This window comes from Streptomyces sp. AHU1 (assembly GCF_045343905.1).
GTDB lineage: Bacteria > Actinomycetota > Actinomycetes > Streptomycetales > Streptomycetaceae > Streptomyces > Streptomyces triticiradicis.
In genome coordinates, this window is record NZ_CP174283.1 from 9,081,177 (window position 1) to 9,135,816 (window position 54,640).

A 54,640-nucleotide genomic window follows, 5' to 3' on the forward strand; every position below is an offset into this window, starting at 1 on the left:
GGAGTGGGTGATCGCCCGCAGGCGGGTGGGCACCGTCCTGGCTCCGGGCGACGGTAACACCGTTGGTCAAGAGGCCGCCCCCGGTCCGCAGGACGCGGACACGTGCTCGGCGCCCGGGCAGGCGGCGAAGTCCAAGTCGCAGGTGCCGGTGTGGCGTGAGGGGCTGGCCTGGTCGGTGCTGTCGGTGGACTACCAGCGCATTGTGCAGGCGCTCACGGACCGGGCTCGGCTCGGCCAAGGGCCGCTGACCTGCCAGGAGATGGCTGCGGCATTCGGCATGGACGTGGTGCCGACTCGGGTGGAGGCACTGCGGTCGAAGGCGAAACGCCTGGTCGCGCGCGGTTGGCTGGCCGAGCGGCAGCCGGGCCGGTTCACGCCCGCTGCGGGTGTGGCCGGGCCAGCCGGCGGGTCATGAGCAGGATCATTGACCAATAGATCATCGCTTCGGCACTGGTGGTGCGGCGCTCGTAGTCACGTGCCAGGCACCGGGTGCGCATCAGGTGGGCGAAGAGACGCTCGACGATCCACCGCTTGGGCAGGACCACGAAGCCGCACATGTCGTCGCTGCGTTTGACGATTGCCAGGACCAGCGCGAACGTGGCCAGGCAGTGGGCGACGAGGCTGCCGGTGTAGCCGCCGTCGGCCCAGACCAGCTCCAGCTGATGGCGTGTGTCGGCGACTTGCCGCAGCAGCACCTGGGCGGCGGCACGGTCGCCGGTGTCCGCGGCGGTGACCATCACGCCCAGCAGCGGCCGAGGGTGTCGACCACGACGTGCCGCTTGCGCCCGTTGATCAGCTTGCCGCCGTCGAAGCCACGGCTGTCGGAGCCGACGACGGCGTCCGCCTCGACGGACTGCGAGTCGATCACCCCGGCCGTCGGCTCCACGTCGCGGCCCAGTTTCTCGCGGACCCCGGCTCGCAGCCGGTCGTGGAACTCCTTGACCAGCAGGTGGTCGCGCCAGCGGCGGAAGAACGCATACACCCGGTCCCACGGCGGGAAGTCGACCGGCATCGCCCGCCACTTGATGCCGTTGTCGAGCAGGTAGCGGATCGCATCGAGTATCGCCCGGTGGCAGTACGCCTCCGGCTGCCCGCCCCGGCCACGCAGCCAGGCCGGCACCGGCAGCAGCGGCCGGACCACGGCCCACTCCGCGTCCGTCATGTCCGAGGGATACCTCCGAACACGTTCCGGGTGATCGGCCGCATTCCCGAACCGGTGAGCGACACAATCACACGTCGGTGCAGCCGAGTTGAACTCCACCGACGCGAGCGCATACAACTGCAACAACAGGGTCTCCTGGGTCTCGGTTGGCTTCGCAACCCCGAGCTACCAAGAGGCCCTGCCCTCATGCCCGCAGCCAGCGGCAACCACCCGATCGAGACTCCCGTTCGACGCACACCCCTCAAGATCGGAACAGCAACAGCTACTTAGGTGGGCAGACGCTTTCGGCAGCCCCTTCGGCCAAGGCCCCGGCGATGGGGACGGAGCCGTTCCGCCGTCCCAGTCCGGGTCAGGTGCCTCACCGCACCAGCCTCCGTCGTCACAGTGATCCGCTGTTGCGGGGCCGTCTCCGCCGATTCTGGATAGGCAGGCTGCCGACCGGCAGCGGTCCTCAGGACTGCTTTTGTGCTGGCACATCAAGACTGTCACCAGCATCACAAGAAGAACCGCGGCTCCCTGAAGGAGCGCTTCCCAGGTTTCAGTGATGTACGAGCGTTTGGCGGGCGTCGTTCGCCGTTTCTCGCGACTGGTCGTTGCCCGAAGGATGTTGTCGAGGGTGAGGAACGGGTTCGGCTTCGTGCCTGGATGGCGGACGAGCTTGCTGAAGACCTCGGTCCCCTCGACGTAGAAGTGCAGGGCCTTCGCACGCCGCAGCCGGATGAGGTGCAGCCGGGTCCCTTTGAGGACGTAGAAGACTGCGGGGGTGACTGCAGGAGACAACCCCAGTCAGCCCCTTCGGGCCTTTGTCGACCCGCCACGACACGTAGGCGCCCATCCGCCCCGGCGCCTCGGCTTGCACGTACATGGCGACGCGCTCCATGCGCTCGGCGAGCTTGCGGGGGCCCGGCCGCCGCGGAGGCGGAGGAGCCGTTGCAGGGCTCCGGGGGTGATCGTCACCGCAACGGGCATCGCGGCCCCCTTTCAGGCTTCGACCAGTACGAACGGTGGGCCGGTCTTCGGCGTGCGCACGGTCGAGGTGTTGACCGGCGCGGGCGTGATGTCGCCGTAGCGGTAGGCCTCGACGTCCAGGTCACAATGCTCGGCCTGAACCCTACGGAGCTCCTCGACGAGCTGGCTGATCCTCACGACGTCTCGTCGTCGGGGCACTTGCAGTTCACCAGGCCCACGGTGACGCGCTGCTCGGTGCTGGCGCATCCGCCGTCCGGGCCGACTTGCCGCTGCGCCCCCGATGGCGTAGATGAGGCCCTGTCGCCGTACGCCCAGGTCCGGGAGACAGCACTCGAGTGCGTTGAGCACGGACACGGCGTCGATATTGATGACCCGGGCAGCGGCCGCCAGGTTTTCGCAGGTCGGTGGACAGTCCTCGGCGGGACCATCCCCGCGGGTGCGGGAGCAGCACCTCGGCCCGTGCTCGACCTGCAGGGGGCATCCCCGCACGTGCGGGGAGCAGGAGATCGTCAGCCTTCGGCTCGGTGACCAGAAGGGGCCGTCTCTGTAGGCGCGAGGAGTAGGAGTACGAGAGCCGCGTGGACGCGGTGACCGCGGGGCCATCCCCGCGCGTGAGGGGAGCAGCGAACTCGTCCCAGGGAATGTCAGCGTTCAGAGGGGCCATTCCCGCGCGTGCGGGGAGCAGGACGATGATCGAGTCGCTCATGCCGCACCGCCGGGACCATCCCCGCGCGTGCGGGGGGGGGATCAGTCATCGGATCTCGGCAAGGCTGAGGTGGATGAGCTGGGAGGATCCGTTTCTGCTTTGTCCATGTCCAGTGACGGCTCATCGGTCTGCGCGGGGTCGCTGTCGGTGTCTTGGAGCCGGACGGCTTCTCGCCTGGCACCCCGTGCGGCCGGTCGCATGCGAACTCTTGGGCCGCACGGCCCGACCCGCCATCGTGTGGTCGTGCGAACGCTTGCGCCGCTTCTGTGCAAGTACGGGATGAGACCGCCACCCTGGCGGCCTCGGACAGGAGATTCCATGGACCCGGACGAGGATCTGCTGATTCGCGCCGCAAGCGAGCCCGCGGCATTCGAGCCCCTGGTCGATCGGCATTCCGTCGCCCTGCACGGCTATCTCGTACGCCGTGCACCGACAGCGGCCGACGACCTGCTTTCCGAGGTGTGGCTGCAGGCCTATGCCACCCGCCACACCTACGACGCCGCACGGGGTCCCGCCAGAGGCTGGCTGTTCGGCGTCGCCAGGAACGTACTGGCCCGTCACTGGCAGACCGTGTCCCGGGCGACGGACGCTTCGCAGGCGGCGTCGGAGATCCCGGAGGGCGACCCGTGGCGGGCTGTCGACCAGCGACTGGACGCTTCCGCAATGGGGCCCGAGCTGCGCGAGGGGCTCGCCCGGCTTCCCGAGTCGGAGCGCGAGTTGCTCCTGCTCGTCGCCTGGGAGCAACTGACGCCGACCGAGGCCGCGGCCGTCGTCGGCATCCCCGCCGGCACCGCCCGCTCTCGCCTTCACCGGGCCCGCACCCGACTTCGTGTCGCGCTGACCGGGACCACCCTCACGAATTTGACGGGAGACTTCGCATGACGCACGAGGAGCAGGACACCTACGTACTCGACTTCCCGGGCGCCACTGCCCTCAAGAACGCCGGCCGGACCGAACCACCGGACCCGACGGTGCTCACGGCGGCCCATGCTCTTCTGCGCCAGGCGATGGCGGCGGACACCGAGCATGCCGTACCCGCCACTCCCGCCACCGCCATTGTGGTGACGCCCCGCTTCGGCAGGCGCCGACTCATCGCCTGCGCTGCCGCAGTCGCAGCCGTCGCTGCGGGTGCGGCCATCCTCCCGGTGGTCGGTATCGGCAGTGAGCCAGCAGCCAGTGTCTCAGCGGCCGATCTCTTCAACTCCATGGCCGACAGGGCCGCTTCCGGGACCCAGCGGAACACCCCGTACTGGAAGACCACGGTCAAGACCTGGGTAGAAGGCGACAGGACCCACACCGACGAGTACTACCTGAGCCGCAATGTGCTCGTGATCAAGACCCAGAACGGCCGAACCGTCACCAAGAAGGGTCCGCGGGGTGGCACGAGCTGGAGTGTCGGCAACCGGCAGGTGAGCTGGGACAACCTCGACAAGCTCCCCACCCGACCGGACGCACTGCGTCGTCTCCTGTCGGCGGGCGCACAGGGAGCATCCGCCGCCGAGCAGACCGTCCGGCAGTCGGGCGAGCTGTTGACCGGCTCACCTGCCTCTCCGCGCCTGCGTGCCGCGCTCTACCGCGTTCTGGCGGACACGCCTGGCGCCGAGGTGACGGAACGGGTGAAGGACGGAGCCGGCCGGAGCGGCACCGAAATCTCCTGGAAGTGGTCCAAGAACTTCGCACACAGCCCGCACGATCCGAAGTGGATCGTGCGGCCGTCCGACGGGCAGCTCCTCGAGATCTCCCACGTGCGGGACGACGACGCGGACCACGTCACCGAACGGGACACGTATCTGTACGCCGGCCCGGCCGACAGCCTGAGCTGAGCCATGGTCAACGGGAACCGCGGGGCAGGCTACCGGCGGTTCCCGCCTCGACCTCACCTTTCCGGAGGACGTCCCCGATCGTGGCTGCTCCACGATCATGCGGTGGTATCGATCCGTGCCCCGCGTCCGGACGACAAGGGGACGTGGGACAACCTGCCACCGAGATCGACCAGTGGATCGTCGGCTGGAGTGGACGCCTTGACAATGGATCTTGGTGGTTCAGGGAAGGATGTCCGGAATGGACAACCTCTGTGGAAAGTTGACAACTGCAGGAGCGTCAATGCCCTCGCCGAGTCGTTCTTCCAGGGACTTGAGCGCGCGTTGCTCCATCGAAGGCGCTGGGTCTCGACGGCACCGACTGGAACGAGACTTTTCTGCTGGTTGCCGTCCTGCAACCGATGCCTTCGGTGTTCCACGCTCAGCTACCTCACGCCAGGGCGTGTATCGAAAGTGGATCTTGGGCTGTGAATGATCACGGCTCATGGGTCGGGGAGATCTCACGGACGAGCAGTGGGTGGTGCTGGAGCCGTTGCTGCCGAGAGGGATGAAGGCGGGGCGGCCGCCCGTCTGGTCTCGGCGGCGGCTGATCGACGGCATACGGTTCCGAGTCCGGACCGGTGCCCCGTGGCGGGACGTCCCCATCGGGTACGGGCCGTGGAACCGGATCTATGACCTGTTCCGCCGGTGGCAACGGAACGGCACCTGGCACCGGATCCTCACCTGGCTCCAGTCGCTGGCCGAGACGTGAAGGGCGCGATCGTCTGGGACCTGAGCGTCGACTCCACGGTCTGCCGTGCCCACCAGCATGCGACCGGGGCTCGCAAGCGGGGCGACCTGCAGAAAGAGCCGCCGGGCGGTGTGTTCACCGAGCTTGGAGACCACGGGCTGGGACGCTCGCGCGGCGGGTTCACGACCAAACTGCACCTGGCTGTCGAGCAAGGTCAAAAGCCCATGTCAATCGTGGTCACGGCCGGGCAGCGCGGGGATTCACCGCAGCTTGAACCCGTGCTGGAGAAGGTCCGTGTGCCCCGCATCGGGCCGGACAGGCCACGCGTCCGCCCCGATCGGGTGCGTGCTGACAAGGCGTACGCCTCCCGCAGAAACCGTTCCTATCTGCGCCACCGTGGGATCCGCTGCACCATCCCGCACAAGGCCGAGCAGGCGCGCAACCGCCGGAAGCTCGGCTCCCACGGCGGTCGGCCGCCTTACTTCGACCCGGTCGACTACCGCGAGCGCCACGCGGTCGAGTGCGGGATCAACCGCCTCAAGAGGCACCGGGCGGTCGCCACGCGATATGACAAGCTCGCGGTCCGCTACGAGGCAACCGTCCTCATCGCAACCATCAACGAATGGCTGTGACCAGGTCCTTCAAGACTCATAAGGGCCGCCGCGGAAGTACATACTCCTGTGCGCTCGGGGACGGTCACCGCGCCCGTGCGCGGCATCGGAGCGGTTGGCAGGTGCCATTCGTTCGGCCAGCGCCCGCAGCGTCTCCAGGCCGGCCAGCACCTCCGCGCGATTGTCCGACGCCTTCATCCAGGCCGGCAGCCGAGCGAACATCGACATTGTCGGCCGGACTCCGCCACGCTCTCGCAATCGCGCCCCGACATAGGCGGACAGCTCGTCGACATGCTCCTCGTTGTAGGCCCACAAGATGTGACCGGTGCAACGGGTCTGCAGCCACAGAGGCTGCTGGAAGAACGGATCCTCACTACCACCCAGCACCGCGCCGACCAACCCAGCCCCCTGCGCCTCAGGCTTCCAGTCGGCGACTGCACCACATCCTCCACAGGCCAGTCGACGCGGCTGGAAAAGGAGCTCGCTGAAGTATCTGGGATCAGGAAGGCCAGGCTGGGGGATCACGAGAGCGCGGCCCCCGCATCGCGGACAGACCACAAGCATCCGACCCGCGAATCGAGCCAACCAGCCTCCCGGGTCATGGTGACGAGCGAGACCAGTGTGCGGCTCGGAATCCATGACGGACAGCATCACAGATCCGCGATGCGAGCAGTTGCACCGGATTCTCGAACATGCCCCACAGGCCGCTACCAGCCACTTTCGATACACGCCCTAGTCGGCCTGCAGGACGAAGAACAGGAAGCACAGGAAGCGCGGCTTGACTGCGACGACTTCGGGGAACAGCTCGCGAGCGGCTGGATCAGGCTCTGGCTCGCTGATGCCCGTTATCCGGAAACCGGCACCGGTGAACGCCTCGATCATCGCGTGCAGCGGCCTGTGCCAGATACTCATCGTCGCGGTCTGGCCGCCCATGGTCCACTCTTCGGTCCAGTTGGTGGTGTCGAAATAGTTGTAGTCGGCCTCGCGGCCGGCCTGGCGATGCATGAGGTTGATGGCAAAGGGATGGTCGACAGAGGCGATCAGCCGACCGCCAGGTTTGAGTACGCGTCGCAGCTCGGCCAGCGCCGGCCCCCAGTCCTCCAGGTAGTGCAGAACCAAGGACGCGACTACATCGTCGAACGTGTCGTCGGCGTAGGGAAGCGGGCTGCCCAGGTCGGCCACCTGCAGGTCCGTACCGTCGCCGAGCCGCCGGCGGGCCAGCTCCAGCATCCCGGAACTCGCGTCGAAGCCGCTCACCAAGGCACCACGGTCGCGTAATGCCGCGGACAGGGGCCCGGAGCCGCAACCGGCGTCGAGGATCCGCCGGCCGACTACGTCCCCGGCGAGGGCCAGCATCGCGGGCCGCTCGTAGTGGGCATTGATGAGGTTGGTCTCGTTTTCGGCCGTGTACGCCTCGGCGAAGCTGTTGTAGTCGTTGACCTTCGGCGGATCCGCGGTCACCGCGGACGGTGAGGTGAGCCCGGTGGAGCTCGCGTGCTCTTGGTCCTCGTCAGAGATCATGGTGCGGAAGACGTGTGCTGCATCAGTTCGGTTCCTGGCCGCTCCCGATCGTCCTCACGGTCTTGAAGATCCAGCGAGCCGTTCGCCTTGAGCGCTACGACCACCGTTATGTCGTGTGGGCCTCGGGGGCCGGTACTGACGAAGCACGCCACATGCCTGGCCCTGGAGATCGACTCCAGGGCCACCGCCTGGAGGCCAACAACGCGCTCAGATCCGCCAAGTCGGGCGCCGTCCGGCAGGTCGAACGCCCAGCTCGACGCACCCTCCAGAGGGGGATGGTCTCGGTGGTGCCGCGCATGCGGTCAGATCCATGCTCGCAAGGCATTCGAGTAATGGGGCGTCGCGCCAAAAAGTTTGTCATGAGATCAGACGTCGACGATGATCGCCTCATGACGACCAGAAAGGGCCATGCCCTCTAGGCGCCCCGCTCCTCTCTCCACGGCTCGCGCGCCACCGACCGCCGCTCAGCGCAGCGCCCGATGACCGTGATCGCCCACCCTGGAGAGCCCGCCCATGCACAAGTCCGCCCTCATTTCCTACGCCCACCTCCCTCGAGCGCACCACGACCGCCACGTCCTGACCAGTACCGTCGATGTCTTCGGCGCCGCCCACTGGCTGCTTGCCGAACGCGCTCCGCAGCCCGGCGATGTCCGTCCCTTCGACGCCCTGGTCGTCTCCGTCCATCCGAGCGGCGACGTCGAACGCACCGAGCTGAGCGCCGTGCGGGCCCGCTGGCCGCACCTGGACCGCCTGCCCGACGGCGGGTTCGTCGTCGCCGCGTCTCGCGCCCGCCAGTACGAGGACGCGAACCAGGTCCAGGTCTTCGACGCGCTCGGCCGCGAGACCTCGTCCTTCTTTGTCGGGGACGCCATCGAGCACCTGCTCGTGGACGAGACCGGCCATATCTGGGTCGGACACTTCGACGAGAATCCGATTGGCATCCGCCGCTGGAGCGCCTCGGGCTGGCTCGCCTGGACCTCCGACGGCGCCGCCATCCCCGGTCTGTTCGACTGCTATGCCCTGAACGTGTCGGGCACCGTCGCCTGGGCGTGCCCGTACACGGACTTCCCGCTCGTCGAGATCCGCCCCAACCGCCCCAACCGGCCCGTGAGGGTGCGGGCGAACCGCGTACGGGGTGCCCATGCGGTGGCCGTTCATGGTGGTCGGGTGGCTTTCTACGGCGGCTACGGCGAGGAGCGCGACCGACTCGTCCATGCAGAACTCACCCAAACATCCGTCGAGCCGACGGACACCGGCCTGCTCACCCTGCCCGATGGCTCTGCTCCTGGCCGCCGACGGCTCGTCGGCAGGGGGAGCAGGATCTACGTCCAGGCCGAGCCGTTCACCGCGTGGGGCGTGTTCGACCTCAACAGTTGACACCCGGCACTGGAAAGATCATTTCGATGGGACCCGCGACCGAGGCGCGGGTCCCATGCTCGACACGAGCACGTGGGCAAGCTCGCGCTGGGCGTCACCGTCGGGCCGATTCTGATCATCACAGTTGTCCATCCGGGTCAACCGGCGTGCACGGTCACAGATCCCTAACCGACCAGGCGGCGGCGCCAGTCCAAGGGAGTGATGGTGACGGCCCGGTCGGGGTCCCCGTCCCACTCGGCGTGGAGGCCGACTGTTTCGAGGGCCGCCACGATCTCGTGACCGATGGCTGCAGTGGTCTCGGACGAGCCGTCGAAGCCCCCGTAGAGAAGCATCAGCCCGTCGCCGGCTGCGGCGGAGTCCGTGCACTGGGTGTGGAAGTAGACAAAGCCACGAGCGTCGACCCCGCCTTCGCCGCCGATCTCGGACTGGCCGCAGCTGCGGCAGCAGGCGAAGTTCTCGCGGGCCGTGAGCCCGGCCTTCTGCAGAGCGGTGAACGCGCGGGTGAGCCGCTCAGGGTCGGTCTCACCCCGCCAAGCAGCTTGTTCCGCGACCCGCTCCAGCCACAACCGGTCGGCCAGCGCCTGCGCCTGCCCACGCGAAACAGGCCGACGGTCCTCGGTGACCAGATACTCCTCCGCAAGCTCGGCCAGCTCGGCGCGGGAAGCGTAGCCACCGACCAGCACCTCGCGGACACGCTTCTCCAACTCCACGCGCTCGTCCTCCTCGAGGTCGAGCGGCGGCACCTCACGGACGGGACCCATGTCCAGCAGCGACCAAGCCAGACCCCCCTCCCAACCGGCCTCCTGACGGGCCCAGCCGGTCAGCGCCGCGATCACGGCTCCAGGCCCGTCGACCATCGTCTGGAAATGCCGGTCGGCGGCACCGTCCCGGTACTCCAGCGTGTAGTCACCACCGGCCTCATGCCAGACCTGGGCGAAAGCGTCAGGCAGGTCGGGTATCCGCTGCACCACCAGGAATCGGTCACCATCACCACCGATCCGCCGAACCAACGCAGGATCTCGGGGCGTGGCATCAACTCGGCTGACGGCCCGGTACCGTCCGAGTTGGTGTGCAGCGCCGAGAAGAGCAGTCGGCCGCCCGGTGCAAGGCCGTTGGCCAGGACTGGCAGCAGCCGGTCGGGGTCCAGGTACGGCATGGAGCCGACGGAGTAGATCAGGTCGTACGGCTCGGCGTCGCGCAGGTGGGCCACGGCGTCGGCGCACACCAGGTGCAGACCCAGGATGTCCGGGTAGCGGGTGAGCGCGCGCTGATGCTGGGCGGGGGAGGCATCCACGGCAGTGACGTCGGCGCCCCGGGCGGCGAGGTAAGCGGCATGCCGGCCAAGGCCGCTGCCGAGGTCGAGGACGCGCAGCCCGTTCACGTCGCCGACGGCTTCGATGCCGGGACCGATGTCGGGGATGCCCCAGTCCCACCGGTCCAGCTCGGGCAGTTCCAGTTTTCTGGCCAGTTGGTGGGCGCCGTAGACGTTCCAGGTCTCAACGGTGTCCGATTCGGTGGTCACCAAGTCCTCCATCCGGTAGCCGGGGCGGTGATCAGGGGCGCAGGGTGTAGCAGCGCAGGACGTCGTGGGCGGCGGTCTGGATGCCGGACCAGCCCGCGGTGAGGATCTCCGCCTGGGCAGGAGTGATGCCGAGGCCCTGCAAAGGGTCGATAGCAGGGCGGCGCCCGGCGATCTCGGTGACCACCCAGAAGGTCCCGCCCGGGGCAAGGAGGTGGCGGACGCGGTCGAGGAAGGCGGCCTTGTCATCGATCCACCGGTAGACCAGGCGGCAGGTGACGACCGCGTGCGTCGGCTCGGGCAGGGCACGGAGGTCGCCGGTGGTGATGTCCATGCACCGCCAGACCGGTTCATGGCCGGCTCCCGCGTCCTGGGCGGCGGCGAGCGCGATGGCACTGGGGGAGCAGCCGACGCCCGGTGGCGCGATAGCCAAGTTCGGCGAGGCGCCGGGCGAGCGAGCCGTCGCCGCAGCCGATGTCGAGGGTGGGGCGGTCGCGGCCGGGGCCGAGGCGGTCTTCCAGCAACCGGTTCTCGGTGTCGTCGAGCTGCCGGTAGCGGCGGCCCTGGGACCAGAGCGGCTCCCAGTAGGCCGCGGCCGCGGTGGACGCGGTGGTCATGAAGGAACTCCTTCGCGGGCGGGCGGCACGGCCGCGCGGACTGGAAATCACGCGGTGTCGCCCGCCTCGTCACCGGCGGTGCGCCGCTGAAGTTCCCACAGGGACTGGAACAGATCCGGCTCCCGGGTGAGCTGTGCATAGGTCCCTTCTTGCACCAGGCGTCCCTGGTCGAGGACGACGATCCGGTCGGCCACGGCGACGTCGGCAAGCCGATGCGTGATCAGAAGGATGGCCCGGTTCTTGGCCAGCTCCCGCAGCCTGGTGAAAACGTGGTGCTCAGCTCGGGCGTCGAGGGCGGCCGTAGGCTCGTCCATCACCAGTAGCGCCGCGTCGCGGTGAAAGGCCCGGGCGAGCACGACGCGCTGCCACTGCCCGCCGGACAGCTGTTGGCCGCCGAACCCCTCGGAGGTCAACAGGGTGTCGAGGCCGGACCGGAGAGCGGGCAGCATGTCGGCGGCTCCGGGCGCCGCACAGGCCGCTATGACGGCGGCGTCACTGCTGTCGCCCTGCCCGAAGGTGATGTTGTCCCGCAGGGTCAGCGGCAGGTACGTGCACCTCTGCGGAGCCAGGGCGACGTCCTTCCACGACTCCCAGGGCTCCATCTGGGCGGTGGTGGCGTGGTCCCAGGCCATCACGCCGGAGGTGGGCAGGAGCAGGCCGCAGATCAGCCGCGACAGCATGGGCTTCCCCGATCCGTTCTCCCCGACCAGCGCCACGATCTCCCCGCGCCGCACCCGCAACGACACCCCATTCAGGCTGTCCCGGTCGGCGCCGTCGTACCGGTAGGTGACGTCGCGGACCTCGAACCGCTCCGGTGCCGCGGACAGCGTCTTCGTACCGCGCGAGCCAGCCATGGCCTGACCGTGGGCGTTGTCGAGGAAGTTCTGCCAGGCCTGCACGTACCAGCCGGTGCGCACCAGCCAGGCACCACCGTTGATGATTCCGTGGACGGATCCGGTCGCGGTTAGGAGGGCGACGACCGCGCCGCCTCCGGCCGCCAGGTCCATGCGTCCGGAGGCCAGGAGCCACAGCAGCGCCGCCCACACCGCAGTGCTCATCGCTCGCCCCAGCCCTGCTCGGAGTACGGACACCCACGAAGGATTCCGTCGATCGCCCGGCGGGTGTACGGCACGACCGCGTCCGGAAGGTCCTGCGGCTTCCACCATCGCCACTCCACGCACCGGTCGGGCTCCAGGACCTCCGGGTCACCGGCCCAGGAGCGGGCCTGGAAGACGAGCGCGATCCTAGGCCGGGCGTCGGGGGAGTCGACGTGGTGCACCGTGTGGACGAGATCGACGTCCTCGGGCGCGATGGTGAGGCCCGCTTCCTCTTTCGCTTCGCGTACTAGGCAGTCGATCGCCGTTTCCCGCTCGCAGTGGCCGGCCAGGAAGTGCCAGGTGTCCGGCGCATACGTGGAGTCCGGGTGGCGCAGGCCGAGGAGGATCCGGCCCTGGTCGTCCTGGAGATGGAGGTGTACGCCGACGATGTGCAGCTCGGTCCCTGGCGGAGCCTCGTCGGCCAGCGAGCCGGTGCTGTTCGGTGTTCCCTCGGCCGCCGGGTGCTCGGCCGCGTGGCGCCGGATCAGCTCCCCGAGCCCGGGGCTCAGGCGCAACCGGTCGAGCATGTCCACGGTGCACCACGTCAGCAGGACTCCCTCCCGGAGGTCCACCGCCTCGGCATCACCGCTCCAGCGCCCGGCGTAGACGCTGATGGGCACCGCCAGGCCGTCGACGCTCGTCGCCTCCTGGACGGCGAACGGCATCAGGCCCGTGGGTTCCAGACCCAGCGTCTCCTCTGCCAGCTCGCGCCGCAGTGTCGCCTCGAGGCTGGCATCGTCCCGCGATCGTTTGCCTCCCACGAGGGCCAGGACCCAGGGCTCCCACATGCCTTCGCGGTCATCTCGTAGATGAAGGAGGTACCGGCCAGCTCCGTCGTGGATCAGGGCGTTGGCGCTGACGGGCTCCGGGCGCCCGTCCAGGCCGTGCGGCTCGGCAGCGAGGAGCTTGGCTCGCAGTGTGGGCGAGCGCACGTCGGCGTACGGAAGCCACTGCGCCCCGGCAACCTCCTCGTCCTGCCGAGCGAGCGCAGGCGGTCGCTCGGCGGTGAGGTAGAACGCGAAACGGATATCGAAGTGCTGGTGAGCGGCCTCGCCTGTGTCCAGGTTGGCGTCGATGTCATGCACATCCACGTCGATCGGCTCGTCGAGGAACTGCGGTGTCAGACAGAGGTCGCCGGGGCGGAGCCCGGCCTCTTCGCACACCTCCCGTACAGCCGCGGCCATGAGAGTACGGTCACCTGCTTCAACGTGGCCGCCTGGGGCCAGAAGCAGTTCCGTGGCCCGATGGCCGATGTGGAGCACCCGCCGGTCGCGGTCGATGACGACGGCACTGCAGGTGACGTGCCCGGGCAGCGTCGTACGGGCGGTCACGTCGACAGGCCGGTCCAGGGCGGCGAGCAGCCCGGTCAGGGCGTCACGCTCACCGGGATGGCGACAGAGGTACGCCTCGACGATCTTGCAAATCGCGGAAGAGCCGGCCACGGCCTTTGCCGGGTCCCCGGCCTCACCGGTGCTTCGTTCGATGGACGTCAATGAGTTCCCCCTCGTGGACGTGACGGTGGCGTCGCCGTGCTCAACGACGCCGCACCGATATCGAACACCTGCACTTTCGGACGGGTTGCGCACCCCGGAATTGAGCGGATTTTCGAAGGTGTGCTCTGCACCGATCCTTGCCGCGCCAGAGCGCACGCCCGGTGACGGACTGGCCGAAACGCCGACACTCCAGCAGCTGTGTCTGTCAGATGGGCGTCCGTGGCCCGCGGGTCAAGGGCTTGGGCTAGGAGCTGTCTTCATTGAGGCCAAGGCATCCAGCGTGGATGGCTCGCGGGAAAGCGGATGACAGCGTCCGGCCTCTGGTCGACCATCGTTCCATGACCCATGGCCTGCAGAGCTTCGCCCTCAGTGTTGTTGTCCCCGACCAGGTGACCCGTGGAAGCGCAGTGGAAGTACGCCCCCAACTTGGAGGGCGAGACGTAGTGGCTGAGGTATTTGACGAAGGGCCGGGCGAAGACCCTCGCCACCTCCTCTTCCCTGATGGGCCACTTCATGCTCACGCGTCCCCGCGCGAGGTTCGCTTGGCGGAGGCAACGTGCACTGAAGGGTGCTGCGGTGCTCTGTATGTCACGATCCGTCGCGATGGCGAACAGGTAGTTTGGGGTGCATGGCGCAACCCCGATGAAGATGAGATCGACCTGCCAGAGTTCAGGTTCGACGCTCAGCAATACCAAGCAGAGGTGGAGCGGGCAACGCTGGACCGCTCTTGGGAATGGCCGGCCAGGACTGTTGCCCGCCTCCTTGAAGAGGAGCTTCGTCAGTGCACCGCCTGGTTGGAGCGCTGGGGGTGTGAACTTGGCAGCGTGTCTGCCTGGCTCTGGGAGCCGGATCAGATCAATCTCTTCCTATTCCATCCTGGCCGAGCCGCCATCAAGGATGGCCGTCCTTGGCTCCAGTTCCGGATGACCTTGGACATCTCCAGTGAGGACCCGGCCGACCAGGCCGATCGGTTGATGGAGGAACTCACGGCGTTTGACCCACGCATGGCCGCCGATGTCTGCGGCGGCTCGCCGGAGTTCGCCCGCCAGCTCGGCTATCCTTGGCCGCAACGGCACAGCACGCAACCCTAGGGTCTGACCTTGGCTGGTGGATCATGGTCTGGTGATACGTCGCCATGAACTGTCGGATGCCGAGTGGGAGTTCGTGCGGCCGTTGCTGCCGCATGCGGCCTCGGGGCGGAAGCGGCTGGACGACCGGATGGTCCTGAACGGGATCGTGCGGAAGTTCCGGACCGGTTCGGCCTGGCGGGATGAGCCCGATCGGTATGGATCCTGGGCCACGCTCCATACCCGGTTCCGCCGGTGGGAGGCCGACGGCACCTTCGAGCGGATGCTGCGGGCTGCCCAGGCGAAGGCGGATGCGGCCGGAGCTGTGGACTGGATGGTGTCGGTCGATTCCACCATCGTGCGGGCCCACCAGCACGCCGCCGGGGCCCGAAAAAGGGGCTCCGCAAGCCGGGGCTCGGGCGGTCCCGGAGCGGCCTGACCAGCAAGATCCACCTCGCCTGCGACGGTCTGGGCCGCCCGCTGGCCCTGGTCGTCACCGGTGGCAACACCAAACGACTGCACCCAGTTCACCGCCGTCATGGAAGCGATCCGGGTGCCCCGGATCGGACCAGGCCCTCGCACGTCATCGGCGACAAAGGTTGCAGTTCCAGGGCCGTCCGCACCTGGCCGCGAGAGTGCGGCATCACGCACACGATCCCCGAGCGGGCCGACCAGATCCACAACCGGCTTCGCCGCGGACGCCGCGGCGGACGTCCCCCGGCCTTCGACAAGGCCGTCTACAAGCGCCGCAACATCGTGGAACGCTGTGTCAACCGCCTCAAGCAATGGCGTGGCATCGCCACCCGCTACGACAAGACCGCCCAGTCCTTCGAGGCCGCTGTCGCACTGGCATCACTGCTGATGTGGGCGTGACATTCGACGACACGCTCTAGCCCCTCGCTCGTGCCCTGGCGTGCCACTCTCGTGCCAGAACGAGCAGGGACTCAGGGGAATCGCGGCGCGCAGTGGGACACGCCGGCCGCGCCACCCAAAGCGGGGAATCCACAGGGCAGGCCAATACTTGCCCCACCTCGCTCCTGGAGCGGTGCTCGGCACCTTGACGGGTGAGAGCGTCGGGCGCCGCAGCCCACAAAGCGCTGCGCGGTTTGTAGCAGCATGCGGGCCTACCCACACTTCAAGAGATTTCCTGTGGCTACGGAACAGCAGCGAAGTACCGCAACCACAGCAACCCCTCGCTCCCGATAGCATCCTTGTACAGCATGGAAACCGGATGACCTGCGGGAATGGGTCGTGGCACAGTCATCTCATGTCCATCGACATCGCCTATCCCGTCTTCTCTACCCCTGACCTCGCAGTGGCTCTGAGCACAGCCCGCCGCCTCATGGAGTTCGGCCGTTACGAGGAGTCCAAGATCGACGTTTTCGCCGAGCTCTGCTCTCTCACCGAGGTGCGCCGGATGGCGAGGGAACTGCCTCAGGGGCGGTTCTCGGGACAGTGGGATGACAAGGAGTTCGACGGAGTGCCGCTGAAGAACTGGCCCCCGCTGGTCGCCGGCGTTCTCGGACCCGATCTGCCGACCGATCCAGCGGCGTACGAAGGGCGGCTGCCAGTGGAGTACGAACTGGGGGACCTGCCAGTGGACAGCATCGAGGACGTCTTCGCGGCGGCGATCGGTCCGAACATGGGCTGGATCAACTGGAAGTGGCTGTACTGGCCGGACGTGCCCGAGCGGAACCTCCATGGCGAGTCCACACATGCCGAGGTGACGCTCTTGTTCAACACCCGCACCCGCGACCTCGACAAGCCCGCCGATGACCACACCGTCCTCGTCCACGTTCGCAATATCAGCATCGGCGGCCGCCAGATGAAGGAGCCGTACGCGCACTGGCTCGCCGAGCAGACAGGGCTCACGATCATCGGGCCCGGGCAGCCGTCCTGAAGCCGACTGAGCGCACCGGGGGCCTGGCGACCCGCACGCGCAATGATGGGCGCAGACAGTGCGGACCATCCATGAACGAACCACAGACCCAGCTGCCCCGACTCCGCTCCGTCGGGCGTGCTCCCGGCTCCGCGCCGAACGCCGCCCTTGCCTTCGGCCCACTCTCCGCCCGCGCTGCGCCGACGTGCGCCCTGGAAAGGGTTGGCCGGCCGTTGACAGCCGATTTTCGTAGGCAAACCGTTGTCGGCACGTCGTTGCCCGGCAGGCCCATGACCCGCATCCTGACGGTTCAGCGCGATCATGATGAAAAGAACGAAGGTTTCCCGCCCATGCAGCAGATCCCCGACCTCGGAAAGAACTCGCTCGGCAAGCCGGACCCGTGGGCCAAGTTCCGGGGGCTCGCCTGGGGGCAGTTGGTCCTCTCGATCGCGCTGATCCCCCTGATGCTGGCCGGCGGGGCGATGGGCCAGCTCATCGGGGCGGCGGGCCTCTTCACGAACCTCTTCCTCGCCCGCAAGCCGTTCAGGACGCCGGTCAAGCTCCTGGCGATGCTGGGCGTGGTACTCGCTTCTTATCTGGGGTACTTCCTCACCGCGGGTCTCGTCTACAACCTGCTCAAGGGATGACTCTCCAGCAAGCGCTGACCCCAAAGGGGCGCCCCCTCGGCCGAGCTGTACTCTGCGCGCGAGGAGGAGCCCGATGGAGAAGAAACGCCGCTTGAACGCGTGGCACTGGATTCAGATCGCGCTGGGGGTGTTCCTGATGTACGAGTGCGGACATGAGGCGATCATCGAAGGCAACAAGAAAGCCCAGGTGACCGGAGCCCTCACGCTGGCGGCATTGACCTACATCACCGGGTACGCGGTGGGCACACGCGCGGGTGCGCGGGTGCAGCCAGGGGTGGCGGAGCCGACCGACAACAGTTAGGCCGGGACCATCAGACAAGACTCCACCAACCGCGCAGTACAGTGCCGGCGAAGAGGGGGCATGACCGGCCAAGAGCCCGTGCAGGATGCACTCCATGAGGCTTCTACAAGCCTTATCCGCACCGTCGGAGTGGTTCTGTTGATCATCGTCGTGCCGACTGTCCTCCTCATGTTCATGGGGATCATCTGGATGCTGTTTTTTGACGTCGCTATCGTCCGCTGATCGGTCACGAAACGGTCGAGGACGTACTCCACGCCAGAAGGGTGCTGCCCGACGCCTGGTTCAGGAGGGAGGACCTTGAGGACTGGGTCCGTGATCCGGACAACCCGACGACTCTGCAAAACACAATCCAGGCGTCCCAGCTCTCCACCGATCCCGCTGTCTGGTCGGCACAACTTCCGCTCTGGACGTCGGCGCGGAAACAGCCGATGGAAAGCATTGATGACAGGTTCACGGCCTTCGCAGCCAGGAATATGGCAGAGATCAACTGGGACCTTCTCGGATGGCCGGAGGTTCCGGAAGCCGGCCTGTACGCGGACTTCAAGCACGCCGAGGTGTCCGTACTGTTCAACGCCGCCACACGTGACCTGGACGAGCGTATCGACGGGCACACCGTCCTCGTGCACGTCCGCCGCCGCGGACTCGGCGACGGATACGAGGAGCGCCACGCGTCCTGGCTGGCCGAGCAAGTGGGCCAGACCGTCATCGGTCCGCCGCAGTTCTGCTAGGCCCTGTCGTCAAATTCCCGTCGTCCGCCCGAAGGGCGGGCCCTGCGGCGTCAGGTGCGTGCTCTGGGGGTCCCCCGGCCGAAGGTTGGGGGAGTGCCGGGCGCAGGCCCTCGTACTGGATGTACTTGGGTCTTCGCCCGGTGCGTCGAGTGGGGGTGCCCCCTGCTCGAAGAGCTCGGGGGAGCGTGCATGGCGTCGCGGGGCAGACGGGAATTTGACGACAGGGCCTAACCCTGATGCGGCGTGCAGCGAGCGCACCAGAGCGATGTGTCTCTCTCAGTGGGCTCTGGTGTCGAGGGGCTTCGTCCGTCATGGTGTTGAGCACCCGCCGGGTGGTCTCTGGGCCAGCCGAGGGTGCTCAACGACGACCGACGCTGACAACCGTCGACGGCTGAGTCGCAGGTCGCAGCGTTGATCGAATGCAGGGGGTGCAGGTCGGAGACCAGGTCCCGCATTTCTTCGGCTACTGAGCGCCTTGACTGGTCAAACCAGACACCGCCCGCGCTGCCACGTTCAGGATCGGGGGAGGAAAAACCACAGATCGCAAGGGCAGTCGCATGCGACGATCGTGCCGTGACCACCATCGACCCTTCGTTTCGCCGACGCCTGCTGGTCGAGTCGCTCACTGTGCTGGCCGCTGATCCCTCGGTCCAGGCGGTGTGGCTGGAGAAGTACGACATCCCCACGGATGAGATCGCCTTGGACTTCGACCACGCCTTCCGTATGGCAGAGCAACTGGTGGAAGAGGGACAACTCGGCCACGACGTGCTGTCCGACCTGCGCGGCATAGACGTGGTGTTCAACGAGATGAGCGGTGAGCCGAACGCCGCCAGGTGGGCCGCGGACGCGCTGTCCAGTGATGCGGGGTGGATCAAAGTCCGCGGACTGGCCCGCCGGGTCCTCATCGCAGAACTGGGCGAGTGGAGAGCGCCCATGCCGGCCATTTGCGTGATCCGTTGAGGGGCTGTGCGGCCGTGCCGCTCTCGTACCAGAACGGGCGGGGAGTCAGGGGGAATCACGGTGCGCAGGGGGACGCATCGCCCACTCCGTCCGGGGCGGGGAATCCACAGGTCAGGCCTGTGGCCACCTCGCCTCGTTCCTGAAGTGGGAATCGTGGGCCGCTGATCCAGTTGTACAGCAGCGAGGTACGGCAACCGTGACGACCGGCGCGACTCGCTCAGCATCTCCCACCATGAGCGAAGCGGAGCCTCTTCCTCTGGGCCGTGCGGGGATACGCAATGACGACGAACCCTGACAACCAACGCCCCAAGGCTTGTCGATGCGTACGGCTACGGTGTCAGGCGAACAGTCGGTACCAGGGCCCTCTCGCCTGAGGAAACCTCCGGGCCAAGAACGCGGCGAGGGCGGCCCGCTGGTGCTCGTCGAAAGCCCGCTTCGGGATGACCTCGGCCGTTATCAAGCTCGTCTCCAGGAACCAGAAGCCACCGCGTTCCCTGGCAGAGTCGCAGGCTCTCCAAGCCACCACGAACCGGGAAGTAGACGTACGCAGTGTGTATGTCTCCTCGGTGAGATGCAGAGTCCACGGCCCGGGCAGCCGGGCCGCGACTTTACGTGCCGAAATGTACGGAATGATGGTCTCGAGGCAGATCAACATGCCGAGTCCGAAGTAGACCAGCCATTCGTTCGAGTCGTCGAAGAGGAGGGCGAGGGCGCCGGTCAGGGCCAAGAGCAGGCTGACGGCCGCATAAAGGCGGATCACCGGGGAGTGGCGCATCAGGCTGCGGTACTCCCGGTCGGTCAGCTGAAACGTGGCAGTCAGCTCCACGGCTACGGAGGCTCCTTTCTCGGGGCCCGGCTTGGCGGACCCGGACGCCGAGAGGGTACCGGTCGCTCGTGGTGTTGCAGCACTCCAGAACACGAACCACTTCGGCCGCCTGATGTGACAGAAATCTACAAAGCAGTGCTCACCTGGTGACTGGGCCGCAGGTAACTGCGATCCAGTCACGACAGTTGAGGAACAACGCCAGGTGAGTGTCTACTTGCGTGACAACGCCCACGAACGACGTCGGGCAAGCGTGGACGATTACGGACCATCAGCGCAGCCGGCAGACGTACCGCCCAAGGTCACACGCCCACTCAAGTTGCTTCGGGACGAAGCGGTCCTCGTGCCACAGCCGTGCCACATCGTGCGGTCAACCACGGTCAACGACGGCTCGCCACAGCTGAAATGCGACGTTCGCTTGGACTGCCGCTACGGCCGGACTGGCCTGGGCACCTTCACCACCGGACACGTCCGTCCTTACAAAGCGGTTGTCGTGCCGGTGAAGCGTAGAGGGCTTGGACCTTGAGCCGGTCCGGCGTCCAGTCCGCAGCTGATTTGATGGCCGGCCGGATCTGAGAGGTCAGCCGTACGGCGTGCCTCGCCTCACAGCGATCGAGCCGTCTTGCGCGTCAGCCGTGGTCTTCCCACTCCTCTTGGCAGAAGCGGGCCTCGCTGACCGCGGTGTCCCCGGCTCTGGTGGTCCGCACATACATGTTCAGACCGTCCGGCCCGAGATCTCCGCCGCAGCCTATGACCAGGCTCATCTCATGTTCTTCGATGTACTGGATCAGGGCTGTGTCAACGGCTGAGACCGGCATGCCGATCAGCCGAATGCCCTCGAAGTCGATTTGTGGGCCGGTACGTCCGTGTACGGTGACGGCGCCCAGGGTGGGGGGCGTGCTGAAACCGCAGGAGTAGTGCGCGGTTACGCCGGTGGCATCGAACCGGTCGTGGTGCAGCATCCACGCCCCGAAGCCTTCCCATGGCTGACCAAAGGAGTACCGGCCGTGGCGGGCGGCCGGCACTTCGTTCAGCACGGCTGCCACCTTCTCCGGGTTCATGCCGAACCGGAGCGGACCGATGCCTTTCAGCGGTGTCCAGTCCCAGTGCGGCCGGTCTTGTTCGGCCTTCACGGGCCATGCCCCCGGGTTCGGCGCTCGGTCGCGGACGTTGTTCCACCGGATCACGGGCTCGGACGTGTACGGGTCCTCGGTCAGTTCGGGGCCGACCAGCAGCGCATGGGTGATCATCGTGTCCCGCCGCTCCGTGTATCCCGCGGGCGACAAGCCCAGCTCCAGCACGGCGCCCATGGAAATCCCCCATGCCGCGACCTCCGGATCACCGCTCCAGTTCACCCGCACCGAAGCCCCCTCCCGGAGCGCGAGGCCGTAAATATCCGCGCGCACCTCGGACGGCACCCGGGCGATCAATTCAACGTCCCGCAGCCGCACCAGCGGCCCATCCATTGCATCGATCGCTACCGCGACCAGACCGGAATCCTCTCCGTAGACCGCAGTCACACCCCAGTCGCTGTAATCCCCCCAGCCAATCCCGCTGCCCAGGCCGGTCGAGATGTAGGCGGTCGCCCCGTCCAGAGCCGACGCCACCTGGTCGGGGTTCATCCCGAACCGCAACGGTCCCACCCCCACCAATGGCTCAAGGGTCCACTGCACCCGTACGTCCCCGGGTTTCCTGTTCCGCCAACGCATCCCAACCCCCACGATTGCTTTGAACAGCCTCGGCGCCATCGGCCGATGATCTTGCAGAACCCTAGACGCGACCTCTGACAACGCGGCCGTCAACTGCCTCTCCAGCAACACATGCGAGCGTCGCACCGGGCTACCTGGCAGGTCGGGCAGGCCAGTGGAACGGCAGGCGAGGGCGTCTTCCAAGCCTTTGCCCACCGCATCGAGACTGAACAGAACCGTGCCAGGTGTGTGCCAGATCGTGCGGGGAACCACGGGAATGGCGGGGCACAGGTCTTCGGCCGGTCGAGCCCCTTGCCCCCTCCGTCACAGGTCAGCCAGACAACCGTCCTCTGAGAACCTCGGCTTCCCAAGCTGAGGGCGTCGTGGTCACGTTCAGGCCGTCGCGGCTTGCTCTGGTCGACACACCGCGGCGTGGCTGAGTTCGGTGGGGGTGCAGCAAGGCATACGCGCGCGTGATCAGTCGGCGTTCCCGCCATCGTGGCTGACTGCCGTCGGCTGAGGTTCAGGCTTGGGCTTGTCGAACGTCGGCAGCGGGTCGGCCTGTTGGGGTGCCAGAGCTGTGCTCAACGGCGCCGCCGGTTGCTTCCCTTCGTCGAGGCCAGGACCGATCATGAGGTTCATGGTGTCAAGCATCGTCGTCCAGTACACCGATCTCCTACGCACCAGCGGGTACGACCTCTGGGAGAGGTTGCGGGAGATTCTGAGGGGCAAGGGGCTCGACCCGGACCGAACGGTTGTCGTCGACCTCCTTGCAGGGGGTCCGGACCACGAGGACGGGCAAGTCATCTCCGCCGACGGCAGGGTTTTCAAGTTCAGCCTCTTCTACGACCGGGAAGTGGAGAACGGTGCCCAGAACGCCGTGCTTCACGGCTGGACCGACATCACTGACCGCTGGCGGACCGGATCGCGGGCCGGTCTCACTGCGGGCGCCTTCGCATGGATCGCCCAGCGCGAAGAGCGTGGTTGATCTACGGGGCGAACGGGCGTCTGGCGCCCGTTGCCCGTCCGACTGCGTGACGAACAGCAGCGGACGGGTGCAGACGCCCATGGATGATTGCCGCAGGTGAGGGCCGCACCGGCTCAGGCAGAGCCCTCACCCAAGTTGCTCGGGGCGACGGGGCTGTGGGCTACAGGCTGTCCCGCTCGATCAGTGAGCCGTCGGGGCCCAGCTCGTAGATGCGCGGCGGTCCCATGGTTTCCATGAGCTTCCGCAATTCCGCTTCCTCCTCCGCGGGGTCGGGCCCCTCGGGGTCCCGTACCTGGAATCCGTGGAGGTCGATGCCGTGGGCGTCGATGTCGTCGGGTTCGGGGCGGCCCTCCTGGACGAAGCCGCAGAGCGCGCGCAGGGCCTCTTCGCCCAGGTCCAACGGGTGGAAGGGCAGCGGGTACGGCTCTTCGTCCTCGTCGGGCCAGGGGATGATGTCCGCGGGACGGTCCCCGGCCCAGTACGGCCGCTCGAAGGGGAGTGGTTCGCCGATGTTCTCGATGATGCCGCTGTCGGGGGACAGGCTCAGGGAGCGGACGAGTCGGCCGTCCTCCCACACCGCGAACGCGAGCCAGTCCACGACGCTGTGCATGGCGTGCAGGACGAGCCGTCGGCCGGCGCTCGCCGCGACGAGGTAGCCGGGAAGCCGGGACGGGTAGTCGATCATCACCCGCTGGTCGCAGACGATCTCCACGCCCGGCCAGCTCGCGGCGTACGCCGTGCCCTTCGGGGGGTACACGCCGTATCCCAGTTCCGAGCCCGCGCACTGCTCGATCTCCCAGCCCGGGTAAAGGCGCCGCATCATGTCGCACGTCCGCGGCAGGTCCGCCGCCTTCACCTGTCGCAGCAGGTCCGGCACCTCGCCGTCGGCGTAGATGAGCAGTCCCGTCTTGGCTCCCATGGCCCCTCCCCGATGACTCGTCTTGATGGTCGTCGGACCATAGCCACCGGCACTGACATCGTCGGGAGGGTCAGACCGGTGCCGCCCTGGGCCGTGCGAGGGCGCTCGACGGTGACCGACGGCGACAACCAGTGACAGTTCGGTTGTGAACGAGTGAAGGGAAAGGCCAGGTCAGGATCCCCCGACCGAACGGGTTTCCCCCGAGGGGTAGCCGTCAGGCAGGATGGGGTGTTTCTCATCGTCGGGGTTGGCGAAATCTCTGCTCAGAGCTCGACACGGTCATATATGCCGTCGTGGAAGTTGAAGGTCTTCACGCCCGTGTCGTACTCGTCGCGTATGTAGCCGCCGTAGCCCCGACGCGCGATGTGAGGAGCGATCAGCTCCAGAAGGGCATCGAGGTGAAGCGTGAGGTCATCGACCCAATAGATACGGGCGAACAGCTCCCACTCATAGCGCTCTCCCGACCCCGTGAACTCCTGAACGGTGCGGCGAAGAGACACGATGTCCCCACCGGGAAGACGGCTGCTACCCGGGAGAAGCGACGGGTAAGGATGATCTTCTGGGTCCAGGTCATTCGGGCACTCGTCATCCATGCCCATATGCCAGCGCAGCGCCGCCAGCACCGAGACCGGAGTGCCATCGCTCAGGAAACACGAGAAGACAACTTCGTAGTGATCACTCATGGCGCGCATTGTGTACGACACCACTGACACCGCTACACGGTCAGGCCACGAGCCGCGTGCCAAACCCGTGGGGGGAGCCACGCGAAACACATCGACCGTCCACCAGGGCCGACATTGCCCTGCCGCAGATCAGCCTCAGGACAAGCCCTGAGACTGTGTCCTATGTGGTGAGGCGGACGAGCCGTTTGTAGCAGCAGAGGGCGGCGGCGAGGCCGAGAAAGGCCAGGTAGTTACGAGGATTGCGTTCGTAGCGAGGACTCAGGCGTCGGTAGCCGGAGAGCCAGGACATGGTCCGCTCGATGACCCAGCGACGGCGCCCTAATCGTTCGCTGGACTCGATGCCTTTGCGTGCGATCCGGACTCCGATGCGTTTACCTCGGAGCCATTTCCGCAGGTCGGCCCGGTCGTAGGCTTTGTCCGCGTGTAGACGCTGGGCTTGAAGTAGCGGCCGTTGCGGGGGTCGTGTCTCGTTCGGTGACCCGCGACCATGGGCTTCAGCCCCTCGCTGTCGTGCGTGTTGCCAGCCGAGACGCCGACGAGGAGGGGCAGTCCGTTCGCGTCCGACAGGACGTGCATCTTGGAACCCGGCTTGCCCCGGTCCACGGGACTCGGACCTGTGTGTTCGCCCCCTTTTTTCGCCCTGACATGGGCGGTGTCGAGGACGACGCGGGTGACATCGATCAGGCCGGCGTCGTCGCGCCGGTGCAGCACGGCCTCGTGCAGACGGCCCCAGACACCGGCTCTCGACCAGATCAAAAACCGGCGGTGCGCCGTCGACTTCGATATGCCGAAACAAGGCGGCAGTTGACGCCAGGCGCACCCGCTGACCAGGACATAGATGATCGCCGCGAACAGCGTCTCATCAGGCGTGTCCTGCGTTCCGCCGCCCTGCGGCCGCACTCTCGATGGCGGGATCAGCGGCTTCGCGACCTCCCACAGTCCGTCCGGAACAATCCAACTCCACGTATCCCCGCCCCATGGCCAGACCAACGATGCCTCACCACATAGGACACGGTCTTAATGGCGATTCGTGAAAACGGCTCTGCCTGGAGTTCCGTGAACCTCATGGTCGGGTGAGGGTCCGGATGCGGAGGAGTGGGAAGGACGCCCGGCCGTATATGGCTCGCTTCAGGGTTTTCACGTGGTTGACGTGGCCTTCCACCATTCCTGAACTGATGACCAGGCGCTTGACCCGCCACAGGGCCCGCCCCGCCGAACGCCGTGACACTGCCCCGTACTACCTCGCACAGGCAGCCTGATCACTTTGCTGCTGCCCGCGCCTACGACGTCACTGATCGAACGTCTCTCGACAGGTCCAACGGCTATGCGGCGATGGTTCGTTCCCGATACGCATATGGCGTTTCACTCACCCCGTTGACCTGTCACAACACCCGCAGCCACCCCATACTGCAGAACCTGACGAAGCAACAGGTGAAGGAGCACGGTGAACGCAGCAGCGACAGCAGGGACCTGGAAGCTCGGGGACCTGGAGGTGAACCGCGTCGGCTACGGCGCGATGCGGCTGACCGGCAACGGCATGATGGGAAACTCCGACGGCCCTCCCATCGACCGCGATGTCGCCGTCCGGCTGCTGCACAGCGCGTTCGAGCAGGGTGTCAACCACATCGACACGGCGGCCTTCTACTTCTCGCCGCTACGCTCCGCGAACGAGCTCATCAACCGGGCCCTCGCCTCCTGGCACGACGACGTGATCGTGGCGACCAAGGTCGGCCCGGGGCGCGACCCTTCCGGTGAGTGGCTCACCATGGCCCGCCCCGATCAGCTACGCGGCCAGGTCGAGGAGAACCTGCGCCAGCTCGGCCGGGACCACCTGGACGTGGTGAACCTGCGAAGCAACGGTATGGATTCAATCGCCGAGCACTTCGGCGCCCTCGCCGAACTGCGCGCGGCGGGCCTGGTCCGGCACCTCGGGCTCTCCAACGTCCGGCCGCAGCAGGTCGCCGAAGCCCGGGCGATCGCGCCCGTCGTCTGCGTGCAGAACTCCTACGGCCTGGACTGGCGCCGCGACGACGAGAGCGGGCTGGTGGACCTGTGCCGGGAGCAGAGCATCGCCTTCGTCCCGTTCTTCGCCATCTCCAGCCTGCGGCGCGAGGCGGCCCCCGCCCAAGAGCACGACGCTCGCGTCCACATGGTCGCCCACGCCCACGATGCGACGCCCGCCCAGATACGACTGGCCTGGACCCTCCACCGCGGACCCCACATACTGGCCATTCCCGGCACCACCAACCTGGCCCACCTCGCCGAAAACATCGCTGCTGGCGCCCTTCGCCTGACTGAGGAGGAGCTGGCCCTCCTCGACAAGCCGAGCGAGGCCGATGCCTGAGCGCGCCCGTGTCCGGACCCCGGCCGGGGGTTGAGACACAGGCACTCACCCCACCGGCCCTCGCCGACCGCCGCGCGGTTGCGCGGGAGCGCGGAGGAGAGGAGGGCGGGGCTGATGGCGGGCAAGCGCAGGGAGAACGAGGCGGGATCGAGCAACGACCTGCGGGCGGATGTGCTGCGCGTTCTCGGGGTGCTGAAGGTGGCGACCGCCGACCAGATCCAGCGGCTGTCCTTGCCGCACATGACCTACCGGCACACCACCAAGCCGACGGCGCCAAGGGGAAGGAGGGTCGTACCGCTTCCCACCGTGCTGCGGTGAACGACCTGCGCAGGCAGGGCCTGGCCATCGACGGCGGCCGCACCCGCGGCGGTGAAGAGGTCCGCCTCCTCACCGCCGCGGGGCTGGCGGCCGCCGCGATCGACCTGGACATCGACCTGGACCGCGAACCAGAAGAGATGGGCGGCATGCCCAGGAGCGGGGCCGCTCCGGCGCCTCGCACGCGATGACGGTGAACGAGACGGTCATCGCGCTGATACGCCCGAAGCCGAACCTGGACCTGGTCGCGGGGGAGCCGCCCGAAGCCTTCGCCGCCGCGCAGGCCGCCGCCCCTGCACCAGAGGGGATCGGCACCCTCGACTCCTACGCCATAGAGGTCGGACGGCCGCTGCGGGAGGCACAGCGGCTGCTGACCGTGGGCGAGGTGCGGGCATCGATTCCGGAGGCCAGGCGGGCGCTGGAGTGGGTCCGGGAGAATGACGGCTGGGAAAACCCCGAGTCGAAGAAGCTCGGCAGCCGGTGCACCCAGACCGAACGCTGGTGGCGGATTCAGGACGCCCTGTACAGCCAGACCAGTGGCGCCCTGCACAACGACGCGTTTACCAAGACCTTCAAGTACGACCGGCCGAGGCGGAGACTCTGCTGGCGATGACCGGCGCACTGCTGCGGAACGTGCGCGGCACCAACGCGTGAGGGGGCGACCCGGCCAAGAACCCCGCTGCGCAAACGAGGACCGCATGGCAACCGAACGCAGGGGCATTGCAGGCCCCCGCACCACTTACGACGGCCTGCCCACCCTGCACGCTCTCGCGGCGGGCATCGACCGAGACCGTGACGCGGTCGTCGCCGGACCCACCCTGCCCTGGAACTCCGGCGTCGTCGAAGGACACGTCAACCGGATCAAGATGCTCAAGCGCCAGATGTTCGGACGCGCCGGCTTCGCACTGCTCCGCAAGCGCGTCCTGTCGGCTCACCGATCGATGTCAGATGCGCGCGATAGCTTCCCGGCATGGGTGTGTATCTGGTGGCTGCGTAGGTTAGAAGCGAGAGCACTTGTCGGTGGGTTTCGGCATCACTCGGTGTCCGTAGAGCGTATGAAAGTTGATGAGAAGTAGGAGCACCCGCTGTGGTGCGGTGCACCCGCCCTCTTACGGGACTGACGTCGGCACGTACGCTGCGATCATGGATGACCCCGTGCTCACAGCCCGCGAACTGGTGCGGGCCCGATTTCCCGACGCCCAGGCGGCCTTCCTCGCCGGCAGCGTGCTGACCGACCGCCGGACGCCCACATCTGATCTGGACATCGTGGTCCTCTTGGACGGGCCGCCCGCCCCCTGCCGGGAGAACCTGGTGTATCGCGGCTGGCCGGTGGAGCTGTTCGTGCAAACGGATGCCGTCTGGCACAGCTTCGCCGACCAGGAGACCGCGGAGCGGAGTTCGCCGCTGCTCGCCATGTGTGCTGACGGCATGCTCCTGGTAGACACGGATGGGCTGGGCGCTTCGCTCCAGGACGAGGCGCGAAAGCGTTGGGCTGCGGGCCCGCCGCCGCTCTCGGACCGTGAGCGGGACTACCAGCGATACGTCCTGACCGACTTGCTTGATGACCTGCGTGGCTGCGCGGACCCTGCAGAGCGGGTGTACTTGGTCTCGCACATGCTGCAGCGTGCCTCGGAGCTGGTCCTCCTGGTCGGCGGGCACTGGCTCGGCGGAGGCAAGTGGTTGTCACGGCGGCTGGCTGCGGCCGACCCCGGGGTGCACCGCGCGTTGTCCGAAGGTGCTCCGCGGGCGATCGCCGGGGATGCGAAGGTCTTCACCGCGGCCGTGACAGAGGTGCTGGAGCTGGCTGGCGGCCCGCTGTGGGACGGGTATGCCATCCGATAAGTCGGTGGGGCGCAATCACACCATCACAGGAGTATGGCCGCGATCAGCCAGCTGAGGTCTGTTGTTCGGCGCGGGCGCGGGTGGTGGCGAGGCGGTAGGAGTCGGTGCCGGTCTCGATGATGTTGCCGCCGAAGGTGAGGCGGTCGACGATGGCTGCGCAGAGGCGGGGGTCGGTGAAGGTCTTGGTCCAGCCAGAGAACGACTCGTTCGAGGCGATGGCCACGCTGTTCTTCTCCTCCCGCTCCGTCAGAACCTGGAAGAGGAGCTCGGCGCCCCGCCGGTCGAGCTCCATGTAGCCGAGCTCGTCGATGCACAAAAGATCAACGCGGCCGTAGCGGGCGATGGTCTTGGTCAGCTGCTTCTCGTCGGCGGCCTCGACCAGCTCGTTGACGAGCTTGGTCGCGAGAACGTACTTGACCCGGTAGCCGGCCATCGCGGCTTCGGTGCCGAGGGCGATCAGCAGGTGGGACTTGCCGGTGCCGGAGTCACCGATGAGGCAGAGCGGCAGGCTCTTCTTGATCCATTCGCACTTGGCGAGGGTGTGGATCAAGGCGGCGTCGATGTTCGGGTTCGCGTCGAAGTCGAACTTGCGGAGCGACTTGTCGCGGGGAAACCCGGCGGCCTTGATCCGCCGCTCGGAGCGGCGTCGGGCCCGGTCGTCGCACTCGGCCAGGAGGAGTTCGGAGAGGAATCCGAGGTAGGACATCTGCTCGCGGCCAGCGGTCTCGGCAAGCTCTGGGAACTGGGACCGGATGGTCGGCAGCCGCAGCATTCGGCATGCCTGGTCGACGGCGGCGGTGGCGGCCTGCTCGGTGAGTGCTCGCTGGCGGGGAATCGTCACGGTCTTTCTCCTTCAGGGAGTGGGGCGGTCCGGTCGGCGCAGTCGCAGCAGCTGGTCGTAGTGGGCGACCGAGGGAAGCGGCCGCTTGTCGGGAGGCAGGTGGGCCAACCGGCGTGAGGTCAAGGAGGTGACCTTCGACCGGTCGGCCGTTGGCGGTGAAGGTTCCGCGGGGGTGCTGCTGTCTTCCTCCGCAGCCTTCCGGGCCTCAAGCGCGACGGCGTCCGCAGTCAGAGCGCCCGTTTTCAGGGCCGCCGCGAGGCCGGTGACCAGGTGTTCGTGAGGCAGGTGGCGGTCAAGAAGGAGGACTTTGATGAGCGCGCGGGTGCCGTCCCGTTCGCCGTGGGCCTTGACGGCCGCCACCCACCAGGCATCGTGAACCGGGGTGAACCTGCCTGCGGATCGGGCCTGGTCGAGTGCGGTCGCGCCTGGCAGAGCGCCGGGCTTGCGCACGAGGGCCTCCAGGTAGTGGTCCAGCTCAAGCCGGGTGCCGCCCTTGGCGATCAGCCGCTCATGCCGGGCGACCTCCTCGCGGCCTTCGTAGACCACCAGATCAGACGCATGCAGCATCGCTCGGACACTCCGGCCGATCAGCCTGACCGGCACCGAGTAGCGGTTAGTCCGGACGCTGATCTGGCTATAGCGGTCGACCCGCAGGCTGAAGAGCCGGCCCGTCTCGAACGGTTCGTCCGGCAGCGGTGCCAACAGCGGCTGTTCGAAGGCGAAGTACTCGCCGATCGTGCGTGGCCTCGACCGGATCCGTCGGGCGTGTCCGCCTCATTTCACCGCTCGATCATGGCGTTGAGCTCGGCGAGGGAGTCGACTTCCGGGACCGGGACGAGGTGGTTGCGGCGGAACCAGCCGATCTGGCCCTCGACCCCGCCCTTCTCGTGGGCGCCGCGGATTCCCGGCTGACAGTAGAGAGCTTCCAGGCCATAGTGCGAGCGGAATGCGGTCCACCGCTCGGCCTCTACCCGCTGCCGGGAGAAGCCCAGAACACGGGCGACTGCGGCTCTAAGGTTGTCGTAGCGGACCTTCTCGGTCGGCACTCCGCCCAACACGTTGAGAGCGTGGACGTGGCCCTCGAAGAACGCCTCCTGCCCGGCCGACGCGAAGATCCGATGCACCGCCTTCCCCGAGTAGGACATGCGGAACGCGAACAGGTAGCAGGTCACAACCTCGCCGGCCAGCCGCACCGTCACGTCCCCTAAGTCGACCTCCGCCTCGGCCCCGGGCTTGTAGGTCTGCGGGACGAACGCCTCCACGACACCCCGGCCGCCCTGGACCCGGATCTCCTCACGGCGGTCGGCAACGTAGCCGCGGACCATCTGGTAAGAGATCTCGTTCGCGCCGTGCTCATCCAGCAGCCGTTCAAAGATCCGCTTCACGGTGTGCCGCTGCTTGCGCGGTGCGTCCAGGTCCGCCCGCAGCATCTCGTCGATGAGCGGCTTGAACGGATCCAGCCGAGTCACTCTCGGCGGCAGCTGCTTCCTCGGTTCCGGCCACGCCGACGTCAACGCCTTCTGCACCGTCAGAAACCCGACGCCGTACTTCCGCTGGAGAGCGCGGTTCGACAGGCCCTGACGCGAATCACGGCGGATCGCCGCGTACAGATCGACCTTGGACTTCGGCAGCACCCGGGCCCCCTCGACGTGCACAGCACGACCATGGTCCCGAAGCAAGCATCCAGGTGCTCTCAAAACTCAGGTTCTGGTCCAACTTCTGTGGAGCTCTCACGCTCTGTAACCTGCCGGGACTGGATGGCCCTTCGTGACTCGTTGACAGACCTGTTTGGGATCATGCCCACATGGACTTCGACCTCGCCCCACCGACCGGCGTTGGCCCGTTGCGGATCGGTATGACTCGGCACGCGGCCAACACGGCGCTGGACTCGCTCCGCGATCTCTCTGCGGTCTCGGAGTCTGATCGGCCGGGGCAGCACGTCTTCCGTCCCAGCGGACTGATGATCAGCATCCACTGCATGCGAGACATGCTTGAAGCCATCGAGTTGGGAAGGCCGTCGTCCCAGACGGATCGAGTGTTGTTTCAGGGTGTGGACGTGTTCGCGCTTCCGGCCCGCGAGGTTGTCCAGCGCATGGGCCAGTTCACCTCGATTGAGGAAGATCCTGACGACGATGCTTCATTTATCGCCCCGGACTTGCTGCTGAGCTTCTGGCGTCCGTTCGCGGCCGACGATGAGCCCGAGGAAGAGCAGGGCTACCACTTCAGCTCGGTCCTGCTGGCACGGCCTGGCTACTACGACACCCCTGCTCAGGCTGCGGAGCGACTCCAGCAGAACTCGTGACGGGCCCGTCATGACGCCAGCAGGACTCGTTTCCGCAAGAGGCCGAAGCCAGCCCGGCCGTACATCTGGCGCTTGATCATTTTGATCCGGTTGACGTGGCCTTCGACGACGCCGGAGCTCCACGGCAGTGTGAGGCCGGCGGTGACGGCTACGAGATCGCGTTCGAGGCCGTTGACGAAGGTGTGGAGGCTGGGCAGGTCGTCGGCGCGGACCGCCTTGATCCATTGCGGGAGCTGGTCGCCTTGGAGCTGGGTGAGCATTTTCCCGAACGCGCGGACGTGCCCGGTGAGGGCATCCAGTTCGGGGCAGCCGGCGAGGACGGCTTTGAGCTTCAGGCGCTCGCTCTCCGGCAGGGTATCGGGGTGGGTCAGGATCCAGCTGGTGACCGTGCGTGGGGACGGCGGGCGGGCTGTTGGTGCGGTCGGGGCTGTGCGGAACGGCTGGAGGTAGGCGCGGACGGCTCCGTAGCCGCCGGTGTAGCCGTGAGCCTTGATCTCTTCCCAGAGGGTCCAGGCGTTCGAGCAGCCTTCGGCCCATCGCTCGTGCAGGTAGGGCTTGAAGTCGTCGAGCTTGGTCGGGCGGTTCTGCCACTGCCCCTGGAACAGGTCCTCCGGCCTGGCGGCGTCGGCCAGCCGTTGGACGGTTCGGTAGGTCATGCCGAGCTGGCGCTGGATCGAGCGTCGGCTGTGGCCGGCAGTCAGCAGCGCGTGGACGGTGGTGTGCTGGGCCCGGGTGCGATCGGCGAAACGGTGCCCGGTCGGCCATGGCGACCCGCTCTCGGCCGGGACCGGCGCCTTCTCCGGCACCGACTCTACGAAGGTCGCACGTAGGCACGGGCGGTGGCGGGAGACACACCGCTCGGCCGCTTCGCCGAGGTTGCGCCACAGGTGGAACCGGTCGGCGACCTGGACCGCAGTGGGCGCCCCGATCCTGGCCCCCTCGGCGAAGAACGGAGCACGGTCACGGCAGACGACCTCAATCCCCGGGCGTTCGGCCAGCCAGGCCGCGACGGTGCCCGCCTCACGATCCGGCAGCAGGTCAATCGGCCTGCGAATCTCGACGTCGACCAGCACAGTCCCGTAGATACGGCCCTTTCGCATCGCGTACTCGTCGACACCGACCACCCGCGGGACCTGTGGCTGGGGTTCCGGGAGGGCGTCGACCAGCCGCAGGACCGTATTCCGGCTGATCCTCGCCCCCAAGACGTCGGCCAGCCTGGCACCGGCACGGCTGGCTAATGCGAGGCCGACCTCGGCCAGGACTGACCGCATGCGTTCGGTCCGCTGGCTGTATCGCCGGGTCAGGCCGGCGACCTGCTCGACGAACGTCCGTCGCCCACAGGAGACGTCCTCGCACGTGAAGCGCCGGACACGAAGCCGCAGCACCACCCGCCGTCCCGCCACGGGGAGGTCAGCTGGAAACCGCAGGTAGGAGCCGTGCACCCGCCCCGACCAGCTCCCACAACCCGGGCACCGAGCCCCAGCCGTTCGGCATCTGACACCGACCCGAATCACCTCGCCATCGTCCTGCACTGACTCCACCCTGATCCCCGGATCCGCCAGGAAGAGCAGCTCTTCCAGCCGGAGTAGTACCTCGCGCACAGCCCAGAACCATCAGCCCGGACGTCGTCGGCACCAGCAGTTTCCAGACGATCTCGCGAGATCTACCAGCAAGATCAACGGTCACAGGGAGTAGGCACACCACAGAAGTTGGACCAGAACCGTAACTCGCCGACAAAGCCAATCTGGTGAGCGTCGGCGCGGAGGAATGGTTCGATGACGAGGAAGACGGGTGGGGCGAAGATGCTTCAGCGATCAACGCCGAACTCAGGCGGCGCGGCCTGCCGCCCTACGAGGACGTCCCCTCGGAGACGGACTTCGCACCCGGCTCGGGGCAAGCCTTCGAGGAGAAGCTGAGCCCCTCCATGACCGGGTTCCTCGCCTTGTGCCGGACGCACCTGTCACAAGAGGAATCCGACATCCTCTGCGGCTGGACCGTACTCGTGCCCATCTCACTCGATGAGGAGATCTGGCTGCCCATCGAGTCCGACGACCACGAGTCCATGGTCGTCGGCGCTCCCCAGGTACTACCACTCGCCGAGAAGCTGGCGGCAGCCATCGATCTGCCGGCCGAAACCCCGGCGACATGCGACAACCTCGACCTGAGCATGTGGTTCAGACACCAGGCAAAGGAACTGGCCGCAACACGAACAGGACCGTGGACCAAGGACCTGGACACAGCCTTCTACGTCGCACTGTTCCTGCGCGCTGCCCAGCACTCGATCCGACGCGGCTGCCCCATCGTCTACACCTGAGACCCATCTTCGGCCCCTCTGGCCTTCCCGCGGAAGTTGCTCACCGCGCACGCGTCACGGAAAGCGAGCCAGAACCTGTTTTGGCGAACAAAGCCGGCTGCGGTACGCGCCGCGGACATGACGCGGCCGGGTCCGGGCTCCTCAGTGGAGTCCGGGCCCGGCCTTGTCGTGCGGCGCGCGGCGTCAAAGGGCTCAGTCCCGGGACGCCACCACCCTGGTGAGAGTCAGCAAACGCCCCGTGTCAGCGACGATCGGGTCCTCCTGGGCCGGGCCGGATGTCCATTCCGGGTCGGCGAACTCCGCGCAGGTGCGGTTCCACAGCAACCACTCCCGCCAGCCGTCCTCCAGGGCGTCCGCGGTCTCCACCGTGACCACCCCGCTGCGCTCCCAGGTCCGCCGCCACCACTGGGCGGTCCGGAACGTCCAGAAGTCCGCGTCGGCCGCCCACGGCGACAAATGCTCCGGCACCGGCTCGGCGTCGAGGTCGACCCGAGTGCCCGGTGCCGCCATTGCGATCTGCCCGCCGGGCCGCACGCATCGTGCCAGCGTCGGCAGGTAGCGGACGTCCGTCCCGAAGTAGTGGTAGGCGTCCACGCTCACGACCGCGTCGAAGTAGCCGTCCGCGAAGGGGAGTTCGTGTGCCTCGACGCTGAGCGGCGTGACCGTTCCCGCGCCGGTGCCGGCTTCTCGTACCCGTCGCCAGTTGTCCCCGGGGGCTATCCACAAGTCGGCCGCTGTGACGTGCACGCCGAACTCCCGGGCCAGGAACACCGAGGTGAGAGCCGTCCCGCAGCCGAGGTCGAGTATCCGCATGCCCGGCTCCAGCCGCATCGCGCCGGTGAGCCACTCCATCAGCCACAGCGGATGCGGTCCCATCACGTTGGCCATGACCCACGCCGGGTCGTACGCCGCGCTCCGCGGATACTGCGGCAGCGTCAACCGCTCGGCCAGCACGCCGGGTTCGGCGACGGGTGACTTCCACAGCGAAATCCTCTCGCCGCCGTCCCCGGCTGCTTCCGTCTCCGGCTTCCGTGCGACGATCCGGGCGAATCCCAGCGTCCGTCCCGCGTCCGCCCGCAGCATCGCGGCGACGTCGGCCGAGCCCCGCTCGGGGTCGGCCGCGAGGACCGCCTCCTCCCAGGCGAGCCAGTTCGCCGCGCCGTCCGGGAGGAGGTCCGCACGGTCGACGTCCACCTTCCCCGAGGACTCCCACAGCCGCCGCCACCACTGCGGGGTGTGCCAGCCGTTGTACTCCCGGTCCCACCACGGCGCGAGGTGCTCGGGCGCGCGTCCGTCCAGCTCCTGTGTGGTGCCCGGGGTGACGACGCCGATCTGCCCGCCGGGCCGGACGAACCGCAGCAGGGACCGCAGGAACCAGTGGTCCGTGCCGAAGTACTCGTAGGCGTCGACGCAGACCACCGCGTCGAAGTACTCCTCGGCGAACTTCAGGTCGTGCGCGTCGACGCGCAGCGGGACGACCGAGTCCTCGACGCCGGCCGCGAGGATCCGCTCCCAGTTCTCGGACGGGTCGATCCACAGGTCTGCGGCGGTGACGTGGACGCCGTACTCGCGGGCGAGGAAGACGGAGGTCAGGGCGCGCCCGCAGCCGAGGTCGAGGACGCGCATGCCGGGACGGAGGTCCATCGCGGCGGTCAGCTCATCGACGAGCCATAGGGCGTTGGGCCCCATCTGGTTCTCGAGTACCCAGTCGGCCGGGTAGGTCGCGGCGCGAGGTGCACCGTCGACGGCAATGAGGTCCTGAAACTTTGTCAGGTCGAACGAAGAGTCGCTCATGGCGAGAGAAGGGTTCCTTGTCGAGAGATCAAGGACCCGGAGAACTGGACGGACGAAGGGTCGCGGCGTCAGCCTCGGGCCCGGAAGGCGGGGATGACGGAAGCACTGCACACGGCAGTGCCGAACCCGACGGTCATCAACCCACCTCCTCATGCCTCGAACAGCTCCCATGCCAACGTCGTGCACGGTACCAGACCGCCCGTGAGAGCCGAAGAGGACATGACGCGCTGTGGTGTTCTGGCGTTTGCACAGCTCAAATTCGAACGGCAGGGTTTGAGCGGTGAGATCCCGGGGGCCAGATGTACGCCTATCGCGACCGAGCGCGCCCGGAGTTCTACATCCGTGTCGGCCCGAACACGGTGCCGGCACGCCATCCTGAGATCGTCGGATTCCGTCAGGCTCCGGTCGTCACAACATTCTGACCAGACGTTTCACTTGCATTCGAGACGACGGCACGAAACGCCGTGCCCTGGATCAGGTCACCGGAGCAGAGGCCTGCTGTGCCCAGGTGCTGATCCGGGTGCGTTCGGGTTCGGGCCATCCACTCGCGATGATCGAGCCGTCACGGCTGATCTGAGAGGGCTCGGCAAGCCCGTAGTGCTGGAACAGGTCACTGATGAGCAGCGATGCGGCCTGGAGGAGGCCGATCCCGCCGTCTGCCAGGTCGTTGAGGAGAGCGTGGGCATGTCCGACGGCACGTTGGTGGGCGGCGGTCGCGGGTTTTGACGTCACCGAGGGCCCTTGACGGGTCGCTGACGACTTGCCGGTTCCTGCTCAGGGGGCAGGCGATCAGCCCGAGATGCTTCAGTAGGCTGCGCTGGCCATGGATACGAGTGCCGAACCCGAACAGCCCCGGAACGACGCGATCGCTTCCGGTCCGCCGATCCGGCAGCTCTTCCGGGCCGTTATCGCCGACCGCCTGCCGAGCCCCATGCCGCCCCAGGCCGCGATGCTGTTCGACGCCGAGGTCGACCCCTCCAGGGACGACCAGGGCTTCCTCGGCGACTTCTACAACGAGATCCTCCACCAGGACACCTGCCGGCCCGCTACCGCCGGCGGTCTTACCCTGCTCGCGGCTCTCGCCGTTGATGAAAGGATTCCCGCCCGACACCGGTTCCGGGTCGTCGGCCTGCTGTTCAGTGCCGCTACCGTGGCCGAGCGCCACCTCGCCGAGGCCTGGCCGGCCACCCCGCCACACGCCGATCCCGACAGCGAGGCCCGGGCTCGCAGCGCGGTCCGGGCTCACGTTCCAGATCTGCTGACCCGCTGGTCTGCCGAATGCCCTGCGGTTCGCCTCGCCCTCGCCGGCCTTGCTGTCGTCTTCCCGACGGACCGCACCCTGCCCGCCCTGACACCGCGCCTGCAGACCTTCCTCCACCAGCACCCCCGAGGCACCGACATCGGCGACTACGTGCGATTCGTCCTCGTGCTGGCCGCCCAGGACGACGACCAGACCCTCACGTTGACAGAGAAGCTCACCGACGCGTACTGGACGGGAACAGTGCGCGGAGCACCGACACGGGCACGAGCCCTTCACCTGCTCGGTCAGATGCTGTCCAAGGTCGGAGCCGCACTTGCCCAGCCACACGCCATGCAGTGACGCCTCCGCGGGCACGCCGCGTCACTCACAGCGCCCCGCGTGTGGCCACGCCGCCCAGCAGGCGCCGGATCGTGGGACCGGCCACGAGGACGGCACGGCCATGACCTCCGCCCAGCCGCACAAGGGACGGCAGTGGCGCGTCTGCGTTCTCCGTGGTCCGTAGCAGGACACGGGCCTGCAGCAGATCCCCCCGCTGCCCGTGCCCCCACTCTGCATGGTCGTGCCTGTCCCACGCCCAGTGGGTGACGAGACGCCACCGGAGCTGCTGGCCGTGCTGGATGACGTCCTGCCGTCCTGCACGTGGTCGGAGCTGGAGCGCCTCGCACAGATCGCCACCACCTCATCCCGGGCCCGCGTGTACGTGCGTGATCCCGGCGCTGCCGGGCCCGGACCGGCGCCCAGTGCTGTGCCTGCGAGAAGCCCCGGGGCGGTATGTGCCGAAGACTCTCTCACCCCGGCGTCGAGATGCTGGCTTCCCCGGGTCCGCCTTGGGCATCGCCGCGGTGCACCGCGAGGCCGGACGCCCGCAGGAGACACAGCTGTGACTCGCGCGGGCCCGCTGGACCCTCAAGGATGGCCGCGCCAACAAGCTGCGCGCGGTCCTTGCCGTCCACGCTGAGGTGTTGTTGAGGGCTTCTTTGGGGCGGAGGCCGGAGCGGTTGTCGACGATGGTGTGCGTGGCGGCCGTTAGGGGCGTCTTGGGTGTGGGGCGGCCGTGGGGCATGCCCTGCGGGTGGTGGTCCTTACGGGCTCGGGGTTGGCCCGCCGTTCAGAGTTCGTCATGCATCTGTTTGCGGGCGTGGCGGTAGTCGTCCATCGGCCTCCCCGTTGCACGGAGGCGGAGGCCGTGGCCGGGCAAGGACCAGTGGGCGTGCGGCAGGCCGCGCTCCTGAACGTGTCTGTGGGCCGGTCGTCGCATCGGACCGGCCCGCAGACGGGTTCACGTCACGGGCAGCTGCTGATGTTGCCCGCGAATGCCTCGGTGGCCGCGACGCCGAGGCCGATGAAGGACAGTACGGTGGCTGCGGTGATGGTGAAGAAGCGACGGATCATCGGGATACCCCTTTGGGCTGAGTTCATGAAGTGGCCCTGCAAGGTGATCAACTTATAAGTCAGTGCTAACAGTTCACCAACAGCCGGCAACGTGCGGGCCTACTCCGCCAAGACCTCGATGCCGTCAACACTGTCGTCTTTCGAGCGGTAGTCGCAGAGACTCTTTAACGCATGGTCGGACAGTTGTGCCACCGCCTGAAGCAGGACATCGTCTACGACGAGTCGCCCGCCTTCAAGCCCCCGCGGCGGGGTGGCCGGTGGCGGGAGCACCGTGAGGTGATCGATGCGATCGCCTGGAAGTTCCAGACCGGGTCACAGTGGGTCCACCTGCCCGAGAAGTACAGGAACTGGAGGGGCGTCTACAACAGGCTGCGGATATGGGCCATCGACAGCACCTGGGAGCGGGTGTCCACCGCGCTCATCGCGCAGGCCGACGCCGAGGAAGACCTCAACTGGGCCGTCTCGCTCCGCGTCCCTTGACGGCGAGGACGTCCCCGCACCAGGCCGGACGTGGTCCTGGCCGACAGCCAACCCACGTGCCTATCAGGCGTACTCCTCCCGCGCGATCCGCGAGCACCTGCGCAAGCGCGGAATCCGGGCGGCCATCCCCGTTCCGGCCGATCGACACGGTTACCGGCTGCGGCGCGGAAGCCGAGGCGGCAGACCCCCCACCCTCGACCGCGAGGCATATCAGGAGCAGGAGCGAACCGCGTCGTCCCAGGCACCAGGGCTGCGGTAGTGGTTCTTGTGCCCCGAGGCAAGTACGTGGCGCAGTTCGGCAAGATGCCGGGTGTTGGTGGGGAGATCCAGCCGGCCGAGGAAGGCCAGTGCGGCTGCCGGCTCCAGGTCGCCGTAGACGTCGTGGAAGCTCGTCAGGAGGCCGCGGAAGACGGCCGAGTGCAGGGCAGGAAGTCGCATGGCGGTGCGGTACGTCGGCTCCTTCACCGTCCAGCGCACCGGTCCCGAACACTCCAGAATCCGACGGGCTCGGCGGAGCAGGGCTTCCGATCGCTCGGTCACCACTCGGTCGATGTCGTTACCGAGAACCTCGGCGAAGGCCGTCGCGGAAGTGGCGTGGTCCTCGAACCAGTCCACCCACAGCGAGTAGGTGACGGCCTCGGCGTCCCGGTCTGCCTCCAGTCGCTGACGGTAGCCGTCCCACAGCACGTCGGCCGGCAGGGGACCCTCCGCACCCTCGTTCGCGAACCGGATCTCGCACGTGACCCAGTACTCGTCGAGGAGGTCCAACAGCCCGAAAGCCAACCGCACCTGGTCGGCTGGATCCAGGTCTTCGGCGAACACATCACCGGCCCACGAGTGTGCCACCTGGTTGGCGGTGAGCAACGCGTCCGGCTTCTCGTCGCTCACCCACCCGTTGCGCACCTGGCTGACGCCCTGATCAGCCAGCCAACGCCGCGCTGCCTCCTCGGCTTGCATCTCCACCCGGGAAGTATGACAAGCCCCGCAAGATCCGAATGAAACGATCTAGTGACCTGAGTCAGAGATTCGGTGGCAGTAGGCGGCGACTTTGTCGAGGATCTCGTCTGCTGTTTTCGTCCAGACGAACGGTCTGGGGTGCCCGTTCCAGTCGGCGAGCCAGGTCTGGATGTCGCGTTCGAGGGCCTGGACGGAGCGGTGGACGCCGCGCTTGAGCTTCTTCTGGGTCAGCTCGGCGAACCACCGCTCGACCAGGTTGAGCCAGGACGCACTGGTCGGTGTGAAGTGCAGGTGGAACCGTGGGTGGGCCAGCAGCCACCGTTTGATGGCGGGGGTCTTGTGAGTGACGTAGTTGTCCAGGATGAGGTGGACATCGAGCCCGGCGGGCACCTCCTTGTCGAGCTTGGCCAGGAACTTCTTGAACTCCACGGCCCGGTGGCGGCGGTGGATCGAGCCGATCACCTTGCCGGTTGCGACCTCGATGGCGGCGAAGAGGGTCGTGGTGCGGGCCCGGACGTAGTCGTGGCTGCGGCGTTCGGGGACGCCGGGCATCATCGGCAGGATGGGCTGGGACCGGTCCAGGGCCTGGATCTGCGACTTCTCGTCCACGCAGAGGACCAGGGCCTTCTCGGGCGGGTCGAGGTAGAGGCCGACAATGTCGCGGACCTTGTCGATGAACAACGGGTCGGTGGACAGCTTGAAGGTCTGTGAGCGGTGCGGGGCCAGGGCGAACGCCCGCCAGATCCGCGAGATGGTCGACTGTGACATCCCCGTGGCCGCGGCCATCGACCTCGTCGACCAGTGGGTCGCGTTCTTCGGTGTTTCCTCGAGCGTCTTGACGATGACCCGCTCGACGTCGGCATCGGTGATCTTCCGGGGGACGCCGGGCCGCGGGTCGTCGCACAAGCCGTCCAGGCCCCGCTCGATGAAGCGCCGCCGCCAGGTGCGGACCGTGTCCGGCGCGATCCGCAGCCGGCGCGACACCTCCATGATCGAGTGGCCCTCGGCGCACTCCAGCACGATCCGCGACCGCTGAGCCAGAGCCTGAGCCGTCGTTCGGCGACGCAACCAGCCTTCCAACACCGCCCGCTGGGCATCAGTGACCGACAACGGCGGAATCCTCGGACCCGGACGACTCATGCCCGACTAACGATGAATCTCTGACTCAGGTCACTAGTGCATCTGAAGGGCCAATGCGGGCATGTCAGCGGCCGTCGCGGCGCCACTCGTAGCGCCACACCGCATCGAGGTAGCTGTCCTCCTCCAGGGAACCGCGCTGCGGCGGGCCGAGGAGGCGTGCCGCTTCCACGCACCGTTCGTCGTTGTGGAGGGCGAGTCCGTAGACGGCGGCGAGCTGAACCAGGCGGTCCGCGTCGTCCAGCAGAGCGGCCATGGCGTCTGCGAAGACGGGGTTGTGGTCGCGGGCCTCGGCAACCGTGCGGCAGGCGGTCTTCCGTACCACTGCGTCCGGATCGGCCATCAACGCCAGCAACGCCGTGCGCGCGTCGCCGGAAAAGGCCGGTGGCGAGGACCGGTCGCTGAACCCCTGCGCCACCGCACGCCGTACTCGGGCATCGGGATGGCCGGCGTACGGCAGGAGGGCCGCCTCCGCACGGGGGTCGATGTGTTCTCCAAGAGCGACCAGCACCTCGGTGAGTACGGTGGGGTCCGTCTCCTCGGCCGACCAGCCGATGAAGATGTCCAGGGCAGGACCCGCGAACGGGTCCTCGTCGCGGTCGTCGAAGAGATGGGTCAGCCGCAGCACCTCGGCGCCGAACAATCGGTGGGACGGGTCCGGGTTCGTCCGCAGCGCTGCGGCAGCCGTCCAGGTCGCCTGGTCGCGCCGGCCGGCCAACTGGATGGTGGCCCTTCCCCAGGCGGTGTGGTCGTGGCAGGTGTGGGTCAACGCGCGGTCCATCAGCTCCTCGAACGAGGTGCGGACCCCGAGCAGCTCCTCCAGGTCCGTGAGGATCGCCCCATGCCCGTCCCGCACGGTCGTGCCACCAAGGGTGAACTCGTCGATGCTGTAGTACTCGTCGTCCTGGACACGGGTACAGGCGACAGGTTCCTGGGAGCCCGTGCGACGTCGCAGTTCGGTTTCGACCCCCGTCTCGTGCCAGTGGCGCGCGAGGTCCCGCATCTCCTGCAGCTCGGACTTCGGGCGACGTCCCAGGATCGTGTTGTGCAGGAGTGCCTCGACCAACGCGGGTGAGCCCGATTCGACCGCCTCGCGCAGCGGCAGCAGCTCGTCCGGTCCGCGCTGGGAGGGATCTGCACCGTGCTGGAGCAGCAGTTGGGCGATATCCCCGGAGTACGACCGGACCGCCAGACAGAACGCCTCGTCCCGCACGCCCCAATTGCTGTCATCCCGGAGCAAGGCCTTCACCAGCGCCGTATCCGCAACCTGGACCGCAGAGAGCAGGAGAGTCTCGCTGTCCTCTGAGTCCTTCGCATCCGTACCCCCATCTGGATCCGTGTCCATGTCCCTGCCCCCCCGTCGCGTCCGCGCAGCTCAGCCCAGGCCTGCTTGGAACAGTCTGCCGGAAGGGGCTGCCACTGGCGGGAGTCTGTACGGTCCACGGCTCTGTCCCGAAATCGATGGTCAGGCTGTGTGACGGTCGTTTCACGAGTGCTGTATTCGAGGGGCGATCTACCGGTATCAGTCTCCGGTCTCCCTCAGGGCCCGCTCGATGTACTGGTCCAGACGGGCTGACCTTGGTGACGGACGCCGGCACATCCCGAGGAGCCAACCTGCTGGCTGCCCCGGACGTCGACCAGCGAGACCTGCGGAGCGCGGTCAAGGGGGCTTCCTCACGGTGGCTTCGGTCCGTGCGCCCTTCGCATGCGGGCCGAGACGATCGCCGATCCGGCCGGCAGGCCGGAGGAATGAGGACACCGTGCCCGACCCGACCCGACCCCGCCCGGTCCGCCCCTTCCCGCCGCTCTGCACGGCCGCGATCCTGGAACTCCGGCTGTCACGCCTTCGGCGCGCGGCCCGGCCGCACCCGGTGCTTCGGTTGCTGGGCAGGCCCTGGTGAGTTCCTGCCGTCGGCGCTTGCGTTCTTGGGGTGCTGAAGGTGGCGACGGCCGATCAGATCCAGCGGCTGTCGTTGCCGCGTCTGACCTACCGGCACACGACCAAGCCGACCCGGGCGAAGCAGAAGGAAGCCCGTACCGCTTCCCACCGTGCTGCGGTGAACGATCTGCGCAGGCACGGCCTGGCCATCGACGGCGGTCGTACGCGCGACGGTGAAGAGGTCAGCCTCCTCACCGCCGCAGGGCTGGCGGCCGCCGCGATCGACCTGGACCGCGAACCAGAAGAGATGGGCGGCCATGCCCAGGAGCGGGGGCCGCTCCGGCGCCTCGCAGGCGATGACGGTGAACGAGACGGTCATCGCGCTGATCCACCCGAAGCCGAAGCCGAAGCCGAAGCCGAAGCCGAACCCGAACCTGGTCGTCGGGGAGCCGGCCGAAGCGGTCGCCGCCGCGCAGGTCGCCGTCGACGCACCGGACGAGATCGGCACCCTTCCTTCCTACGCCACCGAGGTCGCCGGCCCGGTGTTCCGCAGGTCCTTCAAGGAACCCCTGAAAACCACGTAGCCGTCTTCCGATCCGCAGTCGAGATCCCTGCGGGGCTGTCACCAGGTGTCGGCATCGTCGGCGCCATCGCCCCCGCACACCCCCTGGTCAACGGCCAGGTCGACCGTCTTCACCCGAAGAAGCCGAAGCAGAGGCCGTGAGAGCACCACCCGGGCACGAACCTGTCCCGGGAGCCGGTCGCTGTCGTCGGGCGTCTCGGTACCGTTACCGCCCGCCTCGCCGTCCGTCATGGACCTGCTCCCGGACCCCGTCCGCACCGCCGGGAAGATCGCCGCTCTGCCACGGACCCGGCCCGTCACCCGAAATGATTCGGTGGCCCGTCCCGCACACCGGTCCGGGCTTCGCCGCGGCAGGACACCAACCACCAGGGGGAAGCGCAGATGGATGTGCGCTCGGTGCTCAGCGGCATGGGCAAGGCGGCGGCAGGGGCGGGCAGGTTCCTGCAGGACGGTGATGGCCGCACCGGCCACGGGCACGGAGGATGACGCCCGGGGCGAGACTGGCAGGCTCGCGGAGGAGATCGAGGACGAAGTCCCGGAAGAGCTGCGGGACCGGGAGTGGGGCCTGGTCCTGAAGGCGTTGCACGAGGTCCCCGGGGAGATCGAACAGTTGGTGGAGGAACACCGGAGGCCGGACGGCGAAGAGACCGAAGAGTCGTCGGCCAGGCAGTGACGCCGGCTACGCCCCTCTCCGGCCGCCGCTTGGAGCGGGACTGCATGGACAGGCGGTATCCGCTGTTTTTGGTGCGGGGCGACACAGAGAAGGCGGGTTCGCCGCCGGTCGGGCGCCGCTTGACGCAGCGGACGCCGTCCAGAATGAGGTTCACCCGCTGCCTGGCTCCTCAGGCGGCAGGACCAGGACCTCGGGAGTGACCGGACCGGGATCTCGGTGATCGCCGGTCCGCGGTGGCTGGCAGAACGCGCCACCACCACGGATCCTGAGGAGAGGGGAGCGGCGGCTGCCTCACTCCCCGCGCAGGAAACCGTAAGCCACGAACGCCTTCCGGACGTGAGCGCTGCCGTCGCGTCGGACGGCCCGGGCAGGGAAATGCAGGGGCACCCGCCGGTGGCCCGCCCGGCAATGCCCCCGGGTTCCCCGGCTCCTCATGTGACAGCAGCCCGATGGGATCGTCATGTCCGACGCAGCTTCCCGAGCCGAACAGCGGATCGAGCTGGTCCGGGACGATGTGGCCGCACGCCTGGCGCTGGCCCAGGAGTTCTACACGCGCTTCTCCGGGCCCCTGCGCCGGTACGGTCACGCCGAGCTGAGCTTTCTGCGATGGTCCGCCGCCCGTGGAGTGCTCGCCCCGGAGTCCGGTGGGCGCCCGGGCAGCGCATGGTGGCGTTCCGTGAACGAGGGGCTGCTCAGGGACAAGGTGGAGGCGGGCCTGCTGTGCGCCGGTGCGCCGGGGGAGGCGAGCGCCAGAAGCGTCGAGTACTGGGTCGACTGCATCCGCAGGCCGTCGCCCGCCGCCTGGTACCGCGCCCACAACGCCAGCATCGTCGCCGGTTACCTGCGCCACGAGGACCTGGCCGTGACGGAATCGCAGGTGGAACGGTTCATGATGAACGTCGCCCTGCTCCGCGTTTTGTTCACCCACGCCATGCTCGTGCGGCCGCGGCTCATGCTGGGGCGGCTGGCCCCGTTCGGGCCCCGGCTCGTGGATCCCCGCTACGGGACCGTGAAGTGGTTCCTCGACCTCGGCCGGTCCTTTCCGTCGGTGTACCCCGTCACGCTGACCACCGAGGACACCATCCTCGACGAACACGCCCTGGCCCGGATGCTCGACTACGGCGTGATCGCGCCCCGGCTGACGGCGCTGTACGCGCTTGCGGCCGCGACGCTCGAAGAACCCCGCCTCATGGCCCTCCTGGACGCGGGCGTGCCGGCGTATGTCTGGACCAGGGCGGAGCGCCCGCTCTGGTACGTCGGCAACACGGGCGCCCATCTGCGCCTCATCGCCCGCCTGACCGGCGTACACCTGCGGTGGCCGCCCTCACCGGCCGGCCGCCGCAAGATCCCGCTGCACGGCTGAAGCCCGCTCCCGCGGTCACCGGGCGGCACGGACGAGCCAGGGCGACTCCAGCGCCGCCGCCACCACACGGCCGGCCCCCACCCGCCCCCTACATACGATCGGGCACCCTTGTGGAGTGCACCCCACGCCCATCACGCCCGAGGCACCGGCCGCGGTGCGCAGCCCGCTCCTCACTCAGTGGTGGCTCGACCTCACCTTCATCCACTGGGCCGTCGACCCCGGGGCCGTCGCCCCGCTGCTGCCGCACGGGCTCACCGCGGACACCTGCGACGGGGTCACCTATGTCGGCCTCGTCGCCTTCCGCATGGGGAAGGTGGGCTGGCTCCGGCTCCCCGGAGTGCCGTACTTCGGCTCCTTCCCGGAGACCAATGTGCGCCTCTACTCGGTCGACGCGCAGGGCCGCCGCGGGGTCGTCTTCCGGTCCATGGACGCGTCCCGGCTCGTGCCGGTGCTTCTGGGGCGCCTCGGCTTCCGGCTCCCGTACCGGTGGTCCCGCATGGACGTACGGGCGGACGGCGACATCGTCACGTACAGGAGTTCTCGCCACCGGCCCGGAACCTCCCGGGCGCGGAGCCGCATCGTGGTCAGAGTCGGCCGGCCCGTCCAGGACCCGACAGAACTGGAGCATTTCCTCACAGCCCGCTGGGGCATGCACAACGCCTTCCCCGGAGGCACCGGCTACCTCGCCAACGACCATCCGCGCTGGCCGCTCCACAGCGCGGAGCTGATCACCTGTGAGGAGAACCTCCTGGCGACAGCCGGCCTCCCGCCTCCCGACAGGCCACCGGTAAGCGTCCTGTACTCGCCCGGAGTCCCGGTACGCCTGGGCAGACCCACAGGCCTGGCACCCGGGAGCCACGTCCCGTCGACGGAGCCTTGACCCGCGGGTCGGGCCCGCTCGCCGCAGGCCCCGTGCTGCTCGGGCGTGCGGAATGCCGTTATGCGCCGGAGAACCGTGGCCGACATGCAGCCGGTCCATGGATCGACGCCGCTCGGAGTGACCATCGCCGAGGGAAGAATCATGTCGGCGTCTCGGTGCGCTGCCGCTCAGGGACCGTCCGGGATTCCGTGCCCAGGGCTCCGTTCGTGACGGAGCGCATTTCCTTTGGTGTGTCCCTCGCCCGCGGCGGGCTACGGCACCGCTTGAATCGCCACATGGCCAGGCGTGACGATGAGACTCTTTTCGGTAACCGGTTCCTGGCCAGGCAGGCCCCCCTCGGAGACCTTTCCCGAGGAGGGCATGGCCGCGACAGACGCGATGAGGCTCGCGGACGTGGATCCCGCCATGGACGTCGACCCGCAGCGCAACCTCGCCACATGGATGGAGCCGGAGGCGCAACGGCTGATCGCCGAGAACCCCCACCGCAACTTCACCGACCATGCGGAGTACCCCATCTCCGCCGAGATCGAGCAGCGCTGCGTGCGCATGCTCGCCGACCTCTTCCACGCGCCGGGCCCGACGGCTGGCTGCCGGACCCAGGGATCGTCCGAGGCGATCATGCTCGAGGCGCTGCCGCCGAAGTGGAAGTGGAAGTGGCGCGAGCGTCGTCAGGTGGCCGGTCTGTCGATCGACCGGCCCAACCTGATCTTCGGGGGAGACGTCCACGTCGCGTGGGAGAAGTTCTGCCGCTACTTCGACGTCGAGCCGCGGATCGTACCGCTCGCCGAGGGCAAGTACAGGATCGGACCGGAGGACGTGGAGTCCCGTCTCGACGAGAACACGATCGCCGTCGTCGCCGTCCTCGGCACCACGTTCACTGTGTTAGAGGTTGTAAATGCCCTCAGCTTCCCAAGCTGAGGGTCTTCAGGGCACCATGGTCCGCTGACCATAGGGGGCATGGTGGGGAACAAGGAGACAGAGCAGGCTGCGATTACGCATGTGATGGCCTTGGAACGAGCCGCCGGCCGCGATCCGAAGGACGTACGTGTCTCGGGTCTCCCGTACGACGTCGAAAGTCTGCCTCGCCTGATCGAGGTGAAGGCCTTCAGCCGCACGGCGCGCAGCGAAGCGCTGCCGCTGGAGCACCGGCAGGTGGAGGCTGCCAGGGCGAACCCCGAGCACTACTACGTCTACGTGGTCGACAACCTTGCCAGCGCAGAAGAAGCCGAGGTCGGTGTGCGCATCCTGCATGGAGAGGCACTGTTGGCGATGATCGAGCGAACCCGGCCCCAGATCACGTACTGGCCCACGTTCAGGACAGCTGAGTACGACCAGGCGGAACGGCTGCAATGAGTGCTGCGGTACAGCAGCGGAGTACAGCACCCCTTGTGACCGCAGCCGACCGCCAACAGCTACCGATGGCTGACTGACCAGGGCGTAGGAACCCGATGACCTCGCAGCGGGGAGTTCGCATCGAGGGGGTCCAGGCAACGGGAAACACGGCGGCCGTGGACTTGTCTCCGGGCCGTCCGGACGCCAGTGCGGTCGCGACTGTCCCGTCAGGTCCGTCCTCGGCATCACTGTTCGAGCAGTTGGAGTAGTTGAGGCCAACTGCTTTCCCTGGAATTTTCGTTCGCCGCGCGGGTGCCACCGCCGTCGACCCCAAGAGGCAGGTAGGGGAAGCCTCCGATGCCGTGGCCGGCCTTCGGGTAGAGCAGGGCCTTGGCCTTACGGCCGGAGGCGTTGGGCTGCTGAGCGATCGATCGGGCGGAAGACAACGATCCCCACACCGAGTCGGCCCCACCCGCGACGGCCAGTACGGTCCCGCGGACGTGGTCGAGCGGAATGGGAACAAGGTTCAGGCTCTTGCCGCCCTTGGTCCAAGCTGCCTGTTTCCCGCAGCAGTTGATCGGATAGACACCGTTGGTGTTGCGGCTGGGCGCGTAGACCACTGCGTCGCGTACCAGGTCCGGGTAGTACTGGGCCATCAGCTGGGCTGCTTCGCTCCCGCGCGAGGCTCCGGCCACCATGAGGCGGCGGGGATCGGCCTGTGGCTGGGCACGAAGAAAACGGGCGGCACCGGCGATGTACTCCAAGGAGACGTCGGCCAAGTATTCGGGCCGTCCGGGACAGCCGAAGTAGCACAACGCCAGGGCCGGGTGACCACGGGAGGCGAGCAGCGCGGCCCTGAATAGGCTGACGGGGGTGACGCCTCCTTCCGAGCCTCCCAGCAGCAGCACCGGCGCGCGGCGCGGCGCGCCCGTCGGTGGCAGGAAGAGTTCTCCGCTCAGCCCGTCCTTGGTGTTCGTCAGCTCTTCGTGCCGAACAGTCCTGGCCTGGAAGGTGCGGGTGAGCATGCGCTGCGCGATCGTGCGGCCGCCGGAGGCAACCGCGACACGTATCTCGTAGAAGGGGTTGTGCTGCGGGTCGGTCAGCGCGATGGAGGTGGTGTCCGGATCCCCTGTGCCGGGCGTCATGGACCAGAACAGGCCCATGCCGTCAGCTCCCCGGTACGTGCCGGTCCTGGGCCGGGCGTGGTCCAGGTCTATGAGACCCTTCGCATCCGCGGTGAAGACGGCCCGCCCCGACCAGGCCATGCCGCGCGCATCGGTGACACGGGTGGTGACAGTTACCTGTTCGTTGGACGTGAGCCCCCTGATGCGCATGTGCACCGGCTCGTCCGCCAGTGCGTCGGACTTGTCCACCGTGATAATCGCCGTGCGGCTGTGCTTGCCACCCGGCGCGCCGCCCTCGGAGCAGCCCGCGCCGGCCGACACTGCAACTATCGCCACGCACGCTGCTAATTGCCTTCCCAATCGCTGCATAGATGCAGTGTGATCGCGTAACGCCTGCGCAGGAAGACGTGGTCAGAGGCTTGTGCCCTCTTTCTGACGGAAGCCGCCTGCTACTGCGGGAAGCCACGAGGAACAGCGGTCACCCACCAAGAAGACCCTCGGGTCATGACGCCGCCGCGTCTCTGCTTGCCGGTGGGGGATTCGTCTGCAGCCACGCTGCCCCCCGGTCCTGCTGGATCTCGTCGAGCACGGCCGGCGGCCGCGCATCAGGAGGCAGCCCTCGGGCTCCTGGCAAACGCGCTGGGCTACTTCCCGACCGCCGGCCACACCCGGGTGGACACCCCCTACGGCACCGACATCCCGCTCTGCCGCGCCGTAGCGCGCCTCGTCCGCGGCCGCCGCAGCGCTCTTCTCGTCCACGGGAAAGTCGGCAAGCGACTCCTGGCAGAGGCAGAGCTCCACTGGCAGATGACCATCGAGGAGACAGAACTCCAGCCTGACGGCACTCTGATCGCCCTTGCCGCACTCGAAGGAACACCCTTCGCAACACCGGCCGAGGCCGAGCTGCACAGCCCACGTTCCGAGCGACCTGCAGCAACCGCCGTGTGGATCGACGCGTTGACGACCGACGTCTCGGGCGCCGCATGCTTCCACCTCGGGCAAGCACTGTCCGATGTCCTCAGGGGTTCTGTCCTCTACCCAGCTGAGTGCGGCCGACGCGAGCACTGAACTCGTTGCCATGCCTCAGTGGCCGCACAACAACCGCACCAGATCGAGCGGGGAACAGCGGGGAATCATGGTGAAAGCAGCCGAGCCCAACAAGATCACGGTCCGGCTGTTTCCCCAGGTCAGCCCAGAACCGCCCCCAAATGCCCGCAGCTTCCCAAGGCGAGGGCGCGAGTTCACTTCTCGTCACCCGCTCCACGGCAAAGCTGCGTTAGGCCCGTTACCTCGCGGGTAACCTCCCGGCCGGGACAGCCAGGGGACCGGGAGAAACATGCGCGAAGAGGATCTGACTCCGGTCGAGCGGCGGGTCTGGGACGCGTTCTCACGGGGCGAGAAGCTGGATCTGTGCGTCAGTGATCCGGTGGACGATGATCCGGCGAACAGCGATGGCTGGGGGCCGAGCGTACGGTCAGGGGCGCTGCGCTGACGCTGCTGCTGCTCAACGGTGCTGTTGCCGAGCCGGGTCACGTGCCCGCGCTGCGTCTTGACGGTGCGCGCATCGAAGGATCGACGGAACTCGACTATGCCGAGATTCCGTAAGGAGCTCGAGGACGAGATGCTTGCTCTGGTTCATGAGGTGGCGCCCGAGCTCCTGGACCTGCTCGGTGTTGGACCGATCACCGCCACGCAGATCCTGGTCAGCTGGTCCCCTCCCGGACGGTTCCGGTCCGAGGCAGTCTTCGCGTCCTTCGCTGGCGTCTCGCCGATTCCCGCCTCCTCCGGGCTGACCAATCGCCACCGCCTCAAGCGAGCGATCTGTCGCCAGCTCTTCAAGATCCTTGAACGCTTCGATCGAGAGGCTGGGACGAACTTCGAGAATCTTGCTCAAGCGGCTTGACGCGATATAGCAGCCTCGGGGGGACCGTCGTGTGTGCGGGCGAGGCCGACCAGGACGCCGACTCCGCCGAGGTTGCCTTCCTCGCGCAAGGTGGTCCATGTGTGGCGGGTCGTCTTGGCGCTGTCCTCGATGCTGTTCGTCTGGTCCAGGCCAAGGCCCCGTTCGGCGTCCTCGATGACCCGTGGGTCGCTGGGATGCGGCACCGTGAACTGGACGTCGTCGAGTTTCTGTTCCTCCAGGTAGCGCTGGTGGCCAGCCATGTCCCGGCAAACCCCGGCTCATACCGTTTCTGCGACCTTCGACCACATCAACAGCCCACCGTGTACAAGGAACTTGTCGTGGTCGTCGCCATCGTTCTTTTGACCACCGCACTCGTGATCGTCGTCGCGCTGCCAGCCGCGGTCGGCGCGGGCAAACTCGCCCGTCTCAACGACGCCACCTACCACCCTCGACCACCGCCAAGAACGTCATGGTCAGGGTCTATCAGATGCCCATGACGCAGCATCGATCAGCGGTCGCCCGAAGCTGGAAGGGCTCAGTGGCGGCTTTCTGTGGGTAGGCAGTCGCCTGAGGTGAAGATTTGGGGCCATGCGCTGTTTCCTTGATAGGCGGCGATGACCCAGTGGGTGTAGTTCCATTGTTTGTTCGTGTTGTATTCGGCCAGCAGTCTGGGGCAGGCGGTCTTGCTGACGACGTCCTGGAAGTGGGATTGCTGGGCGCGGCCGCCAAGGGCGCCCGAGCCGTCGTGGGCCCACACGTACATCATCTTTTCGACTGGGTCGAAGCCGAGAGTGATGGCATCGTCGCGGTCGAAAGGCTCCAGACCGTATCCCTGGGTGAGGCGGGTGTTCCAGGCAGCTGTGATCGCCTTCAGTGTGCCGGAGGCGACGCGTATCTCGTCCTTGTTGCTGCTGGGGATCTCGGCGGTGGTCATGCCTTCGTCCGAGCCCTGGCGCCGTCCGGCTTCGTCCGTGTAGCAGCCGTCGGTGGCTTTGCCGAAGCCGAGGACGTTTGCCTCGTCCTGGCCGTCGTAGTCCTTCCAGTAGACGGAGAACCGGCCGTAGGGCCAGCTCGTCGGTGCGTCCTTGAGCCGCTGGGCCAGAGCGGTGCAGGCGGCCATTTCCCCCGCCCGGCGGAAGACTTCCTTGTAGTCGTCGGTCAGCGTAGAGATCGGGCCGCCAGTCACCATGACGGTTTGCGCCTGACGGTTGAACGTCACCGTCGGCGTCATGAAAGACATGTCTTTCGTGCCGAGCATGGACGTCACTTGACGGCCGATGGCGATCGCGGCCTCCTGTTCCGTCGTGCCGTCGGCCTTCCGGCTTGTGCTCCACTCGCCGGGGACGGGCTGGGTCTCGTCGTCCGATCGGGTAAAGGCGGGATCTGCCACGCCGGCCAGCGGGTCGGACGGGACGGGGACGGAGCGGGGGTCGGATACCGCCTGGCCGGTCACGTCCGTGCCGACGACGGGGGTGGAGGTCTGACCGGTTGCGGCACCGGAGGGATGAGTGCCCACGGCCGGCGCCGAAGCGGCGGTCGTGGAATGACCGGTGGCATGATCTGTGCTGTTACGGAAAGCCAGCGCGCCGCCCGCGCTCGCGCCAACGACGGCGGCTGCCACCACCACGGCCACAACGACCCGACGCCGCGAGGAGCTCTCACGGATCAAAGCAGCCGAGGTCCAGGAAGGGTCTTCCGGGATGGGTACAGACCACTGTGCCGTCACCGGTGTGCCGGCCAGTGTCGGGGTGTTGCCCGCCTCTGCCCCGGTGGCGGCGTTAAGGATCTGGGTGGGCTCGGCATCCAGCAGCCGTGCGCACGCATCAGCCGCCTCGTCGGCGTCCGGTCGCTCGGCAGGTTCCTTCGCCAGCGCCCGTTCCAGGATCTTCTTCAGCGCCTCGGGCACGCCGTCCAGGTCCGGCTGGCCGGATATGACCCGGTAGGCGACGGCTTCGGGGACGCCGCCTCCAAAGGGAGGACGCCCGGTGGCCGCATAGGCCACGAGCGCGCCCCAGCCGAAGATGTCTCCCTGCGCTGCGGTGACACCGCTGCGGTAGTGCTCGGGGCTGATCCAGCCGGGCGTGCCCGTCATTACCCCGGTGCGGGTGACGCTCGTGCCGTCGGCGGCATGGGCGATGCCGAAATCCAATAGGCGGGGGCCGGCTGCGGTGAGCAGCACATTCTGGGGTTTGACGTCTCGGTGGACGACACCGGCCGCGTGGATTGCTGCGAGGGCCTGCGCGGCGCCGGTGGCGAACACATGTAGGGTCGCGCCGGTCAGGGGGCCGTGGGCGGCCAGGTGTTCCGTCAAGGTCAGGCCCGCAGCGTAGGCGGTCGCCAGCCAGGGGGCGTCCGCATCGGGGTCGGCCGCCAGGAGCGGCAGCAGAAACGGGCCTCGCACCCGGGTAGAGAGCCGGACCTCGCGGCGGAACCGGGCCCGAAACTCCGGATCATCCGCATGCAGGGGATGGATCACCTTGACCGCGACCCGCTCCCCGCTGCCGTCGAGTCCCGCGTACACCGTGCCCATGCCGCCGGCACCAAGTCGGCCGACAATGCGGTAGGGACCGACACGGGACGGATCCCCGGGGCGGGCAGGCTGGATTCGCCCGCCCGAAGCGGCAACGCTCACGGCTTGTCCGATCGATCTGTCAGAGAGCAGGACAAGGGTGGATGCTATCCCGCCGCTGTTTTCTGGGCTCTGTTCTCGTTCTGCCGATCGTCAGTGGTTACGTCCGCTGGAGTGGTGCATCGACGGTCACTCCAGCGGACGTGGCCGACGAATATGGATGTATGCGAATAATCGTCAAATACGCGAAATAGGGGAGCCCAGGGCAGCACCTCACCCAAGTTGCTTCGGGACGAAGAGGTAGGGGGTTCAAATTCCGCCACCCCGACACAGGTCAGAGGCCCATTCGCTTGATCGCGAATAGGCCTCTGACCTGTGTACAGCAGTGGCATACAGTGACCGCCATGATCCGCCGATCGTCCTCGGTCGACGGATCTTCCGCTCGGGAGCGCACAGCCAAGTACCTGCTGGCGACACGACTGAAGCAGCCGCACGAGCGGACGGCAGCCCGGACCGAGGCGGCCGTGCCCACGCCGTGGACGGACCGGTCGCCCGAGCTTGTCGCCCGCCGACCGGGATGGCCCGGCAGGTCTGGGCGGTGGGAGCGGGCCGCCCCACCGTTTTTCAGGAGCTTTTAGCTCGCCTGGAAGGCCGGCATAGCGTGAGCGCGTTGCCGAAGAGGGAGACGTGTTGATCTACGAGTATCTTCCCGATGAATTCGTCCGGCTGGGGGTGGTCTCGAAAGCGACCGGGCTGGATCTCCGCGCGGTGGCCGCGCAGGTGCGGCTGGCTCAGGAGCATGCCGGCAGCGCACGGCTGGTCCCTCACGAGCCTTATAACCTGAGCGAACTACTCTCATCGCAGAGTTGTGGCGTCTTCAGTGGGAGCGGATCGCGGGTCTCATGAAGAGGGAAGGGATGACTGTGTATACGCTCGCTCGTGATGCACGCGCCCGCCGATACGAACCGCGGCGGCTGCAACGGCTGGTGAACGATGTGGCGGAGGCCGAGCGGTCGGGGGTCGGCGCTGTACAGATCGAGCGGCACCGGG

60 protein-coding genes and 5 pseudogenes (2 of these 65 only partly in view) are annotated in these 54,640 nt (G+C 67.6%); 35 read left to right on the plus strand and 30 right to left on the minus strand.

The window, feature by feature from the left end; genetic code table 11:
- Window positions 1-415 carry the 3' portion of a hypothetical protein gene (locus tag ACICHK_RS39960; RefSeq protein ID WP_406840850.1) on the plus strand. It extends 122 nt beyond the left edge of the window, so 415 of the gene's 537 nt are visible here — the last part of the coding sequence; the start codon falls outside the window, past its left edge; its stop codon occupies window positions 413-415.
- Here ACICHK_RS39960 and ACICHK_RS39965 read toward each other — a convergent pair.
- The 3 genes from ACICHK_RS39965 to ACICHK_RS39975 form a co-directional block, all read right to left on the minus strand.
- On the minus strand, window positions 372-737 hold the full coding sequence (locus ACICHK_RS39965; protein WP_406841452.1) for a transposase: 366 nt from the start codon (window positions 735-737) through the stop codon (window positions 372-374). The genes ACICHK_RS39960 and ACICHK_RS39965 overlap by 44 nt on opposite strands.
- On the minus strand, window positions 737-1,162 hold the full coding sequence (locus ACICHK_RS39970) for a transposase (protein WP_406840852.1): 426 nt from the start codon (window positions 1,160-1,162) through the stop codon (window positions 737-739). The genes ACICHK_RS39965 and ACICHK_RS39970 overlap by 1 nt, the downstream gene beginning before the upstream one ends.
- Window positions 1,163-2,143: 981 nt before the next feature.
- Window positions 2,144-2,308: a hypothetical protein gene (locus ACICHK_RS39975; RefSeq protein WP_406840854.1), complete on the minus strand. Its 165-nt coding sequence runs from the start codon at window positions 2,306-2,308 to the stop codon at window positions 2,144-2,146.
- A gap of 847 nt (window positions 2,309-3,155) precedes the next feature.
- Here ACICHK_RS39975 and ACICHK_RS39980 point away from each other — a divergent pair.
- From ACICHK_RS39980 to ACICHK_RS39990, 3 genes are all read left to right on the plus strand, one after another.
- Window positions 3,156-3,719 (plus strand): RNA polymerase sigma factor, encoded by a 564-nt coding sequence (locus tag ACICHK_RS39980; protein ID WP_406840856.1) that lies wholly within the window; start codon window positions 3,156-3,158, stop codon window positions 3,717-3,719.
- The gene (locus ACICHK_RS39985; protein ID WP_406840858.1) at window positions 3,716-4,660 is read left to right on the plus strand and encodes a hypothetical protein; all 945 of its coding nucleotides are present in this window, start codon (window positions 3,716-3,718) and stop codon (window positions 4,658-4,660) included. The genes ACICHK_RS39980 and ACICHK_RS39985 overlap by 4 nt, the downstream gene beginning before the upstream one ends.
- A 481-nt stretch (window positions 4,661-5,141) precedes the next feature.
- A protein-coding gene (locus ACICHK_RS39990) for an IS5 family transposase (protein ID WP_406840859.1) occupies window positions 5,142-6,019 on the plus strand; the annotation gives its coding sequence in 2 pieces (ribosomal slippage) (window positions 5,142-5,390 and window positions 5,393-6,019; 876 coding nt in all).
- A 9-nt stretch (window positions 6,020-6,028) separates the two neighbouring features.
- Here ACICHK_RS39990 and ACICHK_RS39995 read toward each other — a convergent pair.
- Complete coding sequence (locus ACICHK_RS39995; RefSeq protein ID WP_406840861.1) at window positions 6,029-6,397, minus strand: hypothetical protein; 369 nt, start codon at window positions 6,395-6,397, stop codon at window positions 6,029-6,031.
- A 333-nt stretch (window positions 6,398-6,730) separates the two neighbouring features.
- Complete coding sequence (locus tag ACICHK_RS40000; RefSeq protein WP_406840862.1) at window positions 6,731-7,519, minus strand: class I SAM-dependent methyltransferase; 789 nt, start codon at window positions 7,517-7,519, stop codon at window positions 6,731-6,733.
- 513 nt (window positions 7,520-8,032) lie between these two features.
- Between ACICHK_RS40000 and ACICHK_RS40005 the strand changes: the two genes are divergently transcribed.
- Window positions 8,033-8,896: a hypothetical protein gene (locus tag ACICHK_RS40005; protein ID WP_406840863.1), complete on the plus strand. Its 864-nt coding sequence runs from the start codon at window positions 8,033-8,035 to the stop codon at window positions 8,894-8,896.
- Between the two features lie 164 nt (window positions 8,897-9,060).
- Here ACICHK_RS40005 and ACICHK_RS40010 read toward each other — a convergent pair.
- The 6 genes and pseudogenes from ACICHK_RS40010 to ACICHK_RS40035 all read right to left on the minus strand — a co-directional run.
- A pseudogene (locus ACICHK_RS40010) lies at window positions 9,061-9,906 on the minus strand (DUF6891 domain-containing protein); the annotation flags it as partial.
- Between the two features lie 47 nt (window positions 9,907-9,953).
- A pseudogene (locus tag ACICHK_RS40015) lies at window positions 9,954-10,430 on the minus strand (class I SAM-dependent methyltransferase); the annotation flags it as partial.
- A gap of 19 nt (window positions 10,431-10,449) precedes the next feature.
- Window positions 10,450-10,848, minus strand: coding sequence for a methyltransferase domain-containing protein (locus ACICHK_RS40020; protein ID WP_406840864.1), 399 nt, complete (start codon window positions 10,846-10,848; stop codon window positions 10,450-10,452).
- Complete coding sequence (locus tag ACICHK_RS40025; RefSeq protein WP_406840866.1) at window positions 10,766-11,032, minus strand: hypothetical protein; 267 nt, start codon at window positions 11,030-11,032, stop codon at window positions 10,766-10,768. Before ACICHK_RS40025 ends, ACICHK_RS40020 begins: the two co-directional genes overlap by 83 nt.
- Window positions 11,033-11,079: 47 nt before the next feature.
- Window positions 11,080-12,099 (minus strand): annotated as a pseudogene (locus ACICHK_RS40030) (ATP-binding cassette domain-containing protein); the annotation flags it as partial.
- Window positions 12,087-13,571: an NUDIX domain-containing protein gene (locus ACICHK_RS40035; RefSeq protein WP_406840868.1), complete on the minus strand. Its 1,485-nt coding sequence runs from the start codon at window positions 13,569-13,571 to the stop codon at window positions 12,087-12,089. The pseudogene ACICHK_RS40030 and the gene ACICHK_RS40035, both read right to left, overlap by 13 nt.
- 593 nt (window positions 13,572-14,164) lie before the next feature.
- Here ACICHK_RS40035 and ACICHK_RS40040 point away from each other — a divergent pair.
- From ACICHK_RS40040 to ACICHK_RS40075, 8 genes and pseudogenes are all read left to right on the plus strand, one after another.
- Complete coding sequence (locus tag ACICHK_RS40040; RefSeq protein ID WP_406840870.1) at window positions 14,165-14,713, plus strand: hypothetical protein; 549 nt, start codon at window positions 14,165-14,167, stop codon at window positions 14,711-14,713.
- A 34-nt stretch (window positions 14,714-14,747) separates the two neighbouring features.
- Window positions 14,748-15,562, plus strand: a pseudogene (locus ACICHK_RS40045) (IS5 family transposase).
- A 394-nt stretch (window positions 15,563-15,956) separates the two neighbouring features.
- Window positions 15,957-16,589, plus strand: coding sequence for a hypothetical protein (locus tag ACICHK_RS40050; RefSeq protein WP_406840871.1), 633 nt, complete (start codon window positions 15,957-15,959; stop codon window positions 16,587-16,589).
- 329 nt (window positions 16,590-16,918) lie between these two features.
- On the plus strand, window positions 16,919-17,215 hold the full coding sequence (locus tag ACICHK_RS40055; RefSeq protein WP_406840873.1) for a hypothetical protein: 297 nt from the start codon (window positions 16,919-16,921) through the stop codon (window positions 17,213-17,215).
- 73 nt (window positions 17,216-17,288) lie between these two features.
- The gene (locus ACICHK_RS40060) at window positions 17,289-17,516 is read left to right on the plus strand and encodes a hypothetical protein (protein WP_406840875.1); all 228 of its coding nucleotides are present in this window, start codon (window positions 17,289-17,291) and stop codon (window positions 17,514-17,516) included.
- 60 nt (window positions 17,517-17,576) lie between these two features.
- Window positions 17,577-17,738 (plus strand): hypothetical protein, encoded by a 162-nt coding sequence (locus ACICHK_RS40065; RefSeq protein WP_406840877.1) that lies wholly within the window; start codon window positions 17,577-17,579, stop codon window positions 17,736-17,738.
- Between the two features lie 41 nt (window positions 17,739-17,779).
- Window positions 17,780-18,244, plus strand: a complete 465-nt coding sequence (locus ACICHK_RS40070; protein WP_406840879.1) for a hypothetical protein — start codon at window positions 17,780-17,782, stop codon at window positions 18,242-18,244.
- 573 nt (window positions 18,245-18,817) lie between these two features.
- Window positions 18,818-19,204, plus strand: a complete 387-nt coding sequence (locus ACICHK_RS40075) for a hypothetical protein (protein ID WP_406840881.1) — start codon at window positions 18,818-18,820, stop codon at window positions 19,202-19,204.
- 337 nt (window positions 19,205-19,541) lie between these two features.
- On the opposite strand, the gene ACICHK_RS40080 is transcribed toward ACICHK_RS40075, so the two are convergent.
- The 3 genes from ACICHK_RS40080 to ACICHK_RS40090 form a co-directional block, all read right to left on the minus strand.
- Entirely contained in the window at window positions 19,542-20,030 is a 489-nt protein-coding gene (locus ACICHK_RS40080) for a YcxB family protein (protein WP_406840882.1), read from the minus strand.
- A gap of 626 nt (window positions 20,031-20,656) precedes the next feature.
- Window positions 20,657-21,649 carry a hypothetical protein gene (locus ACICHK_RS40085; protein ID WP_406840883.1) on the minus strand — a complete coding sequence of 331 codons (993 nt, stop codon included), beginning with the start codon at window positions 21,647-21,649 and terminating at the stop codon, window positions 20,657-20,659.
- Between the two features lie 543 nt (window positions 21,650-22,192).
- Window positions 22,193-22,357: a hypothetical protein gene (locus ACICHK_RS40090; protein WP_406840884.1), complete on the minus strand. Its 165-nt coding sequence runs from the start codon at window positions 22,355-22,357 to the stop codon at window positions 22,193-22,195.
- Here ACICHK_RS40090 and ACICHK_RS40095 point away from each other — a divergent pair.
- Window positions 22,347-22,703 (plus strand): hypothetical protein, encoded by a 357-nt coding sequence (locus tag ACICHK_RS40095; protein WP_406840886.1) that lies wholly within the window; start codon window positions 22,347-22,349, stop codon window positions 22,701-22,703. The two genes, ACICHK_RS40090 and ACICHK_RS40095, sit on opposite strands and share 11 nt — an antisense overlap.
- 160 nt (window positions 22,704-22,863) lie before the next feature.
- Here ACICHK_RS40095 and ACICHK_RS40100 read toward each other — a convergent pair whose 3' ends face one another.
- From ACICHK_RS40100 to ACICHK_RS40110, 3 genes are all read right to left on the minus strand, one after another.
- Window positions 22,864-23,622 carry a DUF6928 family protein gene (locus ACICHK_RS40100; protein WP_406840888.1) on the minus strand — a complete coding sequence of 253 codons (759 nt, stop codon included), beginning with the start codon at window positions 23,620-23,622 and terminating at the stop codon, window positions 22,864-22,866.
- Between the two features lie 263 nt (window positions 23,623-23,885).
- Window positions 23,886-24,305 carry a hypothetical protein gene (locus ACICHK_RS40105; protein WP_406840890.1) on the minus strand — a complete coding sequence of 140 codons (420 nt, stop codon included), beginning with the start codon at window positions 24,303-24,305 and terminating at the stop codon, window positions 23,886-23,888.
- Window positions 24,306-24,465: 160 nt separating this feature from the next.
- A protein-coding gene (locus ACICHK_RS40110; protein WP_406840892.1) for an IS5 family transposase occupies window positions 24,466-25,295 on the minus strand; the annotation gives its coding sequence in 2 pieces (ribosomal slippage) (window positions 24,466-24,737 and window positions 24,737-25,295; 831 coding nt in all).
- A 454-nt stretch (window positions 25,296-25,749) separates the two neighbouring features.
- On the opposite strand from ACICHK_RS40110, the gene ACICHK_RS40115 reads away from it, so the two are divergent.
- The 6 genes from ACICHK_RS40115 (at window position 25,750) to ACICHK_RS40140 (ending at window position 28,806) form a co-directional block, all read left to right on the plus strand.
- A complete protein-coding gene (locus ACICHK_RS40115) occupies window positions 25,750-26,649 on the plus strand; it encodes an oxidoreductase (protein ID WP_406840894.1) in 900 nt (299 codons plus the stop codon).
- 114 nt (window positions 26,650-26,763) lie between these two features.
- A complete protein-coding gene (locus ACICHK_RS40120) occupies window positions 26,764-26,967 on the plus strand; it encodes a hypothetical protein (RefSeq protein WP_406840895.1) in 204 nt (67 codons plus the stop codon).
- Window positions 26,964-27,155, plus strand: coding sequence for a hypothetical protein (locus ACICHK_RS40125; protein ID WP_406840896.1), 192 nt, complete (start codon window positions 26,964-26,966; stop codon window positions 27,153-27,155). The genes ACICHK_RS40120 and ACICHK_RS40125 overlap by 4 nt, the downstream gene beginning before the upstream one ends.
- Window positions 27,152-27,577, plus strand: coding sequence for a hypothetical protein (locus tag ACICHK_RS40130; protein WP_406840898.1), 426 nt, complete (start codon window positions 27,152-27,154; stop codon window positions 27,575-27,577). Before ACICHK_RS40125 ends, ACICHK_RS40130 begins: the two co-directional genes overlap by 4 nt.
- An 85-nt stretch (window positions 27,578-27,662) precedes the next feature.
- The gene (locus ACICHK_RS40135) at window positions 27,663-28,040 is read left to right on the plus strand and encodes a hypothetical protein (protein ID WP_406841468.1); all 378 of its coding nucleotides are present in this window, start codon (window positions 27,663-27,665) and stop codon (window positions 28,038-28,040) included.
- Window positions 28,041-28,107: 67 nt separating this feature from the next.
- On the plus strand, window positions 28,108-28,806 hold the full coding sequence (locus tag ACICHK_RS40140) for a nucleotidyltransferase domain-containing protein (RefSeq protein ID WP_406840899.1): 699 nt from the start codon (window positions 28,108-28,110) through the stop codon (window positions 28,804-28,806).
- 43 nt (window positions 28,807-28,849) lie between these two features.
- On the opposite strand, the gene istB is transcribed toward ACICHK_RS40140, so the two are convergent.
- On the minus strand, window positions 28,850-29,647 hold the full coding sequence (istB, locus tag ACICHK_RS40145; protein ID WP_406840901.1) for an IS21-like element helper ATPase IstB: 798 nt from the start codon (window positions 29,645-29,647) through the stop codon (window positions 28,850-28,852).
- A 12-nt stretch (window positions 29,648-29,659) separates the two neighbouring features.
- Window positions 29,660-31,278, minus strand: a pseudogene (gene istA, locus ACICHK_RS40150) (IS21 family transposase).
- A gap of 173 nt (window positions 31,279-31,451) precedes the next feature.
- Here istA and ACICHK_RS40155 point away from each other — a divergent pair.
- Complete coding sequence (locus ACICHK_RS40155; RefSeq protein WP_406840903.1) at window positions 31,452-31,949, plus strand: hypothetical protein; 498 nt, start codon at window positions 31,452-31,454, stop codon at window positions 31,947-31,949.
- An 8-nt stretch (window positions 31,950-31,957) separates the two neighbouring features.
- On the opposite strand, the gene ACICHK_RS40160 is transcribed toward ACICHK_RS40155, so the two are convergent.
- Window positions 31,958-33,550 carry an ISL3 family transposase gene (locus ACICHK_RS40160; protein WP_406840905.1) on the minus strand — a complete coding sequence of 531 codons (1,593 nt, stop codon included), beginning with the start codon at window positions 33,548-33,550 and terminating at the stop codon, window positions 31,958-31,960.
- Between the two features lie 146 nt (window positions 33,551-33,696).
- Between ACICHK_RS40160 and ACICHK_RS40165 the strand changes: the two genes are divergently transcribed.
- The gene (locus tag ACICHK_RS40165) at window positions 33,697-34,263 is read left to right on the plus strand and encodes a hypothetical protein (protein ID WP_406840906.1); all 567 of its coding nucleotides are present in this window, start codon (window positions 33,697-33,699) and stop codon (window positions 34,261-34,263) included.
- 192 nt (window positions 34,264-34,455) lie between these two features.
- On the opposite strand, the gene ACICHK_RS40170 is transcribed toward ACICHK_RS40165, so the two are convergent.
- Together ACICHK_RS40170 and ACICHK_RS40175 are read right to left on the minus strand one after the other, a co-directional pair.
- Entirely contained in the window at window positions 34,456-36,057 is a 1,602-nt protein-coding gene (locus ACICHK_RS40170) for an SAM-dependent methyltransferase (protein ID WP_406840907.1), read from the minus strand.
- A gap of 474 nt (window positions 36,058-36,531) precedes the next feature.
- Complete coding sequence (locus ACICHK_RS40175) at window positions 36,532-36,789, minus strand: hypothetical protein (protein WP_406840908.1); 258 nt, start codon at window positions 36,787-36,789, stop codon at window positions 36,532-36,534.
- A 91-nt stretch (window positions 36,790-36,880) separates the two neighbouring features.
- Here ACICHK_RS40175 and ACICHK_RS40180 point away from each other — a divergent pair, with 91 nt between their 5' ends.
- Together ACICHK_RS40180 and ACICHK_RS40185 are read left to right on the plus strand one after the other, a co-directional pair.
- Window positions 36,881-37,657, plus strand: a complete 777-nt coding sequence (locus ACICHK_RS40180; RefSeq protein WP_406840910.1) for a hypothetical protein — start codon at window positions 36,881-36,883, stop codon at window positions 37,655-37,657.
- 1,224 nt (window positions 37,658-38,881) lie between these two features.
- Window positions 38,882-39,190: a transposase gene (locus ACICHK_RS40185; protein ID WP_406840911.1), complete on the plus strand. Its 309-nt coding sequence runs from the start codon at window positions 38,882-38,884 to the stop codon at window positions 39,188-39,190.
- Window positions 39,191-39,400: 210 nt separating this feature from the next.
- On the opposite strand, the gene ACICHK_RS40190 is transcribed toward ACICHK_RS40185, so the two are convergent.
- The 4 genes from ACICHK_RS40190 to ACICHK_RS40205 form a co-directional block, all read right to left on the minus strand.
- Complete coding sequence (locus tag ACICHK_RS40190; protein WP_406841453.1) at window positions 39,401-40,147, minus strand: hypothetical protein; 747 nt, start codon at window positions 40,145-40,147, stop codon at window positions 39,401-39,403.
- Between the two features lie 48 nt (window positions 40,148-40,195).
- Entirely contained in the window at window positions 40,196-41,287 is a 1,092-nt protein-coding gene (locus ACICHK_RS40195; protein ID WP_406840913.1) for an IS630 family transposase, read from the minus strand.
- Window positions 41,288-41,351: 64 nt separating this feature from the next.
- Window positions 41,352-42,533, minus strand: a complete 1,182-nt coding sequence (locus ACICHK_RS40200; RefSeq protein WP_406840915.1) for a hypothetical protein — start codon at window positions 42,531-42,533, stop codon at window positions 41,352-41,354.
- A gap of 589 nt (window positions 42,534-43,122) precedes the next feature.
- The gene (locus ACICHK_RS40205) at window positions 43,123-43,482 is read right to left on the minus strand and encodes a hypothetical protein (protein WP_406840917.1); all 360 of its coding nucleotides are present in this window, start codon (window positions 43,480-43,482) and stop codon (window positions 43,123-43,125) included.
- On the opposite strand from ACICHK_RS40205, the gene ACICHK_RS40210 reads away from it, so the two are divergent.
- Entirely contained in the window at window positions 43,481-43,747 is a 267-nt protein-coding gene (locus ACICHK_RS40210) for a hypothetical protein (protein ID WP_406840919.1), read from the plus strand. The genes ACICHK_RS40205 and ACICHK_RS40210 overlap by 2 nt on opposite strands.
- Window positions 43,748-43,785: 38 nt before the next feature.
- Here ACICHK_RS40210 and ACICHK_RS40215 read toward each other — a convergent pair whose 3' ends face one another.
- Window positions 43,786-43,977: a hypothetical protein gene (locus ACICHK_RS40215; protein ID WP_406840921.1), complete on the minus strand. Its 192-nt coding sequence runs from the start codon at window positions 43,975-43,977 to the stop codon at window positions 43,786-43,788.
- A gap of 223 nt (window positions 43,978-44,200) precedes the next feature.
- Between ACICHK_RS40215 and ACICHK_RS40220 the strand changes: the two genes are divergently transcribed.
- The 5 genes from ACICHK_RS40220 (at window position 44,201) to ACICHK_RS40240 (ending at window position 48,015) form a co-directional block, all read left to right on the plus strand.
- Window positions 44,201-44,419 carry a hypothetical protein gene (locus ACICHK_RS40220; protein ID WP_406840922.1) on the plus strand — a complete coding sequence of 73 codons (219 nt, stop codon included), beginning with the start codon at window positions 44,201-44,203 and terminating at the stop codon, window positions 44,417-44,419.
- Between the two features lie 460 nt (window positions 44,420-44,879).
- Window positions 44,880-45,782 (plus strand): hypothetical protein, encoded by a 903-nt coding sequence (locus ACICHK_RS40225; RefSeq protein WP_406840924.1) that lies wholly within the window; start codon window positions 44,880-44,882, stop codon window positions 45,780-45,782.
- A gap of 115 nt (window positions 45,783-45,897) precedes the next feature.
- Window positions 45,898-46,662, plus strand: coding sequence for a YqjF family protein (locus tag ACICHK_RS40230; RefSeq protein ID WP_406840925.1), 765 nt, complete (start codon window positions 45,898-45,900; stop codon window positions 46,660-46,662).
- Between the two features lie 360 nt (window positions 46,663-47,022).
- A complete protein-coding gene (locus ACICHK_RS40235; protein WP_406840927.1) occupies window positions 47,023-47,580 on the plus strand; it encodes a pyridoxal-dependent decarboxylase in 558 nt (185 codons plus the stop codon).
- A gap of 39 nt (window positions 47,581-47,619) precedes the next feature.
- On the plus strand, window positions 47,620-48,015 hold the full coding sequence (locus tag ACICHK_RS40240; RefSeq protein WP_406840929.1) for a DUF3883 domain-containing protein: 396 nt from the start codon (window positions 47,620-47,622) through the stop codon (window positions 48,013-48,015).
- Window positions 48,016-48,239: 224 nt separating this feature from the next.
- On the opposite strand, the gene ACICHK_RS40245 is transcribed toward ACICHK_RS40240, so the two are convergent.
- A complete protein-coding gene (locus tag ACICHK_RS40245; protein WP_406840930.1) occupies window positions 48,240-49,487 on the minus strand; it encodes an acyl-CoA thioesterase/BAAT N-terminal domain-containing protein in 1,248 nt (415 codons plus the stop codon).
- 135 nt (window positions 49,488-49,622) lie between these two features.
- On the opposite strand from ACICHK_RS40245, the gene ACICHK_RS40250 reads away from it, so the two are divergent.
- The 3 genes from ACICHK_RS40250 to ACICHK_RS40260 all read left to right on the plus strand — a co-directional run bounded on the left by ACICHK_RS40250 (window position 49,623) and on the right by ACICHK_RS40260 (window position 51,021).
- Window positions 49,623-50,186 (plus strand): hypothetical protein, encoded by a 564-nt coding sequence (locus ACICHK_RS40250; RefSeq protein ID WP_406840932.1) that lies wholly within the window; start codon window positions 49,623-49,625, stop codon window positions 50,184-50,186.
- A gap of 268 nt (window positions 50,187-50,454) precedes the next feature.
- Complete coding sequence (locus ACICHK_RS40255) at window positions 50,455-50,610, plus strand: hypothetical protein (RefSeq protein ID WP_406840934.1); 156 nt, start codon at window positions 50,455-50,457, stop codon at window positions 50,608-50,610.
- A 129-nt stretch (window positions 50,611-50,739) separates the two neighbouring features.
- Window positions 50,740-51,021 (plus strand): transposase, encoded by a 282-nt coding sequence (locus ACICHK_RS40260; protein ID WP_406840936.1) that lies wholly within the window; start codon window positions 50,740-50,742, stop codon window positions 51,019-51,021.
- Here ACICHK_RS40260 and ACICHK_RS40265 read toward each other — a convergent pair.
- Together ACICHK_RS40265 and ACICHK_RS40270 are read right to left on the minus strand one after the other, a co-directional pair.
- Window positions 51,009-51,281 carry a hypothetical protein gene (locus tag ACICHK_RS40265; protein ID WP_406840938.1) on the minus strand — a complete coding sequence of 91 codons (273 nt, stop codon included), beginning with the start codon at window positions 51,279-51,281 and terminating at the stop codon, window positions 51,009-51,011. The genes ACICHK_RS40260 and ACICHK_RS40265 overlap by 13 nt on opposite strands.
- A 275-nt stretch (window positions 51,282-51,556) precedes the next feature.
- Entirely contained in the window at window positions 51,557-53,653 is a 2,097-nt protein-coding gene (locus ACICHK_RS40270) for a serine/threonine protein kinase (RefSeq protein ID WP_406840940.1), read from the minus strand.
- Between the two features lie 624 nt (window positions 53,654-54,277).
- Here ACICHK_RS40270 and ACICHK_RS40275 point away from each other — a divergent pair.
- Both ACICHK_RS40275 and ACICHK_RS40280 read left to right on the plus strand, forming a co-directional pair.
- Entirely contained in the window at window positions 54,278-54,496 is a 219-nt protein-coding gene (locus tag ACICHK_RS40275; protein ID WP_406840941.1) for a hypothetical protein, read from the plus strand.
- A gap of 17 nt (window positions 54,497-54,513) precedes the next feature.
- Window positions 54,514-54,640, plus strand: partial view of a hypothetical protein gene (locus ACICHK_RS40280; protein ID WP_406840943.1) — the start only. It continues 203 nt past the right edge of the window; only the first 127 of its 330 coding nucleotides appear in the window; the start codon lies at window positions 54,514-54,516; its stop codon lies beyond the right edge, outside the window.

Excerpts from the sequence above, each read along its gene's own strand:
- ACICHK_RS39980 (WP_406840856.1), top strand. The coding sequence starts at position 3,156 with ATGGACCCGGACGAGGATCTGCTGATTCGCGCCGCAAGCGAGCCCGCG.
- ACICHK_RS40240 (WP_406840929.1), top strand. The coding sequence starts at position 47,620 with ATGGTGGGGAACAAGGAGACAGAGCAGGCTGCGATTACGCATGTGATG.
- ACICHK_RS40050 (WP_406840871.1), top strand. The coding sequence starts at position 15,957 with ATGTCCATCGACATCGCCTATCCCGTCTTCTCTACCCCTGACCTCGCA.
- ACICHK_RS40095 (WP_406840886.1), top strand. The coding sequence starts at position 22,347 with ATGAGGTTCATGGTGTCAAGCATCGTCGTCCAGTACACCGATCTCCTA.
- ACICHK_RS40000 (WP_406840862.1), bottom strand. The coding sequence starts at position 7,519 with ATGATCTCTGACGAGGACCAAGAGCACGCGAGCTCCACCGGGCTCACC.
- ACICHK_RS40185 (WP_406840911.1), top strand. The coding sequence starts at position 38,882 with ATGGTCGGACAGTTGTGCCACCGCCTGAAGCAGGACATCGTCTACGAC.
- ACICHK_RS40245 (WP_406840930.1), bottom strand. The coding sequence starts at position 49,487 with ATGCAGCGATTGGGAAGGCAATTAGCAGCGTGCGTGGCGATAGTTGCA.
- ACICHK_RS40235 (WP_406840927.1), top strand. The coding sequence starts at position 47,023 with ATGGCCGCGACAGACGCGATGAGGCTCGCGGACGTGGATCCCGCCATG.
- ACICHK_RS40210 (WP_406840919.1), top strand. The coding sequence starts at position 43,481 with ATGCCCAGGAGCGGGGGCCGCTCCGGCGCCTCGCAGGCGATGACGGTG.
- ACICHK_RS40195 (WP_406840913.1), bottom strand. The coding sequence starts at position 41,287 with ATGAGTCGTCCGGGTCCGAGGATTCCGCCGTTGTCGGTCACTGATGCC.
- ACICHK_RS40140 (WP_406840899.1), top strand. The coding sequence starts at position 28,108 with ATGGATGACCCCGTGCTCACAGCCCGCGAACTGGTGCGGGCCCGATTT.
- ACICHK_RS39970 (WP_406840852.1), bottom strand. The coding sequence starts at position 1,162 with ATGACGGACGCGGAGTGGGCCGTGGTCCGGCCGCTGCTGCCGGTGCCG.
- ACICHK_RS40135 (WP_406841468.1), top strand. The coding sequence starts at position 27,663 with ATGGCAACCGAACGCAGGGGCATTGCAGGCCCCCGCACCACTTACGAC.
- ACICHK_RS40130 (WP_406840898.1), top strand. The coding sequence starts at position 27,152 with ATGACGGTGAACGAGACGGTCATCGCGCTGATACGCCCGAAGCCGAAC.
- ACICHK_RS39965 (WP_406841452.1), bottom strand. The coding sequence starts at position 737 with ATGGTCACCGCCGCGGACACCGGCGACCGTGCCGCCGCCCAGGTGCTG.
- ACICHK_RS40225 (WP_406840924.1), top strand. The coding sequence starts at position 44,880 with ATGTCCGACGCAGCTTCCCGAGCCGAACAGCGGATCGAGCTGGTCCGG.
- ACICHK_RS40065 (WP_406840877.1), top strand. The coding sequence starts at position 17,577 with ATGACCGGCCAAGAGCCCGTGCAGGATGCACTCCATGAGGCTTCTACA.
- ACICHK_RS40205 (WP_406840917.1), bottom strand. The coding sequence starts at position 43,482 with ATGGCCGCCCATCTCTTCTGGTTCGCGGTCCAGGTCGATCGCGGCGGC.
- ACICHK_RS40055 (WP_406840873.1), top strand. The coding sequence starts at position 16,919 with ATGCAGCAGATCCCCGACCTCGGAAAGAACTCGCTCGGCAAGCCGGAC.
- ACICHK_RS40190 (WP_406841453.1), bottom strand. The coding sequence starts at position 40,147 with ATGCAAGCCGAGGAGGCAGCGCGGCGTTGGCTGGCTGATCAGGGCGTC.
- ACICHK_RS40180 (WP_406840910.1), top strand. The coding sequence starts at position 36,881 with ATGGATACGAGTGCCGAACCCGAACAGCCCCGGAACGACGCGATCGCT.
- ACICHK_RS40250 (WP_406840932.1), top strand. The coding sequence starts at position 49,623 with ATGACGCCGCCGCGTCTCTGCTTGCCGGTGGGGGATTCGTCTGCAGCC.
- ACICHK_RS40255 (WP_406840934.1), top strand. The coding sequence starts at position 50,455 with ATGCGCGAAGAGGATCTGACTCCGGTCGAGCGGCGGGTCTGGGACGCG.
- ACICHK_RS40265 (WP_406840938.1), bottom strand. The coding sequence starts at position 51,281 with ATGGCTGGCCACCAGCGCTACCTGGAGGAACAGAAACTCGACGACGTC.
- ACICHK_RS40060 (WP_406840875.1), top strand. The coding sequence starts at position 17,289 with ATGGAGAAGAAACGCCGCTTGAACGCGTGGCACTGGATTCAGATCGCG.
- ACICHK_RS40100 (WP_406840888.1), bottom strand. The coding sequence starts at position 23,622 with ATGGGAGCCAAGACGGGACTGCTCATCTACGCCGACGGCGAGGTGCCG.
- ACICHK_RS40170 (WP_406840907.1), bottom strand. The coding sequence starts at position 36,057 with ATGAGCGACTCTTCGTTCGACCTGACAAAGTTTCAGGACCTCATTGCC.
- ACICHK_RS40025 (WP_406840866.1), bottom strand. The coding sequence starts at position 11,032 with ATGACCACCGCGTCCACCGCGGCCGCGGCCTACTGGGAGCCGCTCTGG.
- ACICHK_RS40005 (WP_406840863.1), top strand. The coding sequence starts at position 8,033 with ATGCACAAGTCCGCCCTCATTTCCTACGCCCACCTCCCTCGAGCGCAC.
- ACICHK_RS40105 (WP_406840890.1), bottom strand. The coding sequence starts at position 24,305 with ATGAGTGATCACTACGAAGTTGTCTTCTCGTGTTTCCTGAGCGATGGC.
- ACICHK_RS40090 (WP_406840884.1), bottom strand. The coding sequence starts at position 22,357 with ATGAACCTCATGATCGGTCCTGGCCTCGACGAAGGGAAGCAACCGGCG.
- ACICHK_RS40155 (WP_406840903.1), top strand. The coding sequence starts at position 31,452 with ATGGACTTCGACCTCGCCCCACCGACCGGCGTTGGCCCGTTGCGGATC.
- ACICHK_RS40215 (WP_406840921.1), bottom strand. The coding sequence starts at position 43,977 with ATGACGGACGGCGAGGCGGGCGGTAACGGTACCGAGACGCCCGACGAC.
- ACICHK_RS39985 (WP_406840858.1), top strand. The coding sequence starts at position 3,716 with ATGACGCACGAGGAGCAGGACACCTACGTACTCGACTTCCCGGGCGCC.
- ACICHK_RS40260 (WP_406840936.1), top strand. The coding sequence starts at position 50,740 with ATGCTTGCTCTGGTTCATGAGGTGGCGCCCGAGCTCCTGGACCTGCTC.
- ACICHK_RS40085 (WP_406840883.1), bottom strand. The coding sequence starts at position 21,649 with ATGAACCCCGACCAGGTGGCGTCGGCTCTGGACGGGGCGACCGCCTAC.
- ACICHK_RS40120 (WP_406840895.1), top strand. The coding sequence starts at position 26,764 with ATGGCGGGCAAGCGCAGGGAGAACGAGGCGGGATCGAGCAACGACCTG.
- ACICHK_RS40220 (WP_406840922.1), top strand. The coding sequence starts at position 44,201 with ATGGCCGCACCGGCCACGGGCACGGAGGATGACGCCCGGGGCGAGACT.